Here is a 53108-nt window from a genome sequence, read left to right as displayed (position 1 = left end):
TGTTCGTTAATCATAATGTGCCCTCAAACAAGATTTGAAGATCTGATCATGACATTGAGATTTAGTTCAAAAAAATCCCCGCTAATTTCTTAGCAGGGATTTGTGTATAAGAGACAGCATTTATGAGCCTTTTTTTATGTCTGTTTTTAAGTGAACAAATAGTGACCCAGTTATATTAAATAAAATTTTAATTTGACTAGGGTTATATCACTAAACCGCAATTTAATAATTTTAAAGAGCCTATGTGTGGATAATTTTTTTTCAGTAATAATTATTTTAGGTGCGCTACTGCTAGTTGCTAGCTTAAAAACAACCTTTAAAGTTTGTAAAAAAACATCGCAAAGAGCGTGGAGTGTACTGTTATGCGCTATTGTCTGTTTTATTTTAGGGTATTGGTGGATACTTTATTACTTTTCAAATTACGATACGGCACCAATAATAAGAAATGCAGTTGCCACAATATTATTTGGTGGTGCAGGGTTTGTTTTCTTAGTTGTCAAACTGAGTTTAAAAAGCATCCTTAAAATAGAGCAAGCAACGCAGAATCAAAAATATCAAACTGAACACGATAACTTAACAACCTTACCCAACCGCAATAACTTTTTTAAATCCTTGAGTAAACAAGTCGATTACCCTTCTTCATTTGCATTATTTTATATTGATTTAAATAATTTTAAACAAATTAATGATGCGTTTGGTCATCAATGTGGTGATCAACTACTGGCTGCTTTTGCTAATAAGTTAAGCAAAGAACTATGTGGCATTGCTAAGTTATATCGAATAGGGGGGGATGAGTTTGCGTTCTTACTGAATACCGATACTGATGAAAGCATGGCTCACTGTGTAAATATTATAAACTCAGCCGTCAAAGCTCCGTTTTGTACACATGAGCAAATGGTTAAAATACAATTAAGTATAGGCGTAAGCCGTTTCCCAGATGATAGCCGATTACCTGACCAGTTATTAAAAAAAGCCAACTTGGCATTGCATGAAGCAAAAAAGACATTTCAACCTTTAGTAAATTACTCATCTGAAATAGGTAAACGAGCTGAGGACTTTTTTGATTTATCAGTCAAAATTAAAGCCGCGTTACACAAAGGGAAGTTCGAGCTTTATTTACAACCAATAATGAACTCCAAAGATATTCAATTGCATGGCCTAGAAGCGCTGATCCGATGGCCGCAAGCTGATGGTAGCTTTATTAGTCCTGAAAAGTTTATAAGTGTAGCTGAGCGTACAGGGCTTATTTTTGTTTTATCGAAATGGGTTGTACAAGAAGCAGTTAACCATATTAGAAAACTTAAACTGTTTGGGTTCACCGGCACTATTCATGTCAACTTATCAACGAAAGATATTGAAAGCAGCGAGTTTTACGAATTTATAATTAGCTTACTTACTACTGACCCGACTTTAAGTGATTCACTAATATTTGAAATTACAGAAGGGGCAATGATGACAAACATACCCGCAGCAAGAAAAATGATGCAGCAGTTAAGTATGCGTGGATTTAAATTTAGTGTTGATGATTTTGGTACGGGGTTTTCGTCACTGTCGTTATTAAGGGAGTTGCCCATAAACCAGATAAAAATAGATCAATCGTTTATCAAAGATATGCTCATTAATCCGCCTGATTACGCTATTGTAGAATCTACGTTGTTTTTGGCGAGCCGATTAAATTGCGATGTAGTAGCTGAAGGAATAGAAACCAAAGAAGTAGAGCAAGCGCTATTGAGTATGAACTGTGATTATTTACAAGGGTATTTATATAGCAAACCAATAGATATAGACGAATTTATAAATGTATATTTAAGTACAGAAAAAGTAAGCNTAGCAAACCAATAGATATAGACGAATTTATAAATGTATATTTAAGTACAGAAAAAGTAAGCTGAATTTAATGAATATTGAGAAGTTTTAGAGAAGGAAGTCAAATTGGCTGGGATACCAGGATTTGAACCTGGGAATGCCAGGATCAAAACCTGGTGCCTTACCGCTTGGCGATATCCCAACTATAAATTTGATATTAATTTTAGTTCTTAATAAGAACATGGTGCGGAAGGAGAGACTTGAACTCTCACATCCTAAGATACTGGAACCTAAATCCAGCGCGTCTACCAATTCCGCCACTCCCGCATCACTAATGTGCTCATTTAACCTCTAAGCTAGAGTAATTCTTTTATTCAACTTTCCTTGGTAGAAGAAGTTGGCTGGGATACCAGGATTTGAACCTGGGAATGCCAGGATCAAAACCTGGTGCCTTACCGCTTGGCGATATCCCAACAAAGAATTCTTTTATAATTTTAGTTCTTATCAGAACATGGTGCGGAAGGAGAGACTTGAACTCTCACATCCTAAGATACTGGAACCTAAATCCAGCGCGTCTACCAATTCCGCCACTCCCGCATCACTAATTTGCTTATTTAAACTCTAAGCAAGAGTTATTCTTTTATCCAACTTTCCTTGGTAGAAGAAGTTGGCTGGGATACCAGGATTTGAACCTGGGAATGCCAGGATCAAAACCTGGTGCCTTACCGCTTGGCGATATCCCAACAAAGAATTAATTGATATTTTTAGTTCGTATCAAGAACATGGTGCGGAAAGAGAGACTTGAACTCTCACAACCGAAGTTACTGGAACCTAAATCCAGCGCGTCTACCAATTCCGCCACTCCCGCATCGTTTGTGTTATAAAACACAGGTAGTTATTTTAGACTCTTCATTGAGTGCAATTTAACTCTTGCAGAGCCACTTCTAAAAAAAGAAATGGTGGCTAAGACGGGATTTGAACCTGTGACCCCATCATTATGAGTGATGTGCTCTAACCAGCTGAGCTACTTAGCCATTGTTGGCTGGGATACCAGGATTTGAACCTGGGAATGCCAGGATCAAAACCTGGTGCCTTACCGCTTGGCGATATCCCAACAATAACAATTGATAGTTTTAATTCTTATCAAGAATTATGGTGCGGAAGGAGAGACTTGAACTCTCACATCCTAAGATACTGGAACCTAAATCCAGCGCGTCTACCAATTCCGCCACTCCCGCACACAAGGTAGTTATTTTAAACTCTTCATTGAGCAACAAAAAAATATGGTGGCTAAGACGGGATTTGAACCTGTGACCCCATCATTATGAGTGATGTGCTCTAACCAGCTGAGCTACTTAGCCATCTTTTTTTGTTAGCACTTCATCGCTGAGTGCGGGGCGTATTATGCTGATATGACCCAAATTCGTCAACACCTTTTTTGCAAAAAAACACTTAACTGTGTTTGTTTGCAGGAAAATTAAGCTAAGCGGCTAAATTTTAATAAAAATGATGATTTTTTGAGTGCAATTCACATACAAAATTCGTCGCTAAATAAAAAAAGCAAAAACCAATAGTTTGAAGCTGTTTGATTATTCAACAAATTATTACGCTCTGGTTAAATCTTAACATTAATTTATTTAAGAGGTACTTATTATTGAGGTTTGATCTTCTGCTTAGGGTGTTTTTTTAAATTAAACGTAGGCATTTAGGTTGGGGCTATATCAATGTTATAAGTTTATAACGTTGGAGGTACAAAAAAGGCTCGTAAAAACGAGCCTTTAAAATTATTACCAATACTAATTTGGTTTCATTTGACTTATACGTTGAACAAGAAGTTCATTACATCGCCGTCTTTAACAATGTACTCTTTACCTTCTTGACGCATCTTACCTGCTTCTTTTGCGCCGCTTTCACCTTTAAAGGCAACAAAGTCGTCAAAAGCAATCGTTTGCGCACGAATAAAGCCACGCTCGAAGTCGGTATGGATTTTACCCGCTGCTTGTGGCGCTGTTGCACCTACAGGGATTGTCCATGCACGCACTTCTTTAACACCCGCAGTGAAATAAGTTTGTAATTGTAGTAATTCATAACCACCACGAATAACAAGATTAAGGCCGGGCTCTTCTAAGCCAAGATCAGCCATAAACTCAAGCTTATCCTCGTCATCTAATTCTGAAAGCTCAGATTCGATAGCAGCACATACAGGAACAACAATCGCATCTTCAGCTGCAGCAATAGCGCGTACACGGTCAAGGTATGGATTATTTTCAAAACCATCTTCAGCAACGTTTGCAATATACATAGTTGGTTTAATAGTTAAGAAGTTGATAGAGCTGATTGCTGCTTTTTCTTCTTTAGTTAATGCTAAAGCGCGTAAAGTTAAGCCTTCATCAAGATGCACTTTTACTTTTTCAAGTACGGCATTTTGCTCTTTGGCGTCTTTATCACCACCTTTTGCTTTTTTTGCGTTACGGAAAAGGGCTTTTTCAGCGCTATCCATATCAGCAAGTACTAACTCAGTGTTGATTACGTCAATATCGTCAGCAGGGTCAATAGTGCCTGCTACGTGAATGATGTTTTCATCTTCAAAACAGCGAACTACGTGGCCAATTGCATCGGTTTCACGAATGTTAGCTAAAAACTGGTTACCAAGGCCTTCACCTTTAGATGCGCCTTTTACCAAGCCAGCAATATCTACAAATTCCATACTAGTGGTAAGAACTCGTTGAGGATTAACAATTTTAGCAAGTTCGTCTAGACGAGGATCTGGCACAGGCACCACACCTGTATTAGGCTCAATGGTACAAAAAGGAAAGTTAGCGGCTTCAATACCCGCTTTAGTTAGTGCATTGAAAAGCGTTGATTTACCTACGTTAGGCAAGCCAACGATGCCACATTTAAAACCCATAGTAAGATACCTTGTTTAGAATTCGTTTAAACGGTGTACTTGGACCCAAGTTACTAGGGTTTAAACGAATGTAGTCTGTTTTGTGCTTTTAACACACCATCTTTTGCAAGTATTTCCATGCAACGAACTGCTTCATCAACAGCAGCATCCATTTTTTCTTGGTCTTCTTTGGCCGCTTTTCCAAGCACCCAACCAGTTACCATTTCACGATGCCCCGGATGACCTACACCAATGCGCAAGCGCATAAAGTCTTTTTGATTTGCCATTTTTGCAATAATGTCTTTTAAACCATTATGACCGCCATGCCCGCCACCTTTTTTTAATTTGGCAACACCTGGGTCTAAATCCAATTCGTCATGGGCAACTAAAATGTCCTCGACAGGGATTTTGAAAAAATTAGCTAAACTACTGACCGCTTTACCACTTAAATTCATGTAAGTAGTGGGGATCAATAATTTGAATTCTTGGCCTTGAATGATCACTTTGCCTGTAAGGCCGTGATATTTAGGATCGTGTTTTAGAGTGCAGTTATAGCGTGCAGCGATTTGCTCGATGAACCAAGCACCTGCATTGTGGCGTGTGTTTGCGTATTCGGGGCCTGGATTAGCCAGGCCCACAAGCATTTGAATAGAATTCAAGGTTGCGAGACCTTAAATATTATTCTGCTGCTGCAGCGTCGTCTTCAACTGGAGCTGCTTTGTTTGCTTTGATAGTCAGGATAGACTGATCATGGCCTTCGCCTTTAGCTAAATCTACAGAGCTAACGCCTTTAGGGAAAGTTAGGTCAGAGATATGAACTGAATCGCCAACAACAAACTTAGAAACATCTACTTCAATGAATTCTGGAAGTGCTTTTGGAAGACACGTAATTTCAACTTCAGTTAACTGGTGAACAACAGTTGCGCCAGCTTTAGTTACAATCTCTTCACCGATGAAGTGTAGAGGAACTTTAGTTTGAAATTTATGAGTAGCATCTACACGTTGGAAATCAAGGTGAGTAAGCTTAGGCTTGAATGGGTGACGTTGGATATCTTTTAAGATTACTTCAACAGCTTCGCCATCAACGTTAAGCGTAAGGATATGCGTGTAGAAACCTTCGTCTTCTTGAGCTTTGATCATATCTTTATGAGCAAAAGTAAGAGATAAAGCTTCTTTATCAGCTCCGTAAAGGATTGCAGGAACTTTGTCTTCGCGACGTAGGCGGCGGCTCGCACCAGTACCAGTTTCTACGCGAAGTTCAGCGTTATACGTATAAGTTTTGTTAGACATGATGTCTCCAGTTATTTAAATGTGTAGGGCCTTTGCGACCAAGGTCCCTAGCCAAAAGGCGCGCTATCATACCACCACGCCCAGATAAAATAAACATCGCTTACAAAAAAAGCGCCAAAAGGCGCTTTTATATTCAGGAATGTTTAATTTTAGTGTTCAAACATCGCTGAGATAGATTCTTCGTTACTAATACGACGAATAGTCTCTGCTAACATGTCAGCAAGCGTAAGTACCTTAACTTTATCAAGGGCTTTAAGCTCATCAGATAGCGGAATTGAGTCAGTTACAATTACTTCATCAATCATTGAGTCACGTAAGTTTTCGGCTGCTTTACCTGAAAGGATAGGGTGCGTTGCATATGCAAATACACGCTTAGCGCCATGTTCTTTAAGTGCTTCTGCGGCTTTACACAATGTACCACCGGTATCAATCATATCATCTACGATAATACAATCACGACCTTCAACGTCACCAATAATGTGCATTACTTGAGAAACATTTGCTTGAGGGCGACGTTTATCAATGATTGCTAAATCGGTATCGTTTAGTAATTTTGCAATTGCACGAGCACGTACAACACCACCAATATCTGGAGATACAACAACGACGTCTTCAAAGTCGCGTTCTTTCATATCTTCAAGTAATACAGGGCTGCCAAATACGTTATCTACAGGTACATCAAAGAAGCCTTGGATTTGTTCAGCGTGTAAATCAACCGTAAGAACACGGTCAACACCAACACTTGATAAGAAATCTGCAACAACTTTAGCGGTAATTGGAACACGAGCAGAACGTACACGACGGTCTTGGCGCGCATAACCAAAATAAGGAATGACGGCAGTAATACGACCTGCAGATGCACGACGTAGAGCATCAACCATAACGATAAGTTCCATCAGGTTATCGTTTGTAGGGGCACAGGTTGATTGCAAGATAAAAACGTCCGAGCCACGAACATTTTCATTTATTTGAACACTGATCTCACCGTCGCTAAAACGGCCAACAACAGCATCGCCTAATTCAATATATAAACGTTTTGCAACTTTTTGAGCTAACTCAGGTGTTGCGTTACCAGCGAAGAGCTTCATGTCAGGCACGGTAGGGTTCCTCAGGCACTGAATATTTGGACTAACGGGCAATGATAAATATCACTGCGGGTTAACTTATGATTACTTGTACGTTACTTCATTGATCGAATATGGCGGTTAACTCCGTATGAGCAGGTGAGACATTTGCGCTTGAAGCCACAAAACCCTGCCAAGTATGGGGGAGATTTTCAAGTACATCTTGTGCTTGAACTTGGCTAGCAAATTCGACAAAACAACATGAACCTGTTCCGGTCATCTTCGACGGTGCGTATTTTAGCAACCACTGGAGGGTTTTTTCAACCTCGGGGCAAAGCTTTTTAACTAAAGGCTCACAATCGTTGGTCAAAGTATGGTGTTTCCAGTCGCCTATTATTTTTGGTGTGTCGCGTTTTAAATCTGGATGTGTAAATATTTTTGCGGTACTTACATGTTGGTTAGGGTGTACAACGCAGTACCATTTTTGTTCAAGTGTTACTTGGTGTAGTTTTTCACCAATACCGTGCGCTATGGCGCTTTGACCTTGTATGAACACCGGAACATCTGCCCCTAACTTGAGCCCCAATTGTGCTAGTGTTTCTAAATTTAGTGCCAATTTCCATAACTTATTTAGGGCTAATAAAGTACTCGCTGCGTCAGATGAACCTCCTCCAACACCGCCCCCCATCGGCAAGCGCTTAATTAAATTTATTTTTACACCCAAAGAGGTTTTACAGTGTGTTTGTAATAATAAAGCCGCTTTATAGATGAGATTATCATTTAGAGGGATGTCTTTAGTATCACCACCGACAGAAATACTCCCATCTGTTGTTAACTCAAAATGCAGCTCATCACCAAAATTTAAAAAAGTAAATAAGGTTTCAAGTTCATGATAGCCATCTTCTCGGCGAGCATTAATATGTAAAAATAAATTGAGTTTTGCCGGAGCAATAAGTGAAAAAGAGGTTTTGTTATTCATACTTATTTAAACTGCCAATCGTATAGTTGAATTTTAATTTTTATTTGTTGGTGCTTTAACGTCAGTTTAGTAGGTAACCAGTAACCTGCGTTTTGTACATAAGTGCCATAATCTATTTGCCATTTTTTGCCTGTATTATCAAACCATAATACTTGCTTTGCACGCCCAAGCTCATCAACAATTAAACTTTCATCGTCAATAGTGCCTTTGAGCCAGTTATCGGCATTATCAACCGGTAGTGTAAAACCCGTTAATCTTTTTAAAAGCTCTGCAGCGTTAGTATCAAAATATTGTTCACCGTCAAACTCTAATTCAGCACCGTTAGCTGTTTGTTTAAGCGACAAAATACGAGTACCAATAAATGTAGTCAGTATTAAATTATTGGAATTTGTTGTTTGCTGCCAATTTAAGTTTGCAGATTGACGCTCTTCTGGGCTAATAAATGCAAGCTTACCTTCTACTTGCCAAGTTTTTTGAGCAGCTAAACGTGGTTTCCAATCATCATAAAGTGTTGTTTTTGTATCAATTTGATGAGCACAGCCACCTAAAAACAAAAAAAACATGAATAAAATCAAATATTGTCGAATCAAATGTTGTTCCTTACTTTCCATATTCCGCTGATTTTTGGTAAAATTACCGCCTTTGAAGTAGGGCTCAGCAATATTTGGCAAATATGACCATAATAGCACTAGGTATAAATCACAAAACCGCATCCGTAGAATTACGTGAAAAAGTGGCTTTTTCGCCTGAGCAAATTTCAGAGGCGTTGCAACAATTAAGTGGCCATGCCGACTTTAATGAAGCGGTTATTGTGTCTACCTGCAATCGAACCGAGATCTATTGTAGCCTCGCTCAGCAAAATTCCCAAACACTGTTGAACTGGCTTGCCAGTTTCCATGGTTTGGATGAACATGAACTGAGCAAAAACACTTATTGCTACGAAGATAACGATGCTATTAATCACTTAATGCGCGTGGCGTGTGGGTTGGATTCTTTGGTGTTGGGCGAACCGCAAATTCTGGGGCAAATAAAGCAATCGTTTTTTAGTGCTAAAAACCACGATGCAGTAGGTGTTACGTTTGATAGGTTGTTTCAAAAAACATTTTCAGTAGCGAAACAAGTTAGAACTGAAACCGATATTGGCGCAAGTGCGGTATCGGTAGCGTTTGCTGCAGTTAACTTGGCAAAGCATATTTATGGCAAGCTTGATAAGACCAATGTGTTATTAATTGGCGCAGGTGAAACCATTGAATTGGTTGCTAAACATCTATACCAAAATGAGCCTCAAAATATCACTGTTGCAAATAGAACTATTGAGCGAGCTCGTAACTTAGCTGACGAAGTGTCGGCAGATGTGATTGCTTTGGCGCAATTGCCTGAGCGTTTGCATAAAGCCGATATAGTGATTAGTTCTACAGCCAGCACTTTGCCTATTATTGGTAAAGGGGTGGTTGAGCAGGCGCTAAAGCAGCGACGTCACAAACCTATGCTATTTATAGATATAGCGGTTCCGCGTGATATAGAAAGCCAAGTTGGGGAGCTAGATGCTGCCTATTTATATTCCGTTGATGACTTACAAACCATTGTAAGCGAGAATATGGCAGCGCGCGAGCAAGCTGCACAGCAAGCGCAAATAATTATTACTGAACGCACCAAAGAATTTGCAATGTGGATGCGTTCACTCGATTCGGTAGATTTAATCCGCCATTATCGAAACGATGTACAAACAATTAAGTCTGAACTTGTAGAGCGTGCTGTTAGTCAGCTCAATACAGGTAAAGATGCAGAAAAAATTATATTAGAGCTCGCCAATAAATTAACCAATCGCTTAATGCACGCGCCTACCCGTGCAATACAAGATGCAGCGAAAAAAGGTGAAGTGGCGCAGCTAAACCAGTTGAAAAAAATGTTAGGTATTGATCAGGAATAACCGTTAAATGAAAGAGTCTGTTTATAATAAATTAGAAACCTTAGTAGAGCGTTATGAAGAAGTACAAGCGCTGCTAAGCGACCCGTCGGTCATTAGTGATCAAAACCGTTTTCGTGCGCTTTCAAAAGAGTATTCTGAGCTTGAAGAGATTGTAAAAACGTTTTTAAACTATAAAGAAACGCAAGACGATTTAGCCAGTGCAGAAGAAATGCTTAAAGATTCTGACCCTGAAATGCGTGAAATGGCGCAAGAAGAATATAAAGAAGCAAAAGCACAAATACTAGTGATTGAAGATCAAATTCAAGTATTAATGTTGCCAAAAGATCCGCGAGATAACAACAACGTGTTTGTTGAAGTACGTGCAGGGACGGGCGGCGATGAAGCGGCTATTTTTGCTGGTGACTTATTTCGTATGTACAGCCGCTACGCAGAAAATAAAAAATGGAAAGTAGAAGTTGTAAGCACCAATGAAGGTGAGCATGGCGGTTACAAAGAAGTTATTGCAAATATCAGTGGCGAAGGTGTTTACGGTCAATTAAAGTTTGAATCAGGCGTACATCGCGTACAACGTGTACCAGAGACTGAATCACAAGGTCGTGTTCATACCTCAGCGTGTACTGTTGCGGTTATGGCAGAAGTACCAGAAGCAGAAGCGATACAAATTAATACAGCAGATTTAAAAGTTGATACATTTCGTGCATCAGGCGCAGGTGGTCAGCACGTAAATAAAACTGATTCTGCTATTCGACTTACACATATACCTACCGGTGTTGTGGTTGAGTGTCAGGATCAGCGTTCGCAGCATAAAAACCGCGCTAAAGCGATGTCAGTACTTGCAGCTCGACTGCAACAAGCTGAAGATGAAAAACGCCATGCGGCAGAAGCCTCTGAACGTCGTGACTTGGTAGGTAGTGGCGATCGTTCTGAGCGTATTCGTACTTATAACTACCCGCAAGGTCGTATTACCGATCACCGTATTAACTTAACACTTTATCGTTTAAACGAAGTGGTAGCCGGTGATTTAAGCTGTGTTATTGACCCATTAATGCAAGAGCATCAAGCTGACTTACTTGCGGCCATGGGCGACGAGTAATTGTGGCTCACACTCTTGAACAAGCAATTGCTGCAGGTGCTGACTTATTAGCACTTAGCAGCGAAAGTGCTAAATTAGATGCACAAGTTTTACTTCTTCATATACTTCAAAAACCTCGCAGTTACCTTTTTACTTGGCCAGAACATACGCTTAGTGATGAGCAACAATCGCAGTTTAATGTATTTATCCAAAGACGTTTAAAAGGTGAGCCCGTAGCCCATATAACTGGGCTGCGTGAATTTTGGAGCTTATCGCTTGAAGTTAACGCAACGACCCTAATACCTCGACCAGATACTGAAACATTAGTCGAGCAAGCACTTGAAATAGCGCTACCCGCTACAGCAAAAGTGCTGGATTTAGGCACAGGTACTGGTGCAATAGCGTTGGCACTGGGTAGTGAAATGCCTAATTGGCAAATTACTGCAGTAGATAGAGTAAGCGATGCAGTTGCACTTGCTACACGTAACCAGCAGCGATTAGCGATTAATAATGTACATGTTAAACAAAGTAACTGGTTTAGTGAGTTGCATGGCGAAAAATTCAATTTAATTGTCACTAACCCTCCTTATATAGAAAGTAGTGATATACATTTAAATCAGGGTGATGTGCGCTTTGAGCCTCTATCGGCATTAGTGGCTGATGATTGCGGAATGTCTGATATTAAACAAATAATTACACAATCACGTGACTATTTGTCATCTAATGGCTATCTTTTAATAGAACACGGTTTTGAGCAAGGTGAAGCTGTTCGTCATTTTTTTGAAAAAATGGCGTTTGTTAATATTAAAACAGTGAAAGACCTTGGTAACAATGACCGTGTAACACTTGCACTGTGGCCCTAGAGAATAATAATTTCCTACTAGTGCGTTAAATAATGCCATGAAGGAATTTCGACTATGATGGGTGATTTTTTATTTTCAGATGAACCAGAAGAAACAATCGATGAGATTGAACACGGTACCTGGAAAGTATTAATCGTTGATGATGAACCTGAAGTTCATGCTGTTACAAAACTAGCACTGAGTGATTTTGAATTTCAAAATAAACGCTTAGAGTTTATTAGTGCCTACTCAGGTGCTGAAGCGAAAGAGCTCATAAAAGAGCATCCAGATGCCGCTATTGTGCTACTTGACGTGGTAATGGAAACCGACGACGCTGGTTTGCAGGTTGCTAAGTTTATTCGTGAAGAAGCTAAAAATAATCATATACGGATTATTTTAAGAACAGGCCAACCTGGCCAGGCACCTGAACGTCAAGTCATTATTAATTATGATATTAACGATTACAAATCGAAAACGGAGCTAACGGCTCAAAAATTATTTACTGTTATTATGTCGAGCCTACGCTCGTATCGGGATATTATTTCGATTGAGCAATCACGCGAAGGGCTTGAGAAAATAATTATAGCGTCTCGTGATATTTTTTCTGCGCATTCAATAGAGCACTTTATTGAAGGCGTTATGCAGCAATTAACATCTTTATTGGGTATTGCTGATCAAGCTATGTATGCCACCACTTTAGTTGCACAAAACCCAGAACATGAAAAAAATAAAAGACTAATAGTTTGCTCTGGCACTGGCGATTTTGAAAAAAGTGAAGGTAAAGAGCTTGATGAGGTATTACAAGCTGAGCAGTTAAGTGCGTGTCATCAGGCGCTTAATGATAAAAGTATCATTTATAAAGATAATTACTTATTTGCGTACTGCAGTAGTGAGTACAATCATAATTCAATGCTGTTCATATCAGGTGTCCCAAAGGATTTAACGGATACTCAGCGTCATTTAATCAAAATATTTTCTCAAAATGTGCAACTTGCCTTTGAAAATGTGCAGCTTCAGTCTGAAATAGAAGCGACACAACAAGAGCTTGTTTATAGGTTAAGTGAAGCAGTAGAGCAGCGCTCAACCGAGACAGGTAATCATGTTAAACGTGTAGCACATATTTGTCATATTTTAGCTGAGGGCTATGGTTTATCTAAACATGATGCAGATTTAGTAAGGTTGGCGTCTCCTCTTCATGATGTAGGTAAAGTGGGTATTCCTGATGCGATTTTAAACAAACCAGCAAAGTTAGAACCTCAAGAATGGGAAGTGATGAAAACCCATACTGATAAAGGCTATACTATTTTAAAAGACTCTCCCCATGAAATTGTGAGTACAGGTGCAATTATTGCAAAAGAGCATCATGAAAAATGGGATGGGTCTGGTTACCCACAAGGTCTAAGCGGAAACGCAATTAATGTATTTGGTCGCATAGTCGCACTTGCTGATGTATACGATGCACTTCGCCATAAACGGTGTTATAAAGAGCCTTGGACATTACAAAATGTGGTTGATGAAATTAATGCTGAAAAAGGCACACATTTTGAACCAAAAATGGTTGAAGTATTTAACGAAAAGCTTGATGAGTTAGAGGCGGTTCTTAGCCGTTTTCCTGATTAAATTTTTATAAAACAGAAGTACAGGGGCATATGGATTATTTAGCAGTAAAGCACTCGCACATGGCAATTGCGATGTTAAGTGTAATATTATTTTATGTTCGCGCTTTTTCGCGAATGGGCAGTGGTAAATTAGCAAAAAATAAAGCGGTAATGATTGGTAGTCACAGTATAGATACTTTGTTATTAGTGTCTGCACTTACGCTTATATTTATGGCTAAAATTAATCCGTTTGAACAATATTGGCTATTAGAAAAAATAATTTTAGTGGTTATATACATCGGTATTGGGGCTAAAAGCGCCCGACAAACTAAAATGACGGCGAAAGTTGCTTACGTTTTAGTTAACACCGCTGTTATTTTAGCGATAGGTTATTTAGCGACGTCTAAATCAGCTTTTTTGCTTTAAGTAATATCTGACTATTTGAGCTTTATAGTTGTTTTGTAAAGCTCAAATACAACTCCCTCTCAGAAAATATTCAAATACACCTCTATATTGGTATATAGCTTTAAAGTTAGGTAAACTACGCCTTCGTTTTCTAAAATGTTGCAGTATTAATGACTACCCTCGGGTTTGACGAACACGATGAATCTTATCTTGATGATGCTTACGATGAATTTACACCTCCAGCGATTTACCGCTGTATTAAAGCAGAGTCAAAGTGGGACCCTCAGATAGATTTAACACCATGTTATGAAACTTTAACTGACTTTGAACAGCAAATTTCAGCGCTGTGTTTAAAAGTGAGTGATGAGCACGATCGCCTCGAAAAGTTATTAGATATGTTTTACAGTGATTGGCTATTTAGTGCATCAGGTTTAAAAGTGCCTGAATATAAATTAAATACATTAAGCTATACGCTTTCTATGCGCAGTGGTTCACCTACAACACTGGCAATTATACTTTGTCATTTTTTACAACAAGCTAACTGTGACGCGAACCTTAGTCTTACCCAAGGTGATGTTGGCGTACATGTGGCGATTAGTGACGAAGAAGGCTACATAATAGAGCCAAGCAGTGGACAACAAAGTTGGTATATTATCCCTGAAAACGCAGATGAAGATGATGGTCAAGAGCAAGAGCCACTAGAACTGATTTTTGATGACGAAGTATATAAGTTATTTTTAGCTCAGCAAAAATGGTCTTTCATTAGCGAAAATAAATTTGGTCATGCTTTAACCTGTGTAGAGATGCTAATGGAGTTAATAGGCGACGACCCGTATGAGAGACGCGACAGAGGTTACTTATTAAATCAGCTCGGTTGCCCTAAAATGGCACGTGATGATTTACAGTTTTTTGTAGATGAGTGTCCGGACGATCCTGCAATAGAGATTATTCAACACCAAATAGAAGAACTAGAAGATAATAATAAAACGCACCATTAAGAATAGGAATAATTATGGTTGAAACTCAAAGCGCATTAATTACAAATGATGCCGTTGTGCTTGGTTTGCTTGCTATTATTTTGGGGTTTATTTTTAAAACCTCAAACAGTGAGCGTCCAGCTTTAAAACGATTTTATAAATACGTACCTGCTTTATTACTGTGTTACTTTTTACCTTCGTTATTAAATACCTTTGGTATTGTAGATGGTAATAAATCTAATGTTTATTATGTGGCTTCGCGCTACTTACTACCAGCCTGTTTGATACTACTTACCATTAGTATTGATTTAAAAGCGATTATTAACTTAGGCCCTAAAGCACTTATTATGTTTTTAGTGGGTACTTTAGGCATTGTTATTGGTGGGCCATTAGCTATTTTAGTGGTGAGTGCATTTGACCCAAGTATTGTTGGTGGGCATGGCCCAGATGCCGTATGGCGCGGTATGACAACTGTTGCAGGTAGCTGGATTGGCGGCGGTGCTAACCAAGCATCAATGAAAGAAATGTTTGAAGTTGGTGGTGATATATTCTCAGTAATGATTACAGTAGATGTAATTGTCGCTAATATTTGGATGGCTGTTTTATTGTTAATGGCAGCAAATCATAAAAAGATTGATGCAGCGACGGGTGCTGATACAAGCGCAATTGAAGATTTGAAAAAGCGTGTGGAAGAATATCACGCAGAACATGCACGCATCCCAACTCTTAATGATTACATGACGCTGATTGCAATTGCATTTGGTATAACTGGCTTAGCACACTTTTGCGCTGACTTTTTGGGGCCGTACTTTGGCACTACTTATGAATGGGCAAAAGAATACAGCTTAAACAGTAAATTCTTTTGGCTAATTGTTATATCAACAACGATTGGTATAGGCTTATCGTTTACTAAAGTGAGGCAAATAGAAGCGTTTGGCGCTTCAAAAGTAGCTTCTAGCTTTTTATATATTTTGGTTGCATCGATTGGTTTACACATGAATGTAACCGCTATTTTCAATAACCCTGGGCTATTTTTAGTGGGTGCAATTTGGATGTTAGTGCATGCAAGCATTATGTTAATTGTGGCTAAACTGATTAAAGCACCGTTATTTTATATGGCAGTGGGTTCTCAGGCTAATGTGGGCGGCGCAGCGTCAGCACCTGTTGTAGCATCAGCGTTTCATCCGTCATTAGCGCCTGTTGGTGTTTTGTTAGCTGTACTAGGCTACGGTGTGGGTACTTATATGGCTTATATTTGTGGATTAATGATGCAAGCAGTTGCACCTTAAGGAATTTAAATGAAAGACCAAATTATTAAAATTAATGAAATTGAACTTGCAAACAACAAACCGTTTGTATTGTTTGGTGGTATTAACGTATTAGAATCTCGCGATTTAGCAATGCGTGTTGCAGAGCATTACGTAGAAGTTACGACGAAACTAAATATTCCTTATGTATTTAAGGCCTCATTTGATAAAGCTAATCGCTCTTCAATCAATTCGTACCGCGGTCCAGGTATGGAAGAAGGTTTAAAAATATTCGAAGAAATTAAAAACACGTTTAAAATTCCACTAATTACTGACGTACATGAACCGCATCAAGCTGCACCTGTTGCAGAAGTTGTTGATGTAATTCAGTTACCTGCTTTTTTAGCGCGTCAAACAGATTTAGTTGTGGCGATGGCTAAAACAGGTGCAATTATTAATGTGAAAAAACCACAGTTTTTAGCGCCACATGAAATGCGTCATATCATTACTAAATTTAATGAAGCTGGTAATAACAACGTAGCTCTTTGTGAGCGTGGTTCTAGCTTTGGTTACAACAACCTTGTGGTTGATATGCTGGGTATGGATGACATGAAGGCAATGGCACCTGTTATTTTTGATGCAACACATGCGCTACAACGCCCTGGTGGACGAGCTGACTCTGCTGATGGTCGTCGTGCACAAGCTGCAGAGCTTGCGCGCAGTGGTATGGCGTTGGGTATTGCTGGTTTATTTATTGAAGCGCATCCAAATCCTAACGAAGCTAAATGTGATGGCCCATGTGCGCTAGCGCTTAGCAAGTTAGAAGGGTACTTAACGCAAATGAAAGCGGTTGATGATTTAATTAAAAGTTTTGCCCCACTTGATACAAGTGCAAGCGATTTATAATTAAGCATGATGTTTATTAAAAAGCGACTCAGGTCGCTTTTTTTATGCCTTTAATATACACAAACTTATATGATGTATATAATCTCACGCATAAGAAAAACTAATTCTAAGCTTGGTTATTATGTCAAGACGGGTACCTCCATTAAACGCATTAAAAGCCTTTGAAGCGGCTGCACGCCATTTAAGTTTTACAAAAGCTGCTGAAGAGCTTTATGTAACGCAGGCGGCAGTAAGTCATCAAATAAAAACACTTGAAGAGCATCTAGGGCTGAAGTTGTTTTTACGTAAAAACCGCTCTTTATTATTAACTGAAGAAGGCCAAGGCTATTTTTTAGATATTAAAGAGATTTTTACTCAGCTTATTGATGCAACTGAAAAGCTATTAGCTCGTGGCGCTAAGGGCTCACTAACGGTAAGCCTAACCCCTAGTTTTGCTATTCAGTGGTTAGTGCCTCGTTTGAGTTTGTTTAATGAGTTACATCCAGAGATAGATGTGCGAATAAAAGCACAAGACCAAGATGAAAACTCACTCACTGATGACGTAGATATTGCTATTTATTATGGAAGGGGTCATTGGAATGGCGTACAAGCGTACAAGCTTCATACCGAATATTTAGTACCACTTTGTAGTCCTATGTTATTAAGCGGGGTAAAGCCGCTTGATCAACCTAGTGATTTAGCGCATCACACACTATTACACGACACTACACGTAAAAACTGGAAAACGTGGATGAAAACCGCAGGCGTGCGTAACATCCAGGTAAATCAAGGGCCTATATTTAGCCACTCTTCTATGGTGTTACAAGCAGCGGTACATGGACAAGGTGTGGCAATTGGCAATAGTGTATTAGCTAAACCCGACATAGACGCAGGGCGTTTGGTAATTCCGTTTAATCATAGCCTAGAGAGTAAAAATGCGTATTACTTAGTGCTTCGTGAGTCGCAAACAGAGCTTGGTAAAATAGTTTCGTTTAAAGAGTGGATGCTGAGCTTAGTAGAGCATGAGCAAGAACATGAGTATTAATAATGATTGAATGGTTTAAAAGCACGGAGCAACCTGCAATAGCACAGTTTATATTTGCACATGGCGCAGGTGCTGGTAGCGATTCTGACTTTATGCAGCACATGGCAAAATTAATAAGTGAGCAGGGTGTTGATGTTGGTTTATTTGATTTTGAATATATGCAAATCGCTAAACAAACTAATAAACGCAGGCCTCCTGAGCGAGCACCAAAGTTACTTATTTATTATGAACGAGTGCTAACGAATGCGCAGCCAGATTTACCGTTGTTTATAGGGGGTAAATCGATGGGCGGTCGCATGGCATCAATGCTTGCATGTAGTACAGAGCAAAGCCTTTCAGGTGCTATAGCATTTGGTTATCCATTTCATCCGCCTGGTAAGCCAGAAAAATTACGCACCGATCATTTTGCTGATATTGTTTGCCCTTTTTTGGTATTACAGGGCGAGCGAGATACATTTGGTACACGTGAAGAACTTCTTACTATGAAAATGCCAAAGCAGCCTTTGTTTACTTGGCTGAGTGATGGCGATCACTCATTAAAACCACGTAAAAAAAGTGGCGTAACTGAACTGCAAAATAGAGAAACAGCAGCGTTAAGTGCCGTTGAATTTATTAAGCAACAAATTGAGATACGTTAAGACTCGAGCAGGGGGTTAGATGATTAAATTATTTTTAATGACCGGTAGTATTTTTTGTATGCTTTCGGTGATGTTAGGTGCATTTGCTGCCCATGGTTTAAAAAGCCGCTTATCGGAGTATTCATTAGGCGTTTTTAAAACGGCTGCTGAATATCAAATGGTGCATGGGCTTGCACTTATTGCGGTGGCTATTTTAATTAAATGGGGCATAAACCTGAGTTGGGCTGGTGGCTTTTTTATAATGGGCACACTACTTTTTAGTGGTAGTTTATATTTACTCGCTCTAACAGGAATGAAGTGGCTTGGGCCTATAACACCGCTTGGTGGGTTGTGCTTTATTATTGGTTGGATTGTTATTTTAGTGCAAGTTGCACGATTTAAGTTTTAAAGAGTTTAAGGGTTAATATGTCTAGTGTTGTGATTTTTTGTCGTAGTGGTTTTGAAAACGATGCCGCTGCTGAAATAACGTTTCATGCTGCAGAGCAAGGCTTTGCAGGGTATGTAAAAGCAAAACCAAATACAGGTTATGTTGTTTACGAATGTTTTGAAGCGCATCACAGCGACGAAATAATCAAAAAAGTTGATTTTAAAAACATGGTGTTTGCACGTCAATGGTTTGCCGGCACATTACTTGAAAACATGCCAGTAGAGGACCGTGTGAGCGCAGTAGTTGAAGCTGCTAAAGATTTTACATTATGCTCAGAACTGCGCGTTGAAACGCCAGACACAAACGAAGGTAAAGAGCTTTTAACGTTCTGTAAAAAAATCTCAACACCGCTTAAAAAAGCCCTCGAAAAACAAAATACTGTACTACGTGAGCCAAAAGCAAATCGCCCAGTAATGCATGTCATGTTTTTAACAAACAATACGGCTTATGTTGGTTACTCGTATAGCTTTAATAATTCTCCATTTTTCATGGGTATTTTGCGCCTTCGTATGCCAAGCGATGCACCGAGTCGCTCAACGTTAAAACTCGATGAAGCATTTAACGTATTTATACCTGAGCAACAACGCGAGTCACGCGTAGCTGCCGGTATGCGCAGTGTTGATTTAGGTGCATGCCCTGGTGGTTGGACTTATCAGCTTGTACGCCGTGGTATGTTTGTAAGTGCGATTGATAACGGCCCAATGAATGACGATTTAATGCAAACTGGGCAAGTTAAACATTTTAGAGCCGACGGTTTTAAATATCGCCCAGAAAAAAGAAATATTACTTGGTTAGTGTGCGATATGGTGGAAAAACCGACCAAAGTGACTACGCTAATGATTGACTGGGCAGTAAATGCATACGCAAAAGAGTTTATATTTAACTTAAAGCTGCCTATGAAAAAACGCTTTGATAGTGTTTATGAATGTCTTTCGATGATCAGAAAAGAGCTTGAGAAACAAGGTATCAATTACGAGTTGCAAGCTAAACATCTATATCATGATCGTGAGGAAATAACCGTTCATTTAAACGTTACTAAGGTGCCACAAAATTTGTATAGTTAATATGTAGAGGCTAAAAGTGGTAAAAAACAATATTAATAAATGGTTAAGTTTACTTTTTTTATCACTTTTAATCACAGGTTGTGGCGGGGGAGGCGAAGGTAGTGATACAACTACGGCCCCTGGTAACGCTGCGCCCAGTGTTACGCTTTCGGTTAGCAGTAACGTTATTACTTCTAATCAATCATTTACTATTACAGCGCTTGCAAGTGATAGCGACGGACAAATTGCCAGCTATCAATGGCAACAACTTAGCGGGCCCGAGTTTACGTTTACCTCTAACGGTAACACGCTTACAGCCACTGCACCTAGTGTAACAACCGATACGACCTTTAGCTTTTCGGTTACAGTTACTGACAACTCAGGTGCTACTGCACAACAAGTTTTTTCAGGCACTATCACCTCTCAAAATAATGCTCCTACAGTTAATATAACAGGCCCAAGTAGCGCACTTGCCAGCACACTAGTTAGTTTAGTTGCTAACGCTCAAGATACAGATGGCACTATAAGTAATATTAATTGGATTCAGTCTGCTGGGGACAATGTTGAGTTTTCACAAACTGATGGAGTCCTTAGTTTTACCGCCCCTAATGTATCTGAAAATACAACGCTAGGTTTTAGCGTAACCGTAACTGACAATGCAGGTAAAAGTGCTCAAGCGAGTAAAACGGTTTTAATTAATCAAGTAAATAGCGCGCCAACAGTCATTGTTACAGGCCCCGAAGAAGCTGATAAAGGTGACAGTGTAATCTTAGTTGCAGATGCACAAGACAGCGATGGTAGTATTAATAGCATAACTTGGCAGCAAATAAGTGGTCCTGTAGTTGAACTTACTCAAACACAAACAAGCATTAGCTTTAATGCGCCCACTGTTGCACAAAATACCAATGTTACATTTGTGGTTACTGTAACCGATGACGATAACGCTACAAATAGCGCTCAAAAAACAGTTGTAGTATTAGCACCAAATAATCCACCAACTGCAGATGATGTAAGTATTAGCGCGCAATATAATCAAGCCACAGAATTTAGTTTAGTGGTTAGCGATGCTGATAACGATACCGTTCAGATTGATTTTGGGGATGATTTAAATGGTGCACAAATTAGTGTTATTGATGCACAAGCCTTACTTTTTAGCTACACACCTCCTGCAAACAGTATCACTTCACAAAGCTATACGTTAACTGCGTCTGATTCAAAAGACACAACCGAATTTACCCTGAATATTACGGTGGTTGATTCAACGCCCGCTACAATTAGTAATGTAACACCCCAAAGTAATAATGACCCAGTTCTTGTAGATAGCCCTGTTAGTATTACGTTTTCAGATATTATGCTAACGAGCACTTTAGCCGTTAATTCTAGTAGTGGTGCTTGTACAGGAAGTGTACAAGTGTCGGCAGATAATTTTACTACTTGCTTGGCCTTAAATATTGAAAGTTTGTCGGGTACTACTAGTGACACAAGTACTTATTTTCATACTGTAAATGTAAGCGCAAGCTTTAATGAAGATAGCCAATATATCGTCCGTGTTACAGCTGATTTAACTAATTTTGATGATACGGCCATTGAAACGCAAACCGCTACTTCTTTTACTACCTCTAGCCAAGATATAAAAATAACTGAAGTTTCTTCTGTGCAATTTAGTAACGACTTACCTTGGATTGAAATTTATAACGGCACAGGGGCTGCTGTAAACTTACAGAGTTATTCGCTTAAAACCCGCAGTATTAATATGATTAATAGCTCGACTAGTGCGCAGACAACTTTTTCACTGCCCAATAAAGAGCTTGAAAATGGTGAGTACCTTATTTTACAAAGCAAGTTTGGAGATGATTTTTTAGTCAATGCATCAGTTAACAACCCTAAAATAGCGCTTGTGGGTAATGCTAGTGATGAAATTAGACCTTATTGGTACATAAACGGTTTCGTAGAATTACTTAATAGTGCAGGTACACAAACAATCGACTTTGTAAAATTTGGTAACTCAGTACAAGAACCAGTAACGCCATCACAATGGCAAGGTGGTAACGCAGAGCAAATCATCTCCGAGCAAGGAGGCAGCTTAAAGCGCGAGCTTAATGCGACAGACACTAATCAAAGTACTGATTGGAGTTATTCTGTGTTTAACACACCCGCTGGGCCAAACAATATAAATTGCACAATAGATGATGATGAGGATGGTATTCCTGATTGCGCTGAGCAACAGGGTACAACATTAGCGGGTTTACCACTTTATGAGTGGGGGGCGCGTACCTCACAAAAAGATATATTTATTGAAGTTGATTATATGGACAGCACTGATGTAGGTATTACTCCACATCGAACTGCACTTGAAAAAGTAGCCACTGTTTTTGCAGGAAAAGGCTATACAGTCCACTTTGACGTAGGTGATTTGTTTGATCAAAATACAAATACAGCACCGCAAAACTTTGATTTAGGTGGCGGAAATCTTGTCCCTTTTAACAGCTATACCCCGTTTGAATACGATTTAAGTAGCCCTAATTTATTTGCTTATAAAATGGAATTTAGCGATATAACTCGCAGGCCCATTTTCCATTATTTATTAATGGCAAGTAGTGGTAACGAAGACGGTAGTATTAGTGGGTCGGGTATTGCTGAGATAAGCGGTAATGATTTAATGGTAACTATGGGAGGCTGGGGTTTAACGCTTGATACGCAAGTAGCAACCAATGTAACTTATAATTATCAAGCATCAACAATATTTCATGAGTTAGGTCATAACTTAGGTTTATACCATGGCGGTGATGAAGAAGTTAATTTTAAGCCTAATCATTTAAGCTCTATGAATTATTTATATCAATTAGCGGGTTTATCAACAATAGGTAATAACGAAGGCGATCGCTACTATGAGCGTTTTTACCCAGGCAATGCTAGTTGCGATATTGCACCAAATACTAATAGTCATTTAGGCTCTACAGATGATTTTATTATTGATTATTCAAATGGTAGTTCAGCAGATTTAAATGAAAGCACCATACTTGAAGTACAGGGGTTAAATAGAAATAGCTCACTACCAGTTGATTTTAATTGTAATGCAATTAACACCGAAAGCTTAACCAGCTTTGATACTAACCAAGATAATACAATATCAATACTGAGTGATGTAGATGAGTGGAGCATGCTTAATTTACAGTTTTATATGCAAAGTGCAGGTAATCGATTTGGCGTGCCAAATACAAATAACAGTAAGGTGCGTAATTTACAAAGCTCGCCTACTAATATTGAAACGCTGCCCAGTTATATAAAAGAAGCACAGCCAAGTAGTGCAATTATTGCTGAGTTAAAAGCAATTAAAGGGCAATAGTATGAAGCCGATGCTCAGCACTAAGTTTATTATCTTGAGTAGTTTTTTTAGCTTACTAATAGCGTGTAGCGATACTAACAATGCACGTGAGTGGTTACTAAAAAATGATAATTTGTATTATAAAAATACAGCTATTGACTGGCGAATTGAATCAGTAAAGGACTGTAATACATGCGTTATAAGCCAAGATGTTGTTTATCAGCCTGAAGGTATTAGTCGTTATAATACGTTAATGCAGAGTCAGAATTGGGTCGCGGTACATGAACTAAGTAAAATCAATGTCATTCGTTTAAAGATGCCAGACCAAACACCTTATTTATACGTAGAGCGTGTAAAAGGTCAAATACTAAAGCTGTTTGATCAGCAGCAAAACTACAGTATAAAAATTGGTGAAGTTACAGCCGTTAATATTAATAATCAGCGCTTTAGTATTTTGATTAAAAAATTTGAAGAAGTAGATAAACAAAGCAATGCATTACCAAGGCGTGCATCGCTTGAGTTTATTGCTTTAAAAATAGATTAAAAAGCACCTTAGGTGCTTTTTAATCTAGGGTGCGGTGTCCTTCGGATATTAAAAAAGTTAGCAACCTTTTAATTAACTGCGATATTTTGGACGATAGTTATCTACCCATAAACGTGTTGCGCCGCACACTGCGACTGGCATAACTATTAAGTTTATAAAAGGGATAGCAGTTAACAACATAACAGCAAAACCAAATCCGTATGATAAACCTTGCTTAGATTTTAAATCGTCTTTCATTTGCTTAAAGTCAATTTTATGGTTATCAAACGCATAGTCTTCGTATTGAACTGCGTACATCCAACAAGTAAACAACACCCATAGTATTTGACCAATAACCGGTAAAACCCATAACAATATAAAAAAACCAATTGCGCGAGGAAGGTAGTAGCATAGTTTTGTCCACTCACGGGCAAGCATGCGAGGTATATCTTTAACTAGTTCGGCAAAGCCGTCATCGTTAATTTTTTGACCTGTTAGGTAAAGCTCAACTTTTTCACTCAAGAGCGCATTGAAAGGGGCTGCAATAAAATTAGTGATAACTGTAAAGAGCATACTATAGCTAAACAAAACAACTAATACTGCAATAGGCCACATTAGCCACTCTAACCAGCTTAACCACTCGGGGAGCATGTTGTTAATGTAGCTAAAACTATCACTTAACCAGCCAAATAAAAAAAACAGCGAGCTACCAAATAGCAAAATATTAATTAATAACGGAATAAGGACAAAACGCTTTAGCCCTTTTTGGCTAATTAATTTAAACCCCGAAAAAAAGTATTCCATACCTTGTGTGATCTGCACTGTAACCTCAAAAAATATTTACCATTACTTATAGTATAAATAGCTTAATAATTTTGAACAGTACTTTTAAGTAACAAAGTGTTAGCTTTAATATTGTGATTTTGTTTATATAGTAACAATAGGTGTTCAGTAATACGCAACTATGATTATTTAAGACAGGCCCGATTATTTTTACCAATAAAATAAAAAACTTACTAATCATGACTATAATGAACTTTACTGCGTAAGAAAAAAGCGCTTACTTAAAGCTTTTGTTGTTTCAATGTGTATAAATAATACGGGTAAAGGAAAATGGGTACGGATAGGTTAAAAAAGTTATTATCTCACCAGCAAGGCATTTTATCCAAAATTGCATTAGGGGTACCTTTAAGTGAGGTGCTTACTGAAATTTGTTTATCAATCGAGCAGATTATTGATGATGAATCCGCTAGGTGTTCCATCTTATCAGCTAAAGGCCAACAGCTTTTTCATTGCGCAGCCCCTAATATTCACCCAGAGTACTGTAGTTTACTGAATGGAGTCTTTATAGGGCCAAAAGTGGGCTCATGTGGTACTGCAGCATTTTCGAAATCGCGCACTATTGTTGAAAATATCGAAACTTCACCGCTGTGGGAGGACTTTAAAGATTTAGCGCTAAAGTTTGATCTTAAGTCATGTTGGTCAACGCCTATTTTTTCAACTCAAGCCGATTTATTAGGCACCTTTGCTATCTATCACGGCACCCCTAAATCACCATCAAAGCAAGATTTAGAGTTAATTGATTTTTTTGTACACTTTTCTAGTATCGCTCTTGAAAAAAGTAACGAATTTAACAAAGCAAAACAGCTTCTCGCGAATTTACAGCAAAGTAATGAAAAGTTTAAAGCCTTCACTAAGGTAATGCCCGATCTCATCCTTATTTTAAGTGAAGAGGGAATTTATACCGATGTGTATGGTACCTCTAATGAGTTACTGCTTGATTCAAGCAAGGACCTTATTGGTCAAAGTGTTAAGGACCTGCTCTCCCAAGACGATGCACAAATGATAATGGACGTTATAAAAAAAACACTCTCGACTAACGAGACGCAAATTTTTGAATATGAATTAGCTGTACCAAAGGGCAATATAGTTTTTGAAGGCAGGGCTGCTGCATTAGATCATTACCACCCCAATAGTCCTACAAAAAGGCACGTAGTATGGATGGCCAGAGATATTTCAATAAAGAAAAAGGCCGAACAAGAAGTACATAAGCTTGCCTTTTACGACCCATTAACGAATCTTCCAAATAGAAGAATGCTTAGCGACAAATTAAGCATGTGTGTGGAGAGTGTTAAGCGTGATAAAAATATAGGGGCGTTATTATTTTTAGACCTAGATAATTTTAAGCGTATTAATGATTCACTTGGGCACAGTGCGGGTGATGAAGTACTTGTAGAATTATCAAAAAGGTTAAGCGCAATAATAAAAGGCTCTGATACGTTGGCCAGAGCGGGTGGCGATGAGTTTATTATTTTACTAAAACACGTTGGAGAAAATACACAGCAGGCGAGCATCGAGTGCAAAACAGTAGCCAAAGAGATCCAAAGAGCTTTTCATGATAAATTTGAAGTGGGCAACCTTGCATTTCAAGTAAGCTGCAGCATAGGTATTTGTCTAATTGATAGCGTAAATGCGCAGGCAGGCAATATATTAAAATTTGCAGACACGGCTATGTATCGTTCTAAAAATAAAGGGGGGAATAGCAGTAGCTTTTACGATCCAGCCTTACAAACACTGCTTGAAAAACAAACTGAACTAGAAACCGATATAGTCAGAGCGATTGCATCTGATGAGTTTTGTGCTTATTTTCAGCCTCAGGTAAATACGTATGGTGATGTTATTGGTGCTGAAGCACTCATTAGGTGGAACCATCCTCAAAAAGGGTTAATAGCGGCAAACGAATTTATACCAATTGCAGAGCAATACGGGCTTATTCAAAAACTACAAAATATTGTTTTACATGATATATGTATTTTAATAAACGAACTTAAAGCAGATAACATAATTGACGACTCGTTTAGTGTTTCAATTAATATTAGTCAAAGCCAGTTTAATTCATCAAATTTAAAAGGAGAGCTGTTTAGCACTATCAATAAATTTGATATTCGGGCACAGCAAATTAAGTTAGAAATAACTGAGTCAATGCTCTCAAGCGATATAGATTATACAATTAGGCAAATGAAAGAACTCATTGCCGCTGGCTTTTTATTTTCGATTGATGATTTTGGAACCGGTTACTCCTGCTTAGCGTACTTAAGTGCGTTTCCTGTTAAAGAATTAAAAATAGATAAAAGCTTTATTGATAAAATTTTAGATAGCACGGTTGGCTTTAATATTGCGCAAACAATTATCAGCCTAGGAAAAAGCTTAAACTTAGAGGTAGTTGCTGAGGGCGTAGAAACAACAGAACAATATGACTTACTTAAAAAAATGAATATTGACGCCATGCAAGGCTACTTAATTGCAAGGCCGATGGATAAAGAAGGCTATGCAAAATGGCATAGCGCTAATACCAATGCGCAATAATACTTGAACACTACTATTTATTAATTAGTAATAATTTAGCAAAATTTACACACTTGCTAGGCCACTTTTTCTCTTTTAGCTGGTGAAATGTCATAACCCATATGCTAAATAAGGAGTAAAGATTTTTTAATTAAACAATGCTAAGCTATGACCGCTTAAATATATTATTTAAAGCTTAATAAACTTATAACAATGAATGGAAGCTTTATGCAGTTAGTCGATTTGAACCCGAATGATCCCGACGTGGTAAATGTATTTGATGATATAGACCGGCTTATAAACTCTTTATATCCTGTTGCTACCGCACAGTCTCTGGAGTTAAACGAATTAACCTTACCTAATGTGTACGCTATTGGTTTAAAAACTGAAGAAGGTATTATTGCCTGCGGTGCGATTGTAGAGAAATTTGATACCCAGCCTTATGGCGAAATAAGACGTTTATATGTAAAACCAAGTCATCGTGGTAAAGGGCTATCAAGACGTATTATGCAGATTTTATTGCATCAAGCTGGCGAAAAACAAATCCCGTTAATACGCTTAGAAACAGGCCCAAAACAAATAAAATCAATCAATTTATATGAAAATTTAGGCTTTAAACGCTGTAGCAGTTTTGGCTCATATGTAGATAATCCACAAAGTGTTTTTATGGAATTAGGGCTTAGTAAATAAGTTCATTAACGCTGCGACATGTTAAAGCTTAATGTGTCGTAAATATCTGCCTTCATTATTATCTTGTAATAAAAGTCATACTCAAACTAGTAACTATAAAAGCAGCTTTTATAGTGATGCAAAAATACTTCACTGTTTTTAACACCTGTCTTCGTATAAAATCTGCCTCGATAATTAGTGACTAACTTACAAAGCGAGAATTTTTATCTTTTCTAAAAGTAGCAATAAACAAATGAGCGAAATAACAGTAGTAACCCACAATGGTAATTTTCATGCAGATGACGTTTTTAGTATTGCGGTACTTAAACATGTTTTGCCAACGTTTAAATTGGTACGCACACGCGATAAAGCGCTTATAGAAAGTGCCGACTACGTAATAGATGTAGGTGGGGAATACGACCCTGAAACTAATCGCTTTGATCATCATCAACGTGGTGGTGCAGGCGAGCGAGAAAATGGCATTCCTTTTTCATCATTTGGTTTAGTGTGGAAAAAATACGGCTTAGCACTGTGTGATGATAACCAGGCCGCTGCTGATAGAGTGGATTCAGGCTTAGTTTCAACTATTGACGCCATTGATTGTGGTCATGTTGAAGGTGTATCAAAAGGGATAAGCTTGAGCCAAACAATTTCAATGTTTAACCCTACATGGGAAGAAGAAAGTAACTTTGATACCTGCTTTGATGAAGCCGTTGAATTTGCAGCACGTATGCTCATTCGTTTTATCGCCTCAGCTCACGGTAGTGTTAATGCAAAAGAGATTGTCGCCAAAGCAATTGAAAATGCAGACGATGCCAGAGTAATAGTGCTTGAAAAGTACACACCGTGGAAAAAAACAGTGCATATTTTATCAAGTGAGGCGCTATACATGGTTTACCCATCGCATTCTGGGCAATGGATATTACAAACAGTACCCGTTGAGCCTGGCTCGTTTGAAGATAGAAAACCGCTTCCTAAAGCATGGTCTGGTTTATCTGATCAAGCGTTCGTAGATGAAACAGGTATTGATGACGCAGTGTTTTGCCATAATGGTTTATTTATAGCCGGCACTAAGTCGTTTGAAAGCACAATGAAACTTGCCACTATGGCGCTTAGCGAATAACAACACACTAAGCATAACAATTTGTATTGATTGTTATGCTTGTTATTTTTGCGCGGAGCATTATGTTTGAATTAAAAACAATCGCACTTTTTACTATTACAGCCTTAGCAGAAATAGTGGGTTGCTATTTGCCCTACCTTTGGCTTAAACAAGATAAGAGCATTTTACTTTTAATTCCTGCAGCGTTAAGTTTGGCACTATTTGCATGGTTGCTATCTTTACATCCTACTGCTGCCGGGCGTGTGTATGCAGCTTATGGCGGCGTATATATTTGCGTTGCGCTATTATGGTTATGGGTTGTAGATGGCGTAAAGCTTACTATGTGGGATATTATCGGTGGTCTAGTTGCACTGCTAGGTATGGCAATAATTATGTTCGCCCCAAAAAGTGCATAGCTAGCTTATACTTAATTAATCGAATTCGCCTATACATTACTGCAATTTCCCACTTTCAATACCTAACGCTCCATATGCGCCAAGTCATGATTGAAGCTGGTGGATGTATGCTGCGCGTTTTTGACGTGCAGTTTTTATTCACTTTGCAGAATACATAGGTATTACTTGGCCACAACACGTTGGCTCAACTGTGAGTAATTGAGGTGTTGAGAACGCCTTGCTCTAATCCATCAAAAGTAAATTTTATAAACAAAGTAACTCAAGATGAATTTTATTGAATGAGCTAATTCATTTTTGCTAATAAAATTTATAATGAGTCATTTAAAAACAGCCATTTTTTATAACTTTTCTTATCTTTAATAATCATCAAAGTCCTGTTTTATATATGCTAGCGGGCAATAGTTGTTTGGTTATTTTTTTAACATCAAAAATCACTCGTTACGAGTAAAAATACTTGTTGGACTTGAATCTCTATTTTTCTTTTAATGCGCGGCACTAGCCGAGTCGGCATTAATTAAATAAAAGAGAAAGATAAATGAAAGAGACAACATCACTAGAACAAGCTCGTACGAGCTACAATGTTCGTCATTGGAGCCAAGGTTTTTTTGGTATTAATGATCAAGGTGATGTGTATGTTGCGCCCAAGGCTCATGCCCCAGAGCAAACCATTGCACTAACAGATATCGCAAAGCAACTACAAGATAAAGGTTTAAGCTTACCTGCCTTAGTTCGTTTTCCGCAAATTTTACACCATCGTGTACACAGCTTATGCGGCGCATTTAATACTGCGATTGAAAACTATGGTTACCCTAAAGACTACCTATTAGTTTACCCAATAAAAGTAAACCAACAACGTGAAGTGGTTGAAGAAATAGTAGCAAGCCAAGCACAAGTAGAAAAAAAGCAACTTGGTTTAGAAGCCGGCAGCAAGCCTGAATTACTAACGGTACTAGCACTGGCTGAAAAAACCAGCGCCGTTATTGTATGTAACGGCTACAAAGATAAAGAGTACGTACGTTTAGCACTTATTGGCGAAAAGCTAGGTCATAAAGTGTATATCGTACTTGAAAAGCTTTCTGAGCTAGACATGGTACTTAGCCAAGCAAAAGAGCTTAACGTAAAACCACGCATTGGTATTCGTGTACGTTTAGCGTCGCAAGGTAAAGGTAAGTGGCAAGCGAGTGGCGGCGAAAAATCAAAATTTGGTTTATCTGCATCGCAAGTTTTACATGTAGTTAATCGTTTAAAAGGCGCAAACCAGCTTGATTTATTGCAGCTTGTGCATTTTCACTTAGGGTCACAAATGGCGAACATTCGTGATGTACGTTTAGGTGTAAGCGAAGCTGCGCGTTTTTATTGTGAGCTACGTAAATTAGGCGCAGAAATTGATTGTCTTGATGTAGGCGGTGGTTTAGCTGTTGATTACGACGGCACGCGTAGCCAGTCGCATAACTCTATGAATTACAGTTTAGCTGAATATGCGAATAACATTGTGTACACCATTGGTGATACATGTAAGCAATATGAGCAACCAATGCCGACTATTATTTCTGAGTCGGGTCGTGCGCTTACGGCGCATCATGCTGTGCTTATTTCTAATGTTATTGGTACTGAAAGTTACACGCCAGAAGAGTTAGTAGCGCCAGCGGCAGATGCACCCCTGTTATTAAAAAACATGTGGGCATCGTTTGTACAGTTAACTGATTTAACGGATGACCGTGCATTAATTGAAATTTATCACGATAGCCAAGGTGACTTAGCTGAAGCGCATAACCAATTTGCACTCGGGTTACTTGATTTATCGCAACGTGCATGGGCTGAACAAATTAATATCCGTATTTGTTATGAACTTAACAAACACATGGATAATAAAAACCGTTTTCATCGTCCTATTATTGACGAGTTAAACGTACGTTTAGCCGATAAGTTTTTTGTAAACTTCTCGTTATTTCAATCGCTTCCAGATGCATGGGGCATTGATCAAGTGTTTCCGGTATTGCCATTAAGTGGCTTAACTGAAGCGCCAAAAAAACGTGCCGTATTACTTGATATAACCTGTGATTCAGACGGCGCACTTGAGCATTACGTAGATGGACAAGGTATTGAAAGCACACTACCAGTGCCAGAGTTTAGTGCTGATAAACCTTATTTAATGGGCTTTTTCTTAGTGGGTGCTTATCAAGAAATTTTAGGTGATATGCATAACTTGTTTGGTGATACGCACAGCGCAATTGTTAATATGGATGAGCAAGGCGTTGCAAGTATTACCGAGATAAACCAAGGTGACACTGTTGCCGATATGATGCGCTATGTACATTTAGATGTTGAAAGTTTTCAGCAATCATACGAGCAGTTAGTAAGCACTAAAATTGAAAAACACGAACAGCAAAGCGTTTTAGACGAGTTGCAAAGCGGCCTTGATGGCTACACTTATTTAGAAGAGTTATAAGCAATGTCAACTTTGTTTGGTCACGCAGATCACTCATTGTACTCAAATGGGATGACGTTTTTACGTCGTCCTATGGTGCAAAACATTAATGCAATTGATGCAGACGTAGTGGTTTTAGGCTTACCATTTGATTTAGCGACCTCGGGCCGCCCTGGTGCGCGCTTAGGCCCTGATGCAATTCGTCGTGCATCGGTTCATTTAGCATGGGAAGACACTAAATATCCGTGGACTTTCCCGTTGTTTGAGCGCTTAAAAGTGGCAGATGCAGGGGACTTTACTTACCCTGTCGGGGATCCTGAGTATTTTACTGCGCAACTAGAAATGGCTGCTGATCAAATACTTCGCCAAGGTAAAACACTATTAGGTTTAGGGGGCGATCACTTTGTAACGCTTCCGCTATTACGTGCTCATGCAAAAATACATGGCAAAATGGCGTTAGTGCATTTTGATGCGCACACCGATACCTATAGCAATGGCTCGCGCTTTGATCACGGCACTATGTTTTATCATGCACCCATGGAAGGGCTGATTGATGTTGAGCACAGTATACAAATAGGTATCCGTACAGACTTTGATCAAAGTAAACATGAGTTTGCTGTGATTGATGCAATGCAAGCCAACGATTTACATGCTAATGATATTGCAGCGCAAATACTTGAGCGAGTAGGAGACCTACCTGTTTACTTAACGTTTGATATAGATTGTTTAGATCCTGCGTTTGCGCCTGGTACAGGCACTCCTGTGTGTGGTGGTTTAACGTCAGATAAAGTACTTAAAGTACTGCGTGCGCTTAAAGGCATAAACATGGTAGGTATGGATGTGGTAGAAGTATCACCTTCGTACGACCAAAGTGAGCTTACCGCTATTGCCGCAGCAACCATTGCGAGCGAATTACTGCATTTGTGGACGCATAAAAATAAGTACTAATTATATAACTTAAGTACTACAAAAAAGGGTATGCGCTTGCATACCCTTTTTTTATTTAGAGGTATCGATTATTCAACTGCTTAATTTCTTTTAACCAAATAACGCTTAGCCCAATAAGAGGCAGGTTAGTAGTTACAGGGTTAAATGCTTCAATAAGCAATTGTGGCTGCATTACAACTACAGCAAGTAAAAGCCCCATAAGCGCCAATATATTTAAAGCTACCAAATGCTTATGTTTATAAAACACAAATAAACACAAGCCAAATATAATTTCGCCAACACCCGCCGAACGTGTAATTAAGTCAGACACTTCGGCTGAAAAACCAGCACTGCCAGTCATTAATTTTTCAAGTGGAGCTACGTGATAAAGCTTTGGAAAAAAGCCGTGGTATATCCAACTTAAACTCACTATGTAGCGAGCAAGTTGAATATAACCGCGATTATTTCCTAGCATTGTCAATACGCTCTTGTGCACTTGGGTGGCTAGATAAGTACTCTAATAAGTCATTTACTTTTTCTAGGTGTTCGTTTTCGCTGGTATGGCTTTCTTGTAGGGCCTCTATTGCATCAGCAAAGTCATTACTCGAATACCCAAGCGATTCTAATTGGGTGAGTGCAAAGCTATCGGCCTCACGCTCCATGTCACGTGAAAACCCTTGCTGAGCAAACGATGCACCCGTACCTAACGCTACTTCGGCAACCCCCTCTAAATCACCAAATACAACCGCTAACACAATAGTACTTGCGGCAGATTGTGCTGTAATGCGTACGCTATGCTGGTGGACTACATGGCCCATTTCGTGTAGCAATACCGCTTTTAGTGCATTGGGTTTATCGGCAAGTAAATTTGCTAAATCATCGGTGACCACGATACGGCCATGGGGTAGTGCAAACGCGTTAGCACCAAAGCTGTCTGATTTATAAAACGATAATCTATAAACCGATTGATCAAGCGATAACGCATTAAGCATATTTGTAAAATGTGCTTGTACTTTAGTTTGCTGCTCTGCGGGCAGCTCACTTGGGTCAAGCGCAATCTTTTTAATTAGTGTAAAACTTTGCTCCCCCATTTGTTCTACAACATTACGTGGCAGGGTATCAACACTGTAAACAGCAATGGCCGGTACCGCTTTATAAAGTACTAACCACATAAAAAGCGGTGTAAATATTACTGCGGCTAAAATTGCCCATTTACTTTTTTCAAGGCGCTCCATTATGTGATGGTTATTTTCTTTAAATGGCCATCTGTAACTTACATCTTGAGGAATAAAACGACTGCCATCTTCAAAGTTTAGTTCGTCGGCAAGTCCTGCCATCCCCGAGCTTAATTTAAGGGTTGAGATTGCGTGGCGAGCTAAAACGTGTTCATCGTTAATAACGTCAATGTGTGTGTCGCTAATAGTTGCAACACACACTTGATAGTTACTCGATGCGATGGGGAAAAAATGTCCCTTTACATGCATAGTGAGCTCTTAAGTTAGAGAAAGGTCAATATCAAATACGTTTGCAGCTTCTTCAGCAAACGATGATTGCTGTTCTTGCGCGGTATCAATTAGGTTTAATGCACCAGGATAAATAGTGACGTTAGTTACATCAGCGAGCATTTTTGATGTACGTACTTTTGTCCATGGGTATGCAAGCCCTAAAGAAAATACAATAGCCAACATATTAGTTAATAGTAAAACAGCGAAAGGAATTGGTTTTAGCTCTGATTTAAATGTAGCAACGCCTTCAAAATGGCTGTTATCAAAAATGTGATTTCTAATAGCGGCGTGCCATACAGCAGAAACAATGGCAATCATTAGCACATAGGCAATCATCATAAAGATAGGAAGCATAACCATAGCTGCAGAGTTTTCTAAATTTTGTTGGTTTTCAATATCTACTAAGTTGAGGCCAAATAATCCTAAAATCCCCATAAATACCACCATGGTGATAGAGCTCACTACAAAGCAAATAAGCGCTGTGAGGTAATAGGTCTCGCCTTTTAGATTTACAGTAAGCGGTTTGTCGCCATAACTAATATTGCTATGTATATAGCTATCAATACGCTTTATAACGTAAGGCATTAATAAATAAAGCGTAAATATGCTTGCAATAGGTAAAAGTATAAAGTTAACAAAGGCTTCGCCATAACTGCCTTTAAAAGCAAAGCGAACATTACGATGGCGGGTCATACGCAGATTAAAACGTAAACCTTGGTTAATAATCCATGGCATTAAAAAGATAAAACCAAGAGCAATAAACAGGCCTAAAATAGGCATAAAGCTAATAGAAAATGTATAAATAAAAAATACAACAACCGCTAAAATCCGACCTTTTAAAATTTGTATTGGTGTTGCTAGGTAGTCAAAACTATGACCATCTATACGGGTGTGGCCGTAAAAATAGCGATGCGTACGTACTTTAGCCCACGCTGAATATATGCCAAGCGTAATAACGCTAAGTAATATATTTACAATCCAAATTCCAAAAAACTCACCGCCTTTACCACTAAATTGCACTTTTCCGCTAAAAATTGGTTCAGCAGGCTCATTTATTGGTGGGGTTGTTTCAGATGGGGTAGGGTGTATTGATTCCATTAAATTATATCCATGTTGTTTTTTTGTTAATTTACCCATTTTTAGTGCAAAACTCAATGTTTATAATTATCCAACCCTTCTGCAAGCAGCTATAAATAGGCGTTTAAAGTATTAAGTTGAATACTCTAATACTTTTTTATAAATAAACCTCGCTGGTTTATGTATTTGGCTGGTAACTGGGGTCTTTAGCTTTTTAATATGCGATTTAGCTACTATACATAGTTAGTGCTGCTTAAATGTAATGGCATTAATTATGTATTAAGCACATTTACGTACAATTAAGCTAATTGATTTATATGCCAAAATAATAGATTGTAAGAGTAGTGCGGATGTAAATTTATTTAGGTTTTACAGCTTTTATCACCGCTTTAAATAACATTAGGATATTTATTATGTTTCAAGCAGTCGTGTTAGGGGGATTAGAGTTTAGCCCGCTGATTGTTTACTTCCCAATTGCATTTATTTTAACGGCGTTGACTCGTTTTGTTTTGCATCGACTAGATTGGCATGACCGTATTTGGAAAGTGGCTTGGTTTGAGGTGTCACTATTTGTTTGTTACTTGGCACTCGCCGTCTATTTATACCAATCTGTTTAATTAATTGAGCTATTTTGAGGCAAGAAAACCGTGTCGATAACAAGGCAAAAATTTCGTTATTTAGTTTTTCTATATCAGAAATTTTTAACACAGTTAGCGTCAGGTTTAAGCCCTCAAATTACTCAAGTATTATTGCGGGTTGGTATTACTAAGTGGAAGATAAATTGAATGATTAAATATCTGCGTATTACTTTTACTATCTTGGTTGTTATAGCTGCGGTTTTTGCTGGGCGTTGGGTATGGACTGACTACATGCATACTCCTTGGACGCGTGACGGGCGTATTCGAGCCGATATTGTCACGGTTGCTCCAGACGTGTCGGGTTGGGTAACTGCTTTAAATATTAAAGATGGTCAAAACGTACAAAAAGGCGAAGTACTTTTTAATGTTGATAAAAAGCGTTATCAAGCAGCGCTTGATAAAAGTAAAGCAAACACAGAAAACGCATTGTATACATGGGAGCTTGCCAAACACAAATACGAAAGACGTGTTGAGCTAAACACTCAACAGGCAATTAGTGAAGAAACGCTAGAATCAACACGTATTAATACTAAAATTGCTGAGGCAAATTATAACCTAGCCAAGACAGAGCAAACAATTGCGCAGTTAAATGTTGATAGAACTAAAATTGTTGCGCCTGCATCAGGGCAAATAATTAATTTGAATTTACGCCAAGGTAACTATGTTGCTCAAGGCACACCTGTTTTTGCTATTGTTCAGTCAGATTCATTTTATGTAACGGGTTACTTTGAAGAGAGTAAAATACCGCTTATTTATCCTGATCAAAAAGCTAAAATAGCCCTTTTAAGTGGTGGTAAGCAATTAACAGGGCATGTAGTGAGTGTAGGTAAAGCCATTGCAAATACGAATACACAAAGTAACGGTCAGCTTTTACCGCAAGTGCAACAAACATTTAATTGGGTGCGTTTATCGCAACGTATTCCTGTTGATATTAAGTTAGATTCGTTGCCCGAAAATACACAGCTTAGCGCAGGAATGACCGCCACTATACATCTCGCTACACGTTAAGGGGAATACAGTGGGCGTTGTATTACAAAATTTGTTTTTTCCTAACAAACAGGCAATTATTTTTGCGACTAAGGGCGTTATAGCCATGGTGATGGCGCTCACTATTGCTATGTCGCTTAATCTTGAAAGGCCTTATTGGGCGTTAGTCTCGGCTATTTTTTTGCAATTACGCCCGCAAAGCGGATTGGTTATTGAAAAAGCAATTTGCCAAATAATAGGCACCATAGTGGGCGGTTTATTTGGCATATTGCTTTTAACTCAGTTAATTCTCTACCCTTATTTAGCGCTCGGTGCACTGGCATTATGGTTGGGGGTAAACTCTGCGTTATCGGCAATGGTACGCCAAGCAAACTTTGTTTATGCGTTTGCTATGGCAGGTGTAACAGCCGCCATTATTGTGCTTTTAGTCATGGTTACTCCGGCAATGGTGAGCAGCCAAAGTATATTTGATATTGCACAAGCGCGAGTAAGCGAAATAATAATAGGGTCTGTATGTGCTGGGCTTGTGAGTCATCTATTTTGGCCTGTAAAGGTTAAACATTTACTACAAGTACAAGCGCGGTCGGTTATAAATCAAACGTTACATTATTTAGTTATTGAGCTTGATTCTAAGGGCTCTCACGAAAACCGCCATCAACAAATAGATGGCATTATGGCAACATTGGGATCAATAAACGAAGATTCCAGCGCAGTAAGGTACGAAGGACCAAAAGGTCCAGGGCGCTCGCGTGCTGCAAATCAGTTGTCGCAAAAAGTACTTTCTTTATTGGCCTTAATTCAAATAATTGGCCGCCTACAGCGAAACCACGAAGACCTTATTACACCAACTTTAGATAAATTAATAAGTAAACTTAAGCACGTATTTGCGCAAATTAAAGAGTCTGACGATTTTGATTACTGCGCCGAACAAGTTAAAACGCTGCGTAAAGAGCTAACCGACTATAGAGCAAATACGGTGTGTGATTCGCCATTTGAATCTCACATGCTCAATGTGAGCTTAGAAGTAGCAGCCGACTTAACAATTTTACTACGCGCATACAGAGCGTTAGAAGAGCGTGATAAAACATTATTAAATGCACCCAGTATGCTTACATATCGCGACCCATTAGCTGGCATTATTGTTGGATTTAGAACTGCTTTGGTATTTTCTATCGGCGCATTTATTTGGATTAATACAGGTTCTTCTGCTGCATTATTAATTATGATTTTACCGGTCATATTTTCGATAATGTTGGCGAGAATACCGTTAGCTATTTTACAGGTGGTAATAAAGCGTTTATTGGTAGGCGTGGTGGTTGCTGCTATTGTAACTATTTTTTACGCACTCAATTTATTATCACAAAGTGGTGGGCAATTAGAAATATTGCTACTTGTATTAGCAGGGCCTTATTTTTTGGGTTTACTGCTGCTAGCTGATCAACAAACATTGCCATATGGCTTGGGGTTTTGTATCCCATTTACGATTTTGGTAAGACCCAGTACCGATATGAGCCTTGCGTTTTCAATCGATTACACACTTAGCTCTGCAATGGCAATTTTTGCGGGGGTGAGTATTTTATTTTGGATTTTTCAGTTATTCACAGGCCCGAGTGTACAATTACTTGTTCATCGTGTTTTTAAGGCTACTTATAAAGATTTACTCGAAATAAATAACCATCCAACCCCAAGTATTTGGTATAACCGCCGCATGGCCGATAGGTTAATTCGCCTAACTAATTACGATCAAGGTTCACACTCACGCGTAATTACTGATCTTGCACTAACCGCTCTAAATTTAGGGCATGCGTCGGTTCGATTAAACTCAATTTGTGAAAATTTGGCTGGTAATACAAAGCTAAAGTATTTAAATGAGTGGCAGCGTACATTAGCCGATGCATTTATGTTGGCAACCAAGGGCAAATTTAATAATAAGTTTAAGCAAGCGTCAGATAATCTTTATGGGGAATTGGCTCAGACTGTGGACGATTCAAATCAATTAGAAGCAATAAAAGGCATGTTTATTCGCATTAATCTGACCTTTGAAAGAAGTGCGAGTAAGATAAATTAGCCCCATTCGCTGCTTTTCGAGTTCAGATGTTATAACGAAATCTGTTATACTTGCTGGATAATTTTATGGGGCTGTTATGATTTCAAAAAACCAACTCAAACTTATTCGCCAACTTGGCCAAAAAAAGTACCGAAAGCAATATAATCAATACCTTGTACAGGGTGAGAAAAACGTACTTGAGTTATTAAACAGCCCATTAAATGTGGTTAATATTTTTGCTACAAACGAATTTATAAATGCGTACCAAGGTAAGTATCCGCAAGCTAACTTTATAGAAGCTGATGAAGAGACCCTCACCAAAGCCAGCACGCTAGTTAGCAATAATGCAGCCATTGCTATTGTTGATATGCCAAAGGCAGCTTTACCACAAGCAAATGGCTTAATACTCGCACTTGATGGCGTATCAGACCCTGGTAATTTAGGCACAATAATAAGAGTGGCAGACTGGTACGGTATTAAACATATAGTAACTAGCACCGACAGCGCAGACGCTTACAACCCAAAAACAATTAGCGCCACGATGGGCTCATTTGTAAGGGTATCGGTAAGCCAAGTTGATTTACCTGATTACCTACAGTCTTTAAATTTACCTGTTTACGGTGCTTTTTTAGATGGGCAAAGCGTGCATAAAACCCAATTTACGGGCTCAGGCGTTTTACTAATGGGCAGTGAGTCGCATGGAATACGCGAGACATGTGCAAAGTTAGTAACTAATAAAATCACCATCCCCGCTTTTGGTGGTGCAGAATCACTTAATGTGGCAATGGCGACCGGTATTATTTTAGATAATTTTAAACGACAAGCTTAACAATTTAACTGTTAATGAGTTAAATTGTTTGTAATCAATAACAATAATAATCGGTAATAACAATAAGATGCGCTTAAGCACTATTAAATTAGCGGGCTTTAAATCGTTTGTAGAGCCCACTAAAATTCCATTTCCTGATCAAATGACGTGTGTTGTTGGCCCCAATGGCTGTGGCAAATCTAACGTTATTGATGCAGTACGATGGGTGCTAGGTGAAAGCTCTGCTAAAAACCTGCGTGGCGACGCCATGACCGACGTTATTTTTAATGGCTCAACTAATCGAAAAGCCATATCACAAGCCTCTGTAGAGCTTGTTTTTGATAACGATAAAGGAAGTCCTTCAAACACATTTGCCGATCGAAACCAAATTGCTATTAAGCGTTTAGTAACGCGCGACGGACAGTCACTGTATTTTTTAAATGGCAGTAAATGCCGTAAGCGCGATATTACCGATATATTTTTAGGCACCGGTCTTGGTCCACGTAGTTACGCAATTATTGAGCAAGGGATGATCTCGCGCTTAATAGAAAGTAAACCACAAGAGCTGCGCGTATTTTTAGAAGAAGCCGCTGGCGTTTCTAAATACAAAGAGCGCCGCCGCGAAACACAAACTCGTATAAAGAGCACTCGCGAAAATCTTGAACGTTTGTTAGATGTGCGTAAAGAACTACAAAGCCAGCTAGATAAATTGGCTGTGCAGTCGGTTGATGCAAAAAAATACCGCGAATTAAAAGCACAAGAACGTACGCTAAAAGGCCAAATTGCCGTTTTAAAATGGCAAAAGTTACATCAGCAGCAACTTGAAAAAAGTGCCCAAATTAAAAAACTTAATGATCAAATTTTGTTTTTTAAAACCGCTAACTCAGGGCATGACGATGTACTTGCAAGCTTAGAAGGGCAAGTACAAGCTCAGCAAGATAAACTAAGCGATGCACAGCATCAGCAACATGTAATACACACAGAGCTTACTCGCGCTGAGCAACAACAAATCAATGTAAAGCAGCAAACCCAAACGCTTAAACAAAGTTTAATTAAATTACAGCAACGCCAAATTCAAAGTGCTGAGGTAAAATCGCAGCAGCAAATTGTGTGCGAACAACTCAACGAAGCCCTGCAAGAGGAAAGTGAAAATGCCTTAATATGTGAAGAGCAAGTTAGTGGGTTAACGCATGAACTTGAGGAATTATTAGCACTTAAGCAGCGCCACCATACTCATTGGCAAGCTTTGTGTGAGCAACAGCAACAGCTTAATAATAACGTGCAACTACATAGTAGTCACATTAAACAAACTCAGCAGCAAATAAGCCACGTTAACGAGCAAATTGATCAGTTAACTGTTCAGCTTAGCGAGCTACAAAGTAGTGATGTAGAGCAACAGTTAATACAGCAAACACAGCAAACACAAACATTAACTCAAGAACTTGCCGCTAAACAAACAGCACATACGAAGTGCACTGCTAAGCTTGAAATGCAAAATGAGCTTGTTAATAACTCACAAACACAATATTCGACGCTCACTCAAACAATAAACGAGTTAAAAGCCAGTATAACGGGGCTTAAAAGTACATTAGGGCTTGATGAAAAAAGTGAACGTACTAATGGTTTGTTTAATCAGCTAAGTGTTAAAGAAGGCTTTGAGCTTCTAATAGAGCAAGCACTTAAATCTTTAGAGCACTTAAATGTAAGTGAGCAGCAAGCTGATAACAGTGTGTGGCCAAATAGTGATAAAAGTGTGCCAACAAATAGCTTAGCTACATATATAACAAGCGGTGTTTATCCAGAGCATTTAGCACGTATTGCTTATAGTGAAAGCGGTGATTTAGAAATACTAAAAGATAGTTTTTATACAGCTGTTATGGATAAAAACGGTGCTTTATATGGTCGTAACTGGCATGTAAGTGCCGAATGTAATGCAGAAAACTCATTACTTTTAAAGCATAAGCAATTGCAAGATAAAGCGCAGCAGTTAACTAATGCCGAGGACGAGTTACAACAAGTAACACACACTCGTGACGGACATACAGCTGAGCAAATAAAGTTAGTTAACGAGCAAAGCGAGCTAAAAGAAGCGATACATGAGCTTGCCCAAAATATAGCGGTAGCCAGTACGCGCAGCGATATGCTCAAACAGCAAGTAGCGCACTTTAAGTTACAACTAGAAAAGCTACAACAACAAAAACAGCAATTAACAAATCAGCTTTTACAATTAAATACCGTGCTTGATGAGCAAACAGAGCAATTTGAAGTGTTAAATGAGCAGCAACTTAACTTAGCGGATGAAGTAGACGCTGCAAATAGCTTGCGCTCACAAAGTGATAAAAGTTATAGCGAAGCATTAAGCATGCTTGAGCAATATAAAACACAAGCACATAAGGCAACGCTCTCAGAGCAAAAGGCACGCAGTGAATGGCAGTTAAGCCAAACCAAATTGAGCCATGCAGAGCAAGAGCACGTTAGTGCATCAGAAGGTGCGCAAGAACTACTTAGTGAAATAGAAGAGCTGCTGATACCAGAGAAAGAACTTAGCGATAAAATTACGCAGCTCTTAGCACAGCATCAAAAAGGTGAGCAGGCATTAGTATTGCTACAAAAAGAATTAGCTCAGGCGAAAGAGAGCTTAAACACTAAGCAAATAAGCCTTAAAAATTCACAAGGTGAGCTGGTGGGCTTGCAAGAGCAGCACCAAAAGCTAACAATTGAAGAGCAAAGCTTAGTAATAAAAGCGCAAGTTGCGCTTGAGCCATTAGAAGAGTTGAAACAAAGCTTAAAAGCAATACTTGATGAATTACCAGATTCATTAAATTTAAGTGCAGCACAAAATCAGTTAACCGGATTTACTAATCAGCTAGATAAATTAGGTGCAGTAAACTTAGCGGCAATAGAAGAATTTGATTTAGCCAAAGCACGTAGTGATTATCTTGATAATCAATTAGATGATTTAACAAAAGCGTTAAGCACCCTTGAAGGTGCAATTCGTAAAATTGATAGTGAGACCAAAACACGCTTTAAAGCGACGTTCGATCAAGTTAACGAAGACTTTGCTGAGCTATTTCCTAAAGTTTTTGGTGGTGGAAGCGCGTATTTAGAATTAACCAGTGACGATTTACTCGAAAGTGGTGTTAGTATAATGGCACGACCACCGGGTAAGAAAAATTCAACAATTCATTTGTTAAGTGGTGGAGAAAAAGCGCTGACCGCATTATCATTAGTGTTTTCTATATTCAGGCTCAATCCAGCTCCTTTCTGTATGCTGGACGAAGTAGATGCACCATTAGATGATGCCAACGTTGTGCGTTTTTGCCGTTTGGTTGAAGAAATGTCACAATCAGTGCAGTTTATTTATATTAGTCATAATAAAATTGCGATGGAAATGGCAGGTAGATTAACAGGTGTTACTATGGCAGAACCTGGCGTATCGCGTATGGTTGCTGTAGATATAGAGCAAGCTGTGCAACTTGCACACGCATAAATTTTTATAACAAGTGTATTAGTTTTTCATTAATATACAGGTTTTAGGCATATCAAATAATAAAAGGTGAGGGGATGGCCGAACAATTAAGATGGGTTTTAATCGTTATCAGTGTAATTGTCATTGGTGGTTTATTAATACATGGATTGTGGTCAGTTAGAAAAAAAGACCGCCCAGAAGTATCGGATAATGAACGGGTTGAGCCATTACAACAAAGCGCACCAGCTTCATCTAAACCGTTTCGTACTGAGGCTGAGCCAAAAGAGCCAATGCAAGACGAACGTGATGAGCCACAATTTGGCGAGCTTAACTTTGATGCAAATGAGCCGCAAATTGATACAAGCGTGCCAGAAACACCGATTGAAGATGACTTAGAAGTAGTTGATGATCTTGAAACAAAAGATCAAAGTGCTGAAGAAGCGCCTGCTCAAATGTCTGACTTTGTTATTGTGCATATTCAAATGCCAGAAGAGCTTAGTATGCAGGGCAGTAAACTATTACCAGCAGTTAATACTTTAGGTTTTAAATATTCTGAGGAAGGCTTTTTTAATCGCCACTTAGATCCGGCTGGCCAAGGTCCTGTTTTGTTTAGATTAGTAAATATGTACAACCCAGGTACGTTTGATATTGATAATATGGAACAATTTAGTACCGCTGGGGTAAGCTTATTTATGACGTTACCGTGCGACGGCGATGGTCTAGCGGCATTTAATATGTTGCACAGCGCAGCTAAAAAGTTAGCGGATGAATTTGGTGCACAAATTTTAGATGCTGAGCGAAATGAAATGACAGTAGAGCGCATCAGGCAATATGTTGAACAGGTTCGTTCTTTTTCAGCGTAAATAACGCATACATTATATTTTTATAAGCCACTGGACGGTGAATCGTCAAAGTGGCTTTTTTTATGTTTATTGAGGTTTAAATGTTTAGCAGCATTAGTGAGCAAATTAATCATCTTCGTACTACATTAGAGCAACACAACTATAACTATTATGTGCTCGACACCCCCAGTATTCCTGATTCTGAATACGATAGGTTATTACGCGAATTAAGCGCACTAGAGATGCAGCACCCTGAATTTTTAACCGCCGACTCTCCGACACAAAAAGTAGGCGGTGCCGCACTGAGTAAATTTGAGCAAGTAGCGCACCAAGTACCCATGTTATCGCTTGATAACGCGTTTAGTGAAGAAGAATTCACTGCGTTTAATCGCCGTATAAAAGAGCGCTTAATGAGTACTGATGAGCTTACTTTTTGTTGTGAGCCAAAACTTGATGGATTAGCCGTATCAATTATTTATCGTGATGGTGTGCTTGTACAAGCGGCTACGCGAGGTGATGGTTTTACCGGTGAAAACATTACTCAAAATGTTAAAACCATTCGTAATGTACCGCTTAAGTTACGTGGTGATTACCCAAAAGAGCTTGAAGTGCGCGGCGAAGTATTTATGGACAGCGCTGGCTTTGATAAATTAAATACTGAAGCGCAAAAACGCGGTGAAAAAGTATTTGTTAATCCGCGTAATGCAGCCGCGGGGAGTTTGCGTCAACTCGACTCTAAAATTACAGCTAAACGCCCACTCATGTTTTATGCCTATAGTACCGGGCTTGTAGCTGATGGCAGCATTCCTGAGGATCACTATCAGCAACTAGAAAAGCTGACTGACTGGGGGTTACCACTGTGCCCAGAAACAAAATTAGTTGAAGGTCCTAAAGCCGCGCTTGAGTACTACAGCGATATTTTAACGCGCCGTGGTGAGCTTAAATATGAAATTGATGGCGTAGTAATAAAAATAAACCAAAAGGCCTTACAAGAGCGTTTAGGCTTTGTGGCACGTGCTCCTCGTTGGGCTATTGCGTATAAGTTTCCGGCGCAAGAGGAAATAACCCAATTACTTGATGTTGATTTTCAAGTCGGTCGTACTGGCGCCATTACACCTGTTGCACGTTTGAAGCCTGTTTTTGTGGGTGGCGTTACCGTATCAAATGCAACGCTTCATAACAGTGATGAAGTTGCACGTTTAGGCGTAAAAGTAGGCGATACAGTTATTATTCGCCGCGCAGGAGATGTAATCCCACAAATAACGCAAGTTGTACTTGAGCGCCGCCCTGATGATGCCAGAGATATCGAATTTCCAGTAACTTGTCCTATTTGTGACTCTCATGTTGAAAAGGTTGAAGGCGAAGCTGTCGCTCGTTGTACGGGTGGGCTTGTATGTCCTGCACAACGCAAACAAGCAATTAAACACTTTGCGTCACGCAAAGCGCTGGATATAGACGGCCTTGGCGATAAAATTGTTGATCAGCTGGTAGACAGAGAGCTTATAAAAACACCCGCTGATTTGTTTATTTTAAAACAAGGACATTTTGAGTCACTTGAACGCATGGGACCTAAGTCAGCCAAAAATTTAGTAACAGCCCTTGAAGAGGCGAAAGGCACTACGCTTGCTAAGTTTTTATATTCATTAGGTATTCGCGAAGCAGGTGAGGCAACAGCACAAAATTTAGCTAATCACTTCCTTACCCTTGAAAATATAATAAATGCCAGCATTGATAGTTTAACGCAGGTAAGTGATGTAGGCGAAATAGTTGCAACACATGTTCGAGGCTTTTTTGATGAAGAGCATAATTTAGCAGTTGTTAATGCGCTTATAGAGCAAGGCGTAAACTGGCCAGCGTTGAGTGCACCTTCTGAAGAAGAACAACCGCTTGCTGGGCTTACTTATGTACTTACTGGTACGCTAAATACGCTTAATCGTAATGACGCAAAAGCACGCTTACAGCAGCTAGGTGCTAAAGTATCTGGTAGCGTATCAGCGAAAACTGATGCGTTAGTCGCGGGTGAAAAAGCGGGTTCAAAACTAACTAAAGCCCAAGATTTAGGTATCGACATACTCACGGAAGATGAATTAATTGAGCTGCTTAAAAAGCATAATGGTTAGGACGCAACAATGAGCCGATACGGTCCAGAATACTGGGATAAGTACGGAAGTTACCGAACTCCTATTGCATTTAATTTAAGTTTGCTTGTGCTATTACGTGGCTATTTTATTTGGGTGATTGCGGCTTTAAGTCGCAGGCCTGAACTTGATTTAATGTCGTTATTTTTTAAAAATAAAAATGATTTTTTTATTGCAATAGCAATTGGAAGTATCGCAATAATACCGACTATTTTATTTTGTTTACGCAGACCACGAGATTCACACAGTGCGAGCGATAAGTTAGCAAAAATATGGCGGCATATGCGCTGGCCCCTTATTGTATGTGCTGTTGTTGATTTAACATGGTTAAGTATTCAAGCCGCGCATAGCCATTATCGATTTTCATCATTTTTAGCAGTACAAATGATGATTGTTTTATGGGTATTGTGGTATTTGGTGAAAAGCCGTTATTTAACCGTTTTTTTTAATGATTGGCCTGAGCCGACAGAAAAAGCATCAGAAGAAAAAAAGCGACTTAAAAGGGATTAGTTGTGGACACTGTAAATAAAAAAATAGCGATAGCTATATCGTTAATAGGCTTAGTGCTTATTATTTTAATGATTAGCACTGAGCTTTTAGAGTCTATGTGGTTTAAAGCGCTATTTGGGTTGTGGTTATTTGTTTTTTGCTCAAGCGTTTATAGGCTAACGCCCTTATTTAAATCAAGAAATAGGCTAGAGGATTTTATTCAGCGAGATGCCCAACATTTACTACTTTTTAGTTTGATGGGATTTTTTGATAAAAAGCATGGTCCAAATTGGTTAGTTATTGAGAGTATTGAACGCATAACAACAAAGGATGATGAGCTAATTATTTACAGTAATAACGAGCGCCAAATGAGTGTTAGTTTACCTGTAAAAAAAGCAGAGCTAGATAGTTTTATTAAACGAATACTTACCGGCTCAGAAAAACAAAATATTACCTTTAGCTGAGGAGATTACCTTTAAGATTGAACGAGTTTTAGTTTTAAACGGTCAACACTCTTTAGCTGATCTCTAGTGTATTAAATAACGTAATAATTGACCGTACTTCTTATAAATTTATTAAGTACGGTTAATCAACTATTCAATGAGGCTATTATGTTGAAGTGGAATGATGTTATTAACTTTGCCACCAACGGCAATCCTACCCCAAGTAAAAAAGTAGTCAAAACTGACGAGCAGTGGCGGATGCAACTATCAGAAGATGAATATTACGTAACACGCAAGAAGGGAACAGAGCGCCCAGATAGCTCGGGTAGTTGTACATTACTCGAACCTGGCAAGTATGTGTGTATTTGCTGTGATAGTCTATTGTTTGATGCCGATGAAAAGTTTGATAGTGGCACTGGTTGGCCGTCATTTACGCAACCTGCGACAATTGAAGCGATTGGTTATGTAAACGATACAAGTCATGGTATGGAGCGCATAGAGGTGGTTTGTAATGTGTGCGATTCGCACTTAGGCCATATTTTTCCAGATGGCCCATTACCAACAGGTTTACGTTATTGCGTTAATGCCGCAGCAATGAAAAAGCTCTAATATTTTATTTACTAGCGCTTTGAATATCTAAATTCATTTCTTTTGCTATATACAAAATCTTATCTAAACGCTGCGTCTGATCTGCTTGTAATTTAGCTTTATCAAGAAGGGCGTAGCATCTTCTAGCAAGATCCATATTAAATGAGCTGCCAGATTGCTTGGTTGAATCAAATAGGCACTGTAATAAATTAAGTGCAATACTCTGATTGCGAGGCATAACTCTAAACGCTTGTGTAAAAGCTTCCAGCGCAGTATTTAACTGCCCTTTATTAAATTGATTAACGGCATGGTTATTAAGCTCTTTTGGACCCATTTTAATATCGCGTCGCTCACTTTGTTGCTGCTGAATATAACGCAAGTAAGTTGTGTCGCTAACTGCAGGGTGTCTTTCACAGTGGCTAATTATTTGTGTGAATAAGGTTTGCGCCTTCTGATGAAACCCCAGTTCATGAAATGCTTTTGCTTTATCAAGTGCTCCATCAACCGATCGGAGATGAGTATCGTCGTCATCAAGCTGCTCAATTAGCTTTTTCGCTTTTTGATGCTCGTCTTTTAAGTAATGAAGTCGTGCATTTAGTACATCAATCTGAGCTTGATTTGCATTATTAGGAAACTGTTTTTTTAAATCATTAATGTACTGATTTGTTTGTCTAGAAATTCGTTGAATTTGATCAGTTTGATCAGTCGTTAACGCAAAGTCGATACCGGCACGTGCTGCATTCAAATATACATCGGGGTGGTCGTGTATTGAGTGCTTTGCAAAGGTGGCTATATCTTTTTGAGTTAAATAGCTTTTTTCGTAGTCATGATTAATTAGCGACACATTACTTAACGATTTTTGGCGTGTGATGTTTCGCGGTGCAATGTCTGCTGCTTGACTTAAAAAGCTTTGTGCTAGCTCAAACTGATTTAGCTTTATTTCTAATCTGCCCAACAAATCAAGGGCTACTAAACGAGTTTCTTGGCGCTCTAACATTGTCTTGAGCATTCGCTGCGCCAAAATATGTTCGTTATTCGCTATAAGTGCCTCTACTAAACCTACTTTTGCCCAAGCAAATTTTTGAATATCGAGAACAGACTTAAAAAAGTCTTTTGCATCTTGAGCACGCTTTAAGCGAAGTAGGGCATCGCCTTTTAAGCGAAGTAGGATAGGACTGTAATTATTATTTTTTTTATCCAGAGCGGTATCAATAAATTTAATAGCTTTTGAATCGTTACCATCATCAATTAATGAATACACTGTTTGTAAGTCGTGTTTACGCTTTAAGATTCGTTCAATGCGTGTTTTAAGCTCTTGTACTGTAAAAGGCTTAACTAAAAAGTCATCTGGCTGCAGCTCAAGAACACTATGAACGAGTGAGCCACTTGTTTCTGCTGAGATAAAAATAAAGCCAGTCGAACTTTTTATGAGCTGCTTTACACGTAGCTCTTCATAAAGCTGGTAGCCATCTTGGTGTTTGTTTAAGTTGAATGAGCAAACTATTAGATCAAATTCTTCACTTAAACACTGCTCTTTTGCAGAGTTTGCATGATCAGCAAAGCGCAACTGCCGAAAGCCAAGCCTTTCTAACGATTGTTTCATATAGCTTTGAGCAAGTGGCTGCTCCTCTACTATAAGTATTTTGGCTTTTGAATAGATCTTAGTTGGCATTGGCTTAAGCGTAATTGTATTTAACACAGACTATAATCAACAGTTTAACTCCTTACAAGGGAATTTAAATGATAGCTGTATTTATTAGGTACTTAACTTTGTCTAATACGTTTATCTAACTTCGAAAGTACTGAGCCGAATAGCATAATTAAAAACTAAATAAGTAAAATGGAAACGCTATATTTGATGAGCGCTTTGATATGGTAATTTAGATTTTAATAAAAATATGAAATGTATTTAAGGTAAAAAGAGGAGTTAAACGTATTTAATATGGGAAAAGGTTATTACTAGAGAGGTTATCTGATGGTATTTATATGTGGTGGGTGATTACTTGGCTTGATACCAGTGATCCTCGCCATTACTTGTAAAGGGTGGTGATGCTCTTTTTCTTACGGCTAAGTTAATTACATACGATTTATATATTGAGTTTTTATAAAGTTCTTAAATGTATTTAATATGAAAAGAAAGAGTTATTACTAGAGAAGTTATCTGATGGTATTTATATGTGGTGGGTGATACTGGACTTGAACCAGTGACCCTCGCCTTGTAAGGGCGATGCTCTCCCAACTGAGCTAATCACCCACATATAATAGGTATGCCTGTTATTTAATTCTTTATTATCAATTGACCGCTTGATGTAATTTGGTGGGTGATACTGGACTTGAACCAGTGACCCTCGCCTTGTAAGGGCGATGCTCTCCCAACTGAGCTAATCACCCAAATTACATTTTAATATGCACCATTCTAAGAATGGTGGGTCGTACTGGACTTGAACCAGTGACCCTCGCCTTGTAAGGGCGATGCTCTCCCAACTGAGCTAACGACCCATATTAAATTTTAAAACGCGACTATTGATACAATAATAGGTTTATATGTGGTGGGTGATACTGGACTTGAACCAGTGACCCTCGCCTTGTAAGGGCGATGCTCTCCCAACTGAGCTAATCACCCACATATAAATTAAAACGCTACTATTAAAATAAATAGTACTGGACTTTAACCAGTGAACCTCGCCGTTACTTGTAAATAGCGGTGATGCTCTCTTTTTTCTAACTGAGCTAACGACCCATTTAGATTTTCTTGTAATATGCACCATTTAAAAAATGGTGGGTCGTACTGGACTTGAACCAGTGACCCTCGCCTTGTAAGGGCGATGCTCTCCCAACTGAGCTAACGACCCATATTACATGCTACTACCGATATAGATAGTACTGGACTTTAACCAGTGAACTTCGCCATCTTTTATAAAAGGCGGTGATGCTCTCTTTTCTTGTAACTGAGCTAACGACCCATATTACAATTTTAAAACACGACTATTAATATAGTAATAGGTTTTATATGTGGTGGGTGATACTGGACTTGAACCAGTGACCCTCGCCTTGTAAGGGCGATGCTCTCCCAACTGAGCTAATCACCCACATATAAATTAAAACGCTACTATTAAATAAATAGTACTGGACTTTAACCAGTGAACTTTGCCGTTACTTGTAAGTAGCGGTAATGCTCTCTATTTTCTAACTGAGCTTATGACCCATATAGAATTTAGATGTGAACACTTTAACTAAAAAGTGGTGGGTGATACTGGACTTGAACCAGTGACCCTCGCCTTGTAAGGGCGATGCTCTCCCAACTGAGCTAATCACCCACATCTAAACAACATTGCATTGCTGCGTTGTTGTGGGGCGCTATTATAGATAGAGTTGGAAATGTGTCAACACTTGAATGATAAAAATGTGCTGAATGAAGGTTTTATAAACAATAGGATATGGTTGAAGTCTATTTTATCATCAAATTTGATATTGCAGTTCAATTAAGCACCTAAAAGTGAGTAGGGAATTGTACTTTATTAACCTTAAATTTAGTTTTACGATACTCATTGTTTTTTTACTGGAGTCGTTTTTATGATTATGAGCAAGATGGATTAATATTAGGGCGAGTTATTTAGTGAATAGAGCGGTCCTTTAAAAATGAATTTAATCTAAACTTCCCAAAACAAATGCTATTTCAGCATTCTAAACTCTATTTTTGTACTTACTTTATTTTTATAAGCCAACCTAGCCATCTCGTAAATACGTATTCCTCGCTACTAGCCTTCGGATTAAGACTAAATAGATCACATATAACTAGGGCGTGTTGACCTTTGTGGATTCAAATTTGTTCAATCTAGGACGATTAAATCGCGGCGCGAGGTTTGTAACCTAGTGGGCTCGGTAACTGCTCCTGCGTTACCCTAATGGCTTACATCCATGTAAGAATAAGTAAAAACCGAGCAAAGCTTCCGCTTCACCCACCAAAGATCAACCCGCCCTGAAGTTTTATACATAGAATTACGAAGCAACAGTGCTCTTTTAAAAATGCTCTTTAAACAATAATCGAATTTTTTAGTACGAGTTACGCTGGTTATTAAGCAAGTAAAGGCTGCGGGTACTCTCAAACCCACATTTAAGTTTTGGTTATTATAAGCAATTGTAACTTTTAAAAGATTAAGGCGATTGGCGGGGCCTTAATTGGTAGTTTTTAGATAAGTTTAATTTGCATATAAATGTATACCTTTGCTTTGATGCAATTTTGTTTCATTAAATGGGGGAGTGGGGGCTATTGAGTATTCGCTGCAATATAGTGATGTTATTATAAGCAGTAGGGTTAGAATCTTATTCAAATTGTATTTTTTAGCACGCTTGATAGCCAGTTTGTTGAAAATTAAACCATTTAAATAAAGCTAGGTAAAAAACTGTTGACTTTATTTTGGGTGGTGCATAGAATGCGCCCCGCACTAAGCGATACACGATGTGTTTATCACGACGGGTATTGATTAAGTTGGGGCCATAGCTCAGCTGGGAGAGCGCTTCGCTGGCAGTGAAGAGGTCTGCGGTTCGATCCCGCATGGCTCCACCAAAAATTAGTGTTTTGTCCTAGGGTAGCAGTTTTCTGTGTCCCCATCGTCTAGAGGCCTAGGACACCGCCCTTTCACGGCGGTAACAGGGGTTCGAATCCCCTTGGGGACGCCACTTAACTTTTATTAGTTAAAGGCGGTTTTACCGAGAAAATAGCGTCACAATTAAAGCTCGAGTCTTTACTTGTATTAAACGCAATTACCTTAAAGCTCATGATGTGAGTTAAACTTATCAACTGTCCTAGTGACACATTTATGTGTCCCCATCGTCTAGAGGCCTAGGACACCGCCCTTTCACGGCGGTAACAGGGGTTCGAATCCCCTTGGGGACGCCACTTACTATTTTAAGTATTGTGTAAAGCAGTGTGANCCGCCCTTTCACGGCGGTAACAGGGGTTCGAATCCCCTTGGGGACGCCACTTACTATTTTAAGTATTGTGTAAAGCAGTGTGACACCGCACTCTCTATGCACGACGTTATCAAGAGTACTAATCTCTTGGGACGCCACTTACTTATTTTTTATAGGGAAGTGAAGTGTTATTAAGAAAGCTCGCCTGAAACGAGTCTAAAAATTCAGTTGTCCTAGTGACACATTTATGTGTCCCCATCGTCTAGAGGCCTAGGACACCGCCCTTTCACGGC

The 53108-nt window shown here is 38.9% G+C and carries 42 protein-coding genes and 20 tRNA genes; 34 read left to right on the top strand and 28 right to left on the bottom strand.

Annotation, left to right across the window (positions count from 1 at the left end; all coding sequences use genetic code 11):
* Positions 1-246 precede the first annotated feature (246 nt).
* The gene (locus tag I6F10_RS14410; RefSeq protein WP_197099058.1) at positions 247-1842 is read left to right on the top strand and encodes a putative bifunctional diguanylate cyclase/phosphodiesterase; all 1596 of its coding nucleotides are present in this window, start codon (positions 247-249) and stop codon (positions 1840-1842) included.
* Positions 1843-1933: 91 nt separating this feature from the next.
* Here the strand turns inward: I6F10_RS14410 and I6F10_RS14405 are convergent.
* The 16 genes from I6F10_RS14405 to lolB all read right to left on the bottom strand — a co-directional run bounded on the left by I6F10_RS14405 (position 1934) and on the right by lolB (position 8616).
* A tRNA-Gln gene (locus I6F10_RS14405) sits at positions 1934-2008 on the bottom strand.
* A 40-nt stretch (positions 2009-2048) separates the two neighbouring features.
* A tRNA-Leu gene (locus tag I6F10_RS14400) sits at positions 2049-2133 on the bottom strand.
* Positions 2134-2204: 71 nt separating this feature from the next.
* Positions 2205-2279 (bottom strand) — tRNA-Gln (locus I6F10_RS14395).
* A gap of 39 nt (positions 2280-2318) precedes the next feature.
* A tRNA-Leu gene (locus tag I6F10_RS14390) sits at positions 2319-2403 on the bottom strand.
* Between the two features lie 71 nt (positions 2404-2474).
* Positions 2475-2549: transfer RNA gene (locus I6F10_RS14385), tRNA-Gln, on the bottom strand.
* 40 nt (positions 2550-2589) lie between these two features.
* Positions 2590-2674 (bottom strand) — tRNA-Leu (locus tag I6F10_RS14380).
* Between the two features lie 89 nt (positions 2675-2763).
* A tRNA-Met gene (locus I6F10_RS14375) sits at positions 2764-2840 on the bottom strand.
* Positions 2841-2845: 5 nt separating this feature from the next.
* Positions 2846-2920, bottom strand: a tRNA-Gln gene (locus I6F10_RS14370).
* 39 nt (positions 2921-2959) lie between these two features.
* A tRNA-Leu gene (locus I6F10_RS14365) sits at positions 2960-3044 on the bottom strand.
* Between the two features lie 46 nt (positions 3045-3090).
* A tRNA-Met gene (locus I6F10_RS14360) sits at positions 3091-3167 on the bottom strand.
* A 455-nt stretch (positions 3168-3622) separates the two neighbouring features.
* Positions 3623-4714 carry a redox-regulated ATPase YchF gene (gene ychF / locus I6F10_RS14355; RefSeq protein WP_002958547.1) on the bottom strand — a complete coding sequence of 364 codons (1092 nt, stop codon included), beginning with the start codon at positions 4712-4714 and terminating at the stop codon, positions 3623-3625.
* A gap of 53 nt (positions 4715-4767) precedes the next feature.
* Positions 4768-5352, bottom strand: a complete 585-nt coding sequence (gene pth, locus I6F10_RS14350; RefSeq protein WP_002958548.1) for an aminoacyl-tRNA hydrolase — start codon at positions 5350-5352, stop codon at positions 4768-4770.
* A gap of 19 nt (positions 5353-5371) precedes the next feature.
* Positions 5372-5983: a 50S ribosomal protein L25/general stress protein Ctc gene (locus I6F10_RS14345; RefSeq protein WP_002958549.1), complete on the bottom strand. Its 612-nt coding sequence runs from the start codon at positions 5981-5983 to the stop codon at positions 5372-5374.
* Positions 5984-6132: 149 nt separating this feature from the next.
* Positions 6133-7080, bottom strand: a complete 948-nt coding sequence (locus tag I6F10_RS14340) for a ribose-phosphate pyrophosphokinase (RefSeq protein WP_002958550.1) — start codon at positions 7078-7080, stop codon at positions 6133-6135.
* A gap of 88 nt (positions 7081-7168) precedes the next feature.
* Positions 7169-8026, bottom strand: coding sequence for a 4-(cytidine 5'-diphospho)-2-C-methyl-D-erythritol kinase (ispE, locus tag I6F10_RS14335; protein ID WP_138489384.1), 858 nt, complete (start codon positions 8024-8026; stop codon positions 7169-7171).
* Between the two features lie 2 nt (positions 8027-8028).
* Positions 8029-8616 carry a lipoprotein insertase outer membrane protein LolB gene (gene lolB / locus I6F10_RS14330; RefSeq protein ID WP_033020640.1) on the bottom strand — a complete coding sequence of 196 codons (588 nt, stop codon included), beginning with the start codon at positions 8614-8616 and terminating at the stop codon, positions 8029-8031.
* An 83-nt stretch (positions 8617-8699) separates the two neighbouring features.
* Between lolB and hemA the strand changes: the two genes are divergently transcribed.
* The 14 genes from hemA (at position 8700) to I6F10_RS14260 (ending at position 24004) form a co-directional block, all read left to right on the top strand.
* Positions 8700-9956 (top strand): glutamyl-tRNA reductase, encoded by a 1257-nt coding sequence (gene hemA, locus I6F10_RS14325; protein ID WP_197099057.1) that lies wholly within the window; start codon positions 8700-8702, stop codon positions 9954-9956.
* A 7-nt stretch (positions 9957-9963) separates the two neighbouring features.
* Complete coding sequence (prfA, locus tag I6F10_RS14320) at positions 9964-11049, top strand: peptide chain release factor 1 (protein ID WP_197099056.1); 1086 nt, start codon at positions 9964-9966, stop codon at positions 11047-11049.
* Between the two features lie 2 nt (positions 11050-11051).
* The gene (prmC, locus tag I6F10_RS14315) at positions 11052-11891 is read left to right on the top strand and encodes a peptide chain release factor N(5)-glutamine methyltransferase (RefSeq protein WP_197099055.1); all 840 of its coding nucleotides are present in this window, start codon (positions 11052-11054) and stop codon (positions 11889-11891) included.
* A 54-nt stretch (positions 11892-11945) separates the two neighbouring features.
* Positions 11946-13490: a response regulator gene (locus tag I6F10_RS14310; RefSeq protein WP_197099054.1), complete on the top strand. Its 1545-nt coding sequence runs from the start codon at positions 11946-11948 to the stop codon at positions 13488-13490.
* Positions 13491-13519: 29 nt separating this feature from the next.
* Positions 13520-13894, top strand: a complete 375-nt coding sequence (locus tag I6F10_RS14305) for a SirB2 family protein (protein ID WP_165743028.1) — start codon at positions 13520-13522, stop codon at positions 13892-13894.
* A gap of 149 nt (positions 13895-14043) precedes the next feature.
* Positions 14044-14871: a tetratricopeptide repeat protein gene (locus I6F10_RS14300; RefSeq protein WP_002958558.1), complete on the top strand. Its 828-nt coding sequence runs from the start codon at positions 14044-14046 to the stop codon at positions 14869-14871.
* A gap of 14 nt (positions 14872-14885) precedes the next feature.
* A complete protein-coding gene (locus I6F10_RS14295) occupies positions 14886-16139 on the top strand; it encodes a DUF819 family protein (RefSeq protein WP_024595290.1) in 1254 nt (417 codons plus the stop codon).
* Between the two features lie 9 nt (positions 16140-16148).
* Positions 16149-17003: a 3-deoxy-8-phosphooctulonate synthase gene (gene kdsA, locus I6F10_RS14290; protein ID WP_002958560.1), complete on the top strand. Its 855-nt coding sequence runs from the start codon at positions 16149-16151 to the stop codon at positions 17001-17003.
* Between the two features lie 121 nt (positions 17004-17124).
* A complete protein-coding gene (locus I6F10_RS14285; protein ID WP_024595289.1) occupies positions 17125-18027 on the top strand; it encodes a transcriptional regulator GcvA in 903 nt (300 codons plus the stop codon).
* Between the two features lie 2 nt (positions 18028-18029).
* Complete coding sequence (locus I6F10_RS14280; protein WP_197099053.1) at positions 18030-18665, top strand: alpha/beta family hydrolase; 636 nt, start codon at positions 18030-18032, stop codon at positions 18663-18665.
* A 19-nt stretch (positions 18666-18684) separates the two neighbouring features.
* The gene (locus I6F10_RS14275; RefSeq protein ID WP_024595287.1) at positions 18685-19053 is read left to right on the top strand and encodes a DUF423 domain-containing protein; all 369 of its coding nucleotides are present in this window, start codon (positions 18685-18687) and stop codon (positions 19051-19053) included.
* Positions 19054-19070: 17 nt separating this feature from the next.
* Positions 19071-20156 carry a 23S rRNA (cytidine(2498)-2'-O)-methyltransferase RlmM gene (gene rlmM, locus I6F10_RS14270; RefSeq protein ID WP_024605425.1) on the top strand — a complete coding sequence of 362 codons (1086 nt, stop codon included), beginning with the start codon at positions 19071-19073 and terminating at the stop codon, positions 20154-20156.
* 16 nt (positions 20157-20172) lie between these two features.
* Positions 20173-23481: a PKD domain-containing protein gene (locus tag I6F10_RS14265; RefSeq protein WP_197099052.1), complete on the top strand. Its 3309-nt coding sequence runs from the start codon at positions 20173-20175 to the stop codon at positions 23479-23481.
* A gap of 1 nt (position 23482) precedes the next feature.
* Positions 23483-24004 carry a hypothetical protein gene (locus I6F10_RS14260; RefSeq protein WP_197099051.1) on the top strand — a complete coding sequence of 174 codons (522 nt, stop codon included), beginning with the start codon at positions 23483-23485 and terminating at the stop codon, positions 24002-24004.
* Positions 24005-24076: 72 nt separating this feature from the next.
* Here I6F10_RS14260 and cysZ read toward each other — a convergent pair whose 3' ends face one another.
* Positions 24077-24787: a sulfate transporter CysZ gene (gene cysZ, locus I6F10_RS14255; RefSeq protein ID WP_188085441.1), complete on the bottom strand. Its 711-nt coding sequence runs from the start codon at positions 24785-24787 to the stop codon at positions 24077-24079.
* Positions 24788-25096: 309 nt separating this feature from the next.
* Between cysZ and I6F10_RS14250 the strand changes: the two genes are divergently transcribed.
* The 6 genes from I6F10_RS14250 to speB all read left to right on the top strand — a co-directional run bounded on the left by I6F10_RS14250 (position 25097) and on the right by speB (position 32891).
* A complete protein-coding gene (locus I6F10_RS14250; protein ID WP_197099050.1) occupies positions 25097-27349 on the top strand; it encodes a sensor domain-containing phosphodiesterase in 2253 nt (750 codons plus the stop codon).
* A 207-nt stretch (positions 27350-27556) separates the two neighbouring features.
* Complete coding sequence (locus I6F10_RS14245; protein ID WP_002958569.1) at positions 27557-28018, top strand: GNAT family N-acetyltransferase; 462 nt, start codon at positions 27557-27559, stop codon at positions 28016-28018.
* A gap of 232 nt (positions 28019-28250) precedes the next feature.
* Entirely contained in the window at positions 28251-29120 is an 870-nt protein-coding gene (locus I6F10_RS14240) for an MYG1 family protein (protein WP_197099049.1), read from the top strand.
* 62 nt (positions 29121-29182) lie between these two features.
* Positions 29183-29515, top strand: a complete 333-nt coding sequence (locus I6F10_RS14235; protein ID WP_007378102.1) for a YnfA family protein — start codon at positions 29183-29185, stop codon at positions 29513-29515.
* A gap of 535 nt (positions 29516-30050) precedes the next feature.
* A complete protein-coding gene (speA, locus tag I6F10_RS14230) occupies positions 30051-31964 on the top strand; it encodes a biosynthetic arginine decarboxylase (protein WP_002958572.1) in 1914 nt (637 codons plus the stop codon).
* A 3-nt stretch (positions 31965-31967) separates the two neighbouring features.
* Positions 31968-32891: an agmatinase gene (gene speB, locus I6F10_RS14225; RefSeq protein WP_024597470.1), complete on the top strand. Its 924-nt coding sequence runs from the start codon at positions 31968-31970 to the stop codon at positions 32889-32891.
* A gap of 55 nt (positions 32892-32946) precedes the next feature.
* On the opposite strand, the gene I6F10_RS14220 is transcribed toward speB, so the two are convergent.
* From I6F10_RS14220 to I6F10_RS14210, 3 genes are read right to left on the bottom strand one after another with little or no spacing between them, the layout of a single operon-like run.
* A complete protein-coding gene (locus I6F10_RS14220) occupies positions 32947-33345 on the bottom strand; it encodes a DoxX-like family protein (RefSeq protein WP_039489383.1) in 399 nt (132 codons plus the stop codon).
* Complete coding sequence (locus tag I6F10_RS14215; protein ID WP_197099048.1) at positions 33332-34354, bottom strand: M48 family metallopeptidase; 1023 nt, start codon at positions 34352-34354, stop codon at positions 33332-33334. Before I6F10_RS14215 ends, I6F10_RS14220 begins: the two co-directional genes overlap by 14 nt.
* A gap of 9 nt (positions 34355-34363) precedes the next feature.
* Positions 34364-35473, bottom strand: a complete 1110-nt coding sequence (locus I6F10_RS14210) for a YjgN family protein (RefSeq protein WP_002958576.1) — start codon at positions 35471-35473, stop codon at positions 34364-34366.
* 392 nt (positions 35474-35865) lie between these two features.
* Between I6F10_RS14210 and I6F10_RS14205 the strand changes: the two genes are divergently transcribed.
* The 10 genes from I6F10_RS14205 to msrB all read left to right on the top strand — a co-directional run bounded on the left by I6F10_RS14205 (position 35866) and on the right by msrB (position 47922).
* Positions 35866-36069 carry a DUF1656 domain-containing protein gene (locus tag I6F10_RS14205; RefSeq protein ID WP_002958577.1) on the top strand — a complete coding sequence of 68 codons (204 nt, stop codon included), beginning with the start codon at positions 35866-35868 and terminating at the stop codon, positions 36067-36069.
* A gap of 168 nt (positions 36070-36237) precedes the next feature.
* Positions 36238-37098 (top strand): efflux RND transporter periplasmic adaptor subunit, encoded by an 861-nt coding sequence (locus I6F10_RS14200; protein ID WP_138489375.1) that lies wholly within the window; start codon positions 36238-36240, stop codon positions 37096-37098.
* A gap of 10 nt (positions 37099-37108) precedes the next feature.
* Positions 37109-39145 carry an FUSC family protein gene (locus I6F10_RS14195; protein ID WP_197099047.1) on the top strand — a complete coding sequence of 679 codons (2037 nt, stop codon included), beginning with the start codon at positions 37109-37111 and terminating at the stop codon, positions 39143-39145.
* 76 nt (positions 39146-39221) lie between these two features.
* A complete protein-coding gene (locus I6F10_RS14190) occupies positions 39222-39953 on the top strand; it encodes an RNA methyltransferase (protein WP_002958580.1) in 732 nt (243 codons plus the stop codon).
* Between the two features lie 67 nt (positions 39954-40020).
* Complete coding sequence (locus tag I6F10_RS14185; RefSeq protein WP_197099046.1) at positions 40021-43422, top strand: chromosome segregation SMC family protein; 3402 nt, start codon at positions 40021-40023, stop codon at positions 43420-43422.
* Between the two features lie 74 nt (positions 43423-43496).
* Positions 43497-44264 (top strand): cell division protein ZipA, encoded by a 768-nt coding sequence (zipA, locus tag I6F10_RS14180; protein ID WP_197099045.1) that lies wholly within the window; start codon positions 43497-43499, stop codon positions 44262-44264.
* A gap of 80 nt (positions 44265-44344) precedes the next feature.
* A complete protein-coding gene (gene ligA / locus I6F10_RS14175) occupies positions 44345-46363 on the top strand; it encodes an NAD-dependent DNA ligase LigA (RefSeq protein WP_197099044.1) in 2019 nt (672 codons plus the stop codon).
* 9 nt (positions 46364-46372) lie between these two features.
* Positions 46373-46891 carry a DUF2919 domain-containing protein gene (locus I6F10_RS14170; RefSeq protein WP_138489372.1) on the top strand — a complete coding sequence of 173 codons (519 nt, stop codon included), beginning with the start codon at positions 46373-46375 and terminating at the stop codon, positions 46889-46891.
* Between the two features lie 2 nt (positions 46892-46893).
* Positions 46894-47334 carry a hypothetical protein gene (locus I6F10_RS14165; protein WP_197099043.1) on the top strand — a complete coding sequence of 147 codons (441 nt, stop codon included), beginning with the start codon at positions 46894-46896 and terminating at the stop codon, positions 47332-47334.
* A 147-nt stretch (positions 47335-47481) separates the two neighbouring features.
* Positions 47482-47922 carry a peptide-methionine (R)-S-oxide reductase MsrB gene (gene msrB / locus I6F10_RS14160; RefSeq protein ID WP_165744963.1) on the top strand — a complete coding sequence of 147 codons (441 nt, stop codon included), beginning with the start codon at positions 47482-47484 and terminating at the stop codon, positions 47920-47922.
* A 4-nt stretch (positions 47923-47926) separates the two neighbouring features.
* Here msrB and I6F10_RS14155 read toward each other — a convergent pair whose 3' ends face one another.
* The 8 genes from I6F10_RS14155 to I6F10_RS14120 all read right to left on the bottom strand — a co-directional run bounded on the left by I6F10_RS14155 (position 47927) and on the right by I6F10_RS14120 (position 51218).
* Positions 47927-49573 (bottom strand): tetratricopeptide repeat-containing response regulator, encoded by a 1647-nt coding sequence (locus I6F10_RS14155; RefSeq protein ID WP_165744964.1) that lies wholly within the window; start codon positions 49571-49573, stop codon positions 47927-47929.
* Between the two features lie 506 nt (positions 49574-50079).
* Positions 50080-50155 (bottom strand) — tRNA-Val (locus I6F10_RS14150).
* 61 nt (positions 50156-50216) lie between these two features.
* Positions 50217-50292: transfer RNA gene (locus I6F10_RS14145), tRNA-Val, on the bottom strand.
* Positions 50293-50324: 32 nt separating this feature from the next.
* Positions 50325-50400, bottom strand: a tRNA-Val gene (locus I6F10_RS14140).
* Between the two features lie 48 nt (positions 50401-50448).
* Positions 50449-50524: transfer RNA gene (locus I6F10_RS14135), tRNA-Val, on the bottom strand.
* Between the two features lie 153 nt (positions 50525-50677).
* Positions 50678-50753, bottom strand: a tRNA-Val gene (locus I6F10_RS14130).
* 161 nt (positions 50754-50914) lie between these two features.
* A tRNA-Val gene (locus tag I6F10_RS14125) sits at positions 50915-50990 on the bottom strand.
* A gap of 152 nt (positions 50991-51142) precedes the next feature.
* A tRNA-Val gene (locus I6F10_RS14120) sits at positions 51143-51218 on the bottom strand.
* A 1174-nt stretch (positions 51219-52392) separates the two neighbouring features.
* Between I6F10_RS14120 and I6F10_RS14115 the strand changes: the two genes are divergently transcribed.
* The 3 genes from I6F10_RS14115 (at position 52393) to I6F10_RS14105 (ending at position 52801) form a co-directional block, all read left to right on the top strand.
* Positions 52393-52468 (top strand) — tRNA-Ala (locus tag I6F10_RS14115).
* A 37-nt stretch (positions 52469-52505) separates the two neighbouring features.
* Positions 52506-52581 (top strand) — tRNA-Glu (locus I6F10_RS14110).
* A 144-nt stretch (positions 52582-52725) separates the two neighbouring features.
* A tRNA-Glu gene (locus I6F10_RS14105) sits at positions 52726-52801 on the top strand.
* Positions 52802-53108 lie beyond the last annotated feature (307 nt).

Source organism: Pseudoalteromonas sp. SWYJZ98, assembly GCF_015864495.1.
GTDB lineage: Bacteria > Pseudomonadota > Gammaproteobacteria > Enterobacterales > Alteromonadaceae > Pseudoalteromonas > Pseudoalteromonas distincta.
This window is presented reverse-complemented; position numbering and strand designations above follow the sequence as displayed.

What these genes read in the sequence shown, in the direction of transcription:
- cysZ (WP_188085441.1), bottom strand. Translation starts at nt 24,787, where the DNA reads ATGGAATACTTTTTTTCGGGGTTTAAATTAATTAGCCAAAAAGGGCTA.
- I6F10_RS14215 (WP_197099048.1), bottom strand. Translation starts at nt 34,354, where the DNA reads ATGCATGTAAAGGGACATTTTTTCCCCATCGCATCGAGTAACTATCAA.
- I6F10_RS14235 (WP_007378102.1), top strand. Translation starts at nt 29,183, where the DNA reads ATGTTTGAATTAAAAACAATCGCACTTTTTACTATTACAGCCTTAGCA.
- hemA (WP_197099057.1), top strand. Translation starts at nt 8,700, where the DNA reads ATGACCATAATAGCACTAGGTATAAATCACAAAACCGCATCCGTAGAA.
- ispE (WP_138489384.1), bottom strand. Translation starts at nt 8,026, where the DNA reads ATGAATAACAAAACCTCTTTTTCACTTATTGCTCCGGCAAAACTCAAT.
- I6F10_RS14205 (WP_002958577.1), top strand. Translation starts at nt 35,866, where the DNA reads ATGTTTCAAGCAGTCGTGTTAGGGGGATTAGAGTTTAGCCCGCTGATT.
- I6F10_RS14310 (WP_197099054.1), top strand. Translation starts at nt 11,946, where the DNA reads ATGATGGGTGATTTTTTATTTTCAGATGAACCAGAAGAAACAATCGAT.
- I6F10_RS14285 (WP_024595289.1), top strand. Translation starts at nt 17,125, where the DNA reads ATGTCAAGACGGGTACCTCCATTAAACGCATTAAAAGCCTTTGAAGCG.
- I6F10_RS14250 (WP_197099050.1), top strand. Translation starts at nt 25,097, where the DNA reads ATGGGTACGGATAGGTTAAAAAAGTTATTATCTCACCAGCAAGGCATT.
- I6F10_RS14185 (WP_197099046.1), top strand. Translation starts at nt 40,021, where the DNA reads ATGCGCTTAAGCACTATTAAATTAGCGGGCTTTAAATCGTTTGTAGAG.
- I6F10_RS14245 (WP_002958569.1), top strand. Translation starts at nt 27,557, where the DNA reads ATGCAGTTAGTCGATTTGAACCCGAATGATCCCGACGTGGTAAATGTA.
- ychF (WP_002958547.1), bottom strand. Translation starts at nt 4,714, where the DNA reads ATGGGTTTTAAATGTGGCATCGTTGGCTTGCCTAACGTAGGTAAATCA.
- I6F10_RS14295 (WP_024595290.1), top strand. Translation starts at nt 14,886, where the DNA reads ATGGTTGAAACTCAAAGCGCATTAATTACAAATGATGCCGTTGTGCTT.
- I6F10_RS14305 (WP_165743028.1), top strand. Translation starts at nt 13,520, where the DNA reads ATGGATTATTTAGCAGTAAAGCACTCGCACATGGCAATTGCGATGTTA.
- I6F10_RS14260 (WP_197099051.1), top strand. Translation starts at nt 23,483, where the DNA reads ATGAAGCCGATGCTCAGCACTAAGTTTATTATCTTGAGTAGTTTTTTT.
- ligA (WP_197099044.1), top strand. Translation starts at nt 44,345, where the DNA reads ATGTTTAGCAGCATTAGTGAGCAAATTAATCATCTTCGTACTACATTA.
- I6F10_RS14345 (WP_002958549.1), bottom strand. Translation starts at nt 5,983, where the DNA reads ATGTCTAACAAAACTTATACGTATAACGCTGAACTTCGCGTAGAAACT.
- I6F10_RS14300 (WP_002958558.1), top strand. Translation starts at nt 14,044, where the DNA reads ATGACTACCCTCGGGTTTGACGAACACGATGAATCTTATCTTGATGAT.
- zipA (WP_197099045.1), top strand. Translation starts at nt 43,497, where the DNA reads ATGGCCGAACAATTAAGATGGGTTTTAATCGTTATCAGTGTAATTGTC.
- I6F10_RS14200 (WP_138489375.1), top strand. Translation starts at nt 36,238, where the DNA reads ATGATTAAATATCTGCGTATTACTTTTACTATCTTGGTTGTTATAGCT.
- I6F10_RS14280 (WP_197099053.1), top strand. Translation starts at nt 18,030, where the DNA reads ATGATTGAATGGTTTAAAAGCACGGAGCAACCTGCAATAGCACAGTTT.
- speB (WP_024597470.1), top strand. Translation starts at nt 31,968, where the DNA reads ATGTCAACTTTGTTTGGTCACGCAGATCACTCATTGTACTCAAATGGG.
- kdsA (WP_002958560.1), top strand. Translation starts at nt 16,149, where the DNA reads ATGAAAGACCAAATTATTAAAATTAATGAAATTGAACTTGCAAACAAC.
- I6F10_RS14220 (WP_039489383.1), bottom strand. Translation starts at nt 33,345, where the DNA reads ATGCTAGGAAATAATCGCGGTTATATTCAACTTGCTCGCTACATAGTG.
- I6F10_RS14155 (WP_165744964.1), bottom strand. Translation starts at nt 49,573, where the DNA reads ATGCCAACTAAGATCTATTCAAAAGCCAAAATACTTATAGTAGAGGAG.
- rlmM (WP_024605425.1), top strand. Translation starts at nt 19,071, where the DNA reads ATGTCTAGTGTTGTGATTTTTTGTCGTAGTGGTTTTGAAAACGATGCC.
- I6F10_RS14170 (WP_138489372.1), top strand. Translation starts at nt 46,373, where the DNA reads ATGAGCCGATACGGTCCAGAATACTGGGATAAGTACGGAAGTTACCGA.
- I6F10_RS14240 (WP_197099049.1), top strand. Translation starts at nt 28,251, where the DNA reads ATGAGCGAAATAACAGTAGTAACCCACAATGGTAATTTTCATGCAGAT.
- prfA (WP_197099056.1), top strand. Translation starts at nt 9,964, where the DNA reads ATGAAAGAGTCTGTTTATAATAAATTAGAAACCTTAGTAGAGCGTTAT.
- I6F10_RS14275 (WP_024595287.1), top strand. Translation starts at nt 18,685, where the DNA reads ATGATTAAATTATTTTTAATGACCGGTAGTATTTTTTGTATGCTTTCG.
- I6F10_RS14210 (WP_002958576.1), bottom strand. Translation starts at nt 35,473, where the DNA reads ATGGAATCAATACACCCTACCCCATCTGAAACAACCCCACCAATAAAT.
- msrB (WP_165744963.1), top strand. Translation starts at nt 47,482, where the DNA reads ATGTTGAAGTGGAATGATGTTATTAACTTTGCCACCAACGGCAATCCT.
- I6F10_RS14190 (WP_002958580.1), top strand. Translation starts at nt 39,222, where the DNA reads ATGATTTCAAAAAACCAACTCAAACTTATTCGCCAACTTGGCCAAAAA.
- speA (WP_002958572.1), top strand. Translation starts at nt 30,051, where the DNA reads ATGAAAGAGACAACATCACTAGAACAAGCTCGTACGAGCTACAATGTT.